Source organism: Sphingobacteriales bacterium (assembly GCA_016711285.1).
Taxonomy (GTDB): Bacteria; Bacteroidota; Bacteroidia; order Chitinophagales; family UBA2359; genus JADJTG01.
Genome location: JADJTG010000013.1, coordinates 674,387 through 732,057 on the forward strand (window position 1 = coordinate 674,387; position 57,671 = coordinate 732,057).

The following is a 57,671-nucleotide window of genomic DNA, read 5'->3' on the forward strand; positions in this document are numbered from 1 at the left end:
CTTTGGTGAGCCGCGCCGTATATGGCACCGCAACGCTCCACTACCCGGTTTTGATTTGCGGCGTTTACATATGTTGTTGGCGGTATTGGATAAACGGTGCGGTTTTAAATTGGGCGATAAAGATGCTTTTATCAACATTGCAGGCGGCTTAAAAGTAGACGACCCCGCTATTGATTTGTCGGTGATAGCATCTTTGTTGTCGTCTTACGAAGATATACCTTTGCCGCCGCGCACTTGTTTTAGCGGCGAAGTGGGCTTATCGGGGGAGGTACGCAGTGTTACGCGCATTGAGCAGCGATTGGCAGAAGCGGAGAAATTAGGTTTTAGAAAAATATTTGTATCGAGCCATTTTAAAGGAATACCGAAAAACGGTGCTTTAGAAATTATACAAGTAAGCACAGTGCGCGATTTATACGACAAAGTATTTTCCTGATAAATAATGGCGTTAGGCACAACCCTGAAAAACCACGACAGTGCAGAAAATGACACTTGACAACTAACCGCCATAAATGAAAATTAAAACATCTTTTTTGGCTAACTTTGTGCTGAATAAATAAAGACAGATTTGAATGGCAAAAAAATATAAAACAATAGACCTTTTTGCAGGTATCGGAGGTATCAGACTTGGTTTTGAGGCTCACGGCTGTGAGACAGTCTTTTCTTCCGAGTGGGACAAAGCAGCCCAAGATATGTATGAGGCGAATTTTGGCGACAGACCGTTTGGCGACATTAACGAAATTGCACCTCACGACATTCCTGACCACGACATTTTATTAGCAGGATTTCCTTGTCAACCTTTTAGCATTGCAGGTAAAGGACTTGGTTTTGCGGACACAAGAGGAACTTTATTTTTCAATATCGAAGCAATTTTAGATGCAAAAAAGCCACAAGCATTTTTACTTGAAAATGTAAAAAGGCTTACAACACACGACAATGGACAAACCTTTGCTGTTATTTTAGAAAAACTTAAAGGACTTGGGTATACGGTTTATCACAAAGTTTTTAATTCGCTTGACTTTGGAGTTCCACAAAGAGAGAGAATATATATCATTGGTTTCAGAGACCCAATATATTTTAAGTTTCCAAAACCGCTTGGCTATTACAAACCATTGTCAGAAGTTTTACAAAAAGACGATGAAATTCCTCAGAGTTATTTTCTTTCAGACCAACTAAGAGAAAAAAGAAAAAATGCGGTAAAGGGCGTTCCGCCCTTTCCGTCTATATGGCACGAAAACATTGGAGGAAATATTTCAGCATTACCTTATTCTTGTGCATTACGAGCAGGTGGAAGTTACAACTATCTTGTAGTAAATGGAGAAAGAAGACTAACGGATAGAGAAATGTTGAGACTACAAGGTTTTCCAGATACTTTTAAAATAAATATTCCTTATTCACAAGCACGAAAAGTAGCAGGTAATTCAGTTTCTGTTCCAGTCATTGAAGCAATCGCAGGTGAAATGATGAACGCAATGAAAAATCAAAAGGAAGCGATTAAGGAAACAATTCAATTAACATTATTAGAACCCACAAATGAGTATAAAAGACGCAAAGCAATCGTTGGATAAAGTAATTGACAAAGCAAGGGTTCACCTTTACAAGCCAATTCAAGTAGCAGAAATATTACACCGTGACAGAACAGAAAAAGATATAAATCTTTCTGATTTATCCACTTATCGCACTATATCAAAGAAATGGAGAGACGTTATTTGTATCAAATTTTTAGGACGGACCTCAACTTCTTCGGCTCGTTATCAAGACGACATTTTCAACGATAACGCAATTCCACCAAAGGTATTAGCAGAACTTGGAAAAGAAAACAGAAGTAAAAACGGAATAGTTGAAGCATACATTTACCAAAAATTTGCTCAACGATTTTCTCAAATGTCAACAGGTTTAGATTACTGTTTGACACACGATAAAACAAACTTCAACTTGAATGAATTTCTTGCGATGTTTTGGAATGAACCAGGACTAAGAAGAAGTATTGATAAAATCTATGAAATTGTTGTTTACTCTTTGTTTTCTGCATTAGTTGAAGCATTAGAAGTATCAGTTGAAGTAAGTTTAAATCCAGCAAAATCAGACATTTTGAAAGAGTTTGAAGACTTTGCAAACCGAGTAATTCAACTCTCAACCAAACAGACGAGCATTAAACTTAAAGCAAGAATTAATCGTGTTGGTGTTACAAATGCAGCCGACAGAGGACTTGATATGTGGGCAAATTTCGGACTTGCAATTCAAATCAAACATTTATCATTGACAGAAGAACTTGCAGAAAATATTGTTTTCTTCTGTTTCGGCAGACAGAATTGTAATCGTTTGCAAAGACACGGAACAGAAAATAATTGTTTCAGTTTTAAATCAAATCGGTTGGAAATCTAAAATTCAAAGTATCGTAACAGAAACAGACCTATTGACTTGGTATGAAAGAGCATTACGAGGAAAGTTTGCAAATTCAATTGGCGACAAGGTTCTGAAAAAACTCACAGACGAAATACAAGTTGAATTTCCAGCGACAGACAACGCAGAATTTATGAAGTTTATCAAGCAACGTGGCTATGAAAAACTATCAGACAAAAATTGGCAAATTAGTTGACAGAAAAGAAGGGCGAAGTGCTAACTTTATTTTAGCTCAAAAGAGAAATCCACTTGGTCGGGCGGCAAGCATTTGGTATCGTCGCAGGTCATAAATTCCACCGAACCCTGCAATGTTGCGGGAGCCGCTTTTTTCTGTTTCACACGCGCCGTAAAAGTCACTTCTTGGGCGTATTTGGTAATATCCATCTGAAACAACTCGTCGTAGCCCGATTTGGGTGCAAGTCCTTTTTCCTCAATTTTATCTGCAATAGTAATACCTTTTTCTTCTTTAAACTGAATACTTGTAGGTACGGGTCCGCCATCTTGCAAATATTGAGAGTACAAATACCAACCTTTTTCAATTGTTGCTTTTAGCACCACATCATATTCGGTTTCACTGATTTTTTTGCTTTCAAAAGTCCATTTAACGGGTTGTGGAGTGTTTTGCGCCTGCAAAAAGGTGGTGCAGGCAAAGAACAAAACAAAGGCAACAGATAATATTTTTTTCATTTTTTATGTGTAAAATGATGATAAAATGTTGAATTTTTAAACACGAAAGATACATTGGACTTATACCTCTGCGATATGTTTAATATACAATTGCAAAATAGTTTTGCTCTTTTCATGTACGGCAAAACGCTGGTCAATGCGTGCACCCACCACCCACACAACTCGTTTGGCGGCATATTGCAATATCCAAACCTGTTCGCGCTGGAGCAAAGTCCATTTTTCATCTTTAAAATATTTACTCAGTTTCTTTTTTCCCACCTTATCGCTTTTTGGTTTTTTCATACCGAAAGGATAAAAATAATCACCTTGTTCCCAACGGCGGAGCGTCAAAGGGAATTCAATTTTTTCGGCATCTAAAAAAGCATAGCGCGAGTTGGTGTTAATGGTAGTGGTGGCGGCGGTTTTTATTTTGCCGTTCATCACAAAATCGGGCAGTTGTAGCCGCCATTGTTGTTTTTTTTTTATTAAAAACGCTCGCTTTCCTGTGTGTTTTTTGCCAAAATCCACAAAAAACGAGGCTCTTGCACCAAGCGGTGGCTGTCCGAAAAATATTGTTTACTTTCGGAGTGTTGCAAATGGGCGATGATGTCGGTGCTTTGGGCGGCGTGGAAGCCGTAGGGTTGGAGGAGTTCGTACAAAACGGTGGCGGCGGCGGGTGTTTTTTTCAGCAGCAGCACCGGAATCCGAATGTCTTTGCCGCGCGGCTGCAACAGTTTTTGCGGTATTGCTCAATAGCCTGACGATACAAAATTTCGGCATCGGCAAAGCGGCGGAAATTATGGGCAAAAAGTGTGTTCTAATTGCGGATTGATGTGCTGCAGCGTAGGCACTACCTGATGGCGTATTTTATTGCGGATATATTTGTCTTCGGCATTGGAGGCATCTTCACGAAAAGCGATTTGTTGTTTCTGAGCAAAAGTGTCTATTTGTTGGCGCGTAAAAGCGAGCAAAGGGCGCAGCACCGCCCCTTGTTTGGGAGCAATGCCGTGCAAGCCGCCGATTCCGCAGCCTTTGGTGAGGTTGATGAGCAAAGTTTCAACAGCATCGTTGATATGATGCGCCGTAGCTACAAAAGTGTAGCCGTGTTGTTGGCGCAGGCGTTCAAAAAAGCTGTATCGCAGGCGGCGCGCCTCCATCTGAATAGAAACGCCGGCTTGCTGCGCCAGCAGTGCAGTGTCGTAGTTTTCCGTAAAAAAAGGAATACCCCGTGCCTGTGCCCATTGTTGCACAAAGGCGGCATCGGCATCGCTGTCGGCGGCACGAAGCTGAAAATTGCAATGCGCCACCGCAAAAGGCAGACGGGCTTCGTGGCACAGATGTGCCAACACCATAGAGTCCACGCCACCGCTAACGGCGAGCAAGAGCGAGTTGCCTTCGGCAAAGCGACACACACCATATACATATTGCAAAAATTTGGTGATCATAAAACGATAAAAAAGGAGGTTGTATAATTAAAGCACGATTTTTGACGGTCAAAAGTAATCACATATTATTCACAGCACCTACGCCCCTGCAATAAATCTGTTTGTAAAGCGGTATTTTTATCTTTTTGGAGTCTTTATTCTAAAAAAATATTAAAAAAAAACAACAAAACACATCAACAGAGTGGAGCAATGATTTTTTCGGCGTACTGTAATTTTTTCTCAACTTTGCATTTCGTTTTTATATACATCATACTATGCAACTCATAGATACCCACACCCATTTATTCAGCGAGCAGTTTTCAGAAAACGCCACCACCATACAAGCCGTGCTACAACGTGCCACAGAAGCGGGCGTATCGCATTGTTTTTTGCCCAATGTAGATAGCGGCACACTCGACGCTGAACCGCCTCGCCGATGAATTTCCGCAAATATGCCTGCCGATGATAGGTTTGCACCCTGCTCCGTGAAAGAAAACTGGAAAGAGGAATTAGCACTCATTGAAAATGAACTCAAAACGGGTGTGCGCCGCTATTGGGGTATCGGCGAAACGGGCATTGATTTATATTGGGACACTACTTTTTTTGCCCAGCAACAAATCGCTTTACACCAACAGGCGGAGTGGGCAAAAACCTACCATTTACCTTTGATTTTGCACACACGCTCTGCCTTCAACGAAACCTTTTCGCTGATTAAGGAACACGCCGACAGCCATCTAAGCGGTATTTTCCATTGTTTTGTTGATGATGTAGCCGCCGCCGAGCAGATATTATCTTTGGGCAACTTTTATCTGGGCATCGGCGGTGTGCTCACTTTCAAAAACAGCGGCTTGGCAGAAACACTCTACATTTGCCCTTAGAAGCGATGGTACTCGAAACCGACTCGCCATATTTAGCTCCGGTGCCGTATCGCGGCAAGCGCAACGAATCTGCATATATACGCTTGGTAGCCGAAAAATTAGCACAAATAAAAGGCGTGAGCGTAGAAGAAGTCGCACATATTACCACTCAAAATGCCCGAAAATTATTTGGTCTTTAATCACTACTATACAGCAGCAGCAATACAAAATATGCAACAAAAATGTATAAAAAAATTAAACAATTCAGACAATTTTAGTCTTAATACAACATTTTGAAATTTTTTAATAGATTTTAACGTTATTACTAAAATAGTTTGATGTAACTTTATACAAGTATTAGTTGCATTGATTTTTACAATCAAAACCTTATGCAATATCATGTATAAAAAAAATATGTATATTTCTGTTTTCAGTACTTATTTCTTTAGGTACGATGTATATAATGGCAGCCGAATCGCCTAAAGATACCGATACTTTCTTTGAAAAATACGCTCACCAGCAAGGTTTCAGCACATCACATTACGAAGGAAATATCGCAAAAGTAAGCCAACAATATATTCAAGACCCCTCTATGCGGAGTTTTTTGTCGCAGGCTAAAAGCCTTGATGTATTGTCGTATAGTCGCAATAATACCAACCTCAACGGCGGGCAATTATTTGTAGAATTATTACAAACCCTCCGCGATGCCAATTATCAGCCTTTGCACAGCCGCCGCCAACACGGAAAAGTAATGGGCGTGTTGTATCGCTCCGTAAATGCCAACCATCAAGAATTAGTTATTGTGAATGCCGAATACGAAAATTTTAAATGCCTGCGCCTCATCGGAAGTTTTGACGCTTTGCGTTCTATTGCCCCCCAAAACCCGCGTATGGCGTTTTAATAGGATATTTTTATAAAATAACCTATTTTTCTTTCTTACCTGCGATAGTTTTTCTACTTTCACGCTGCTAAAACAGCACCTAAGATGGCTGAAAAAGGAGAAAATTTACAACCGCAGGGCATTTTAGAGCCAGTATTGCCCAATATCAACGAATGGCCAATTCATAAACTCACACAAGAGTTAGACAACTTTATCCCACAATGGGTAGAAAATACCAAAAAGAGAATCATAGACAATGCGGTAAAATCTCAAATGCCTTTGGAGGAAATTATCGCCAAAGCCGCTTATTTGGAAACCATTCGTTTGCGCACCAAACCCTGGCGCATTGACCCGCCCGACGAAAAAGAATTTTGGCGTGATATTAAAGACCAATTGGCGGTAATTGCTCAAAAAAAAGCCGACATCAACGGCGTATCGCCCGAAACACAAGCCTTATTGCACAAAATCATCAGCCGCTACGCCGAAGAAATTGCCGGACACTTCAATCGTAGCACCTATCGTTTTGCGGCGCGGGCTTTGCCTGTGTTTTTCAACCGTTTGCTCAATGTAGCGGGTGCACGAAGCCTGCGGCGTATTTTCAACAACGACCTGCTCATTCAAGACAGCCTCCTGCTGCGCGGGCACATTGAAGAATTGCGCAATTTAACCACCAAAGGAACGGTAATTCTTACACCCACCCACCACAGCAATTTGGATTCTATTTTATTGGGTTGGGCAATACACGCCGTTGGTGTACCTGCCTTATTGTATGGTGCGGGGCTGAATTTGTTCAATGCACGCGGCTTTGATTATTTTATGAACCGGCTGGGAGCTTATAAAATTGACCGCCGCAAAAAGAACTCCCTCTATTTGGAAACCCTCAAAATGTATTCGCGTATGACGATACAGCGCGGTTGCCACACTTTATTTTTTCCGGGTGGCACGCGCTCGCGCTCAGGGCAGTTGGAAAACGACCTCAAAATGGGTTTGCTCGGAACAGTATTTGATGCGCAGCGATTTAATTTGCAATATCCTGCCCCCGAAAAACCGCAAAAATTTTCGTAGTACCTTTGGTCATTTCGTATCATTTTGTGTTGAAGCCGCTTCGCTAATAGACGAACACTTGCGCTCTGTGGGCAAAGAACGCTATTATCCGCCCAAAGACCACTTTCCGAGCATTGCCAAAAGTTTGCTTTTTTGTGTGGAAATTATTTTCGGCAAAGTCAAAAGTAGTGCTATCGTTTGGCAAGCCGATGGATTTGTTTGGAAATGATGTAGATGAAGCGGGCAACAGCATCGACCGCAACGGAAAAGAAGTGGAAATAAAAGAATACTTTATGAGCAACGGTCAAATTGCCGAGGATAATCAGCGCGATTCGGAATATACCAAAATATTAGCCGACAAAATCGTAGAGCGTTTTTATAAAGAAAACCGCGTACTCACGAGCCACTTGCTTGCTTTTGCCATTTTTGAAATTTTGAAAAAACGCCATCGCCGCTTGGATCTATTCGGCTTGTTGCGCTTGTCGGAAGAAGACACACTCATTCCCTACGAGCAATTTATAAAAGTAATGGAACGCTTGGTGGCAAAACTAAAAATAATGGCAGATGAAAAGAAATTAAAACTGAGCCACCCTTTTAATGAAAATATAGAATATATCGTACAACACGGCATAGAAAATATCGGTATTTATCATCGCAAAAAGTAGTGAACCGCAACAAAGATGGCGATATTTTTACCGAAGATATGAACCTGCTGTATTTTTATCACAACCGCTTGGAAGGCTACGGCTTAGATGAGTGTGTGTAGAGGCGCAATTTTTATCTTTTTTTCTTTGTGTTGTAATTAGTATTTTTATTAAAAAATATGCTATCCAATTCAATTATAGGTGTGCTGGGGGCGGGCAGTTTTGGTACAGCCATCGCCAATATCTTGGCAGATAACCATCAGGTATTGATGTATGCACGCCGCCCCGAAGTAGTTGATGCTATTCAGCATAAACGGCTGCACCGCAATCAAACAATTCATCCGCGTATTGAGGCTACTATCTCTGCTGAAGAAGTATGCCAACGCTGCACCCTCATTTATGTAATGGTGGACTCGGGCGGCTTCCGTGAGCTTATCCGCCAGATAGACCCTTTTTTGCGCCCCTACCATGTACTGATTCACGGCACAAAAGGCTTGCATGTGGTGCTACCCGACAACAACAACGATTGGACAAGTGCCGAAACTCTGTCGCGCAGCAATATCCGCACGATGAGCGAGGTGATTTTGGAAGAAAGCGAAGTATTGCGCATCGGCGCATTGTCGGGTCCTAATCTATCGGGCGAGCTGGCAGCACGGCAACCCGCCGCCACCGTCATCAGCAGCCGTTTTGATGAAGTGATTGAATACGGAAAAAATACTTTGCGCAGCAATCGCTTCAGGGTATATGGCAGCCACGATGTGTTGGGCGTAGAGATGGCAGGCGTGCTGAAAAACATTTATGCCATTGTATCGGGTATTTTGAGTGGTATGCAAATGGGCGAAAACAGCCGTGCTATGATTATGAGCAGGGGTTTGGGCGAAATGGTGCGTTTGGGGAGGGCATTGGGTTCAAAAACGAGTGCTTTTTATGGCATAGCGGGCATTGGCGATTTAATTGCCACCTGCTCCAGCAGCCGCAGCCGCAATTTTACGGTGGGCTATCGCTTGTCGCAGGGCGAAACGCTACACCATATTTTGGAAACGATGGACGAAGTAGCGGAGGGCGTAAAAACGACCAAAATAGCTCACTGCCTGTCGCGGTATTATCATTTGGATTTGCCCATTATTGCCAATTTGCACGGTATTCTATACGAAAACTTGCCCATTCACGAAGCTTTCAATAATCTGATGCACCACGAAAATGATGTAGATGCAGATTTTTTGGTCAATGAAGAAGAAATGAAAGTATAAAAAAATTTTTCTAAAAAAATCATACTCTGCACAATATTTTAAAATCGGCAGCGTTAGAAGACTATTATTACATCAATTACATAAAAATATTCCCGTTCAGCCTATTGATAAAACAAGCTCTACACATTTTATAGATTTATTTTTTTCCCTGAATAAAAAATATCCTTTTTGCAAAAAAGCAAAAACAGGATTAAAACAAATAATTATGGGACGCTTATTAAGATGGTATTGCTTGGCATTATTGGGAATTTTTTCGCTGTTTTATTATTCTTTTGCACAAAATTATTCGCAAAATAATGCGGAACTCATTGCTTCGCTGAACGAAGTTTCTACTGATATTCCGCCTGCGCCGTTTTCGTTCAATTGGCGACATTTGGTGAGCATAGAAGAAGGCGGCTACCGCAAAAATATGCAACGCGGCGGTGTGCCTTTGCCACAGCCTTATATCCGCGAAGCAGACGTGCTGTGGAGCAAGCGCATTTGGCGCAGCATTGATACGCGCGCTGCCACCAACAAACGATTCAACAACGCCGACTATCCCTTTGCCGAATTGATGTACGATTTGGTGATGCAACACCCCGAAGTGCGCATTTTTACCGATGATACTTTTACCGAAGCCGCTTCGCGCGAGCAATTACAAAACCGTTTTACGGGATTTGATACGGTGGCGGTGTATAATTTTGCCACGCAGGAATACGACTGGAAGCCCATCGAGCGCAATTTGCAATGGAAAGATTTTGTGCAGTTTCGTTTGAAAGAAGATTGGGTATTTGAAAGCAAACATTCCAATTTAGATGTACGCATTATTGGCATTGCTCCTGTTCGCGAGGTGATTGACGAAACGGGTGTTATTCGCGGGCAGGAGGCTTTGTTTTGGGTGTATTATGATGACATTCGTCCTTTGCTGGCGCAATACGATGCTCCCAATCCCGATGGAGAAGAGAGTATATTGAGCTGGGCTGATTTTTTGGATATGGGATATTTCGGCAGCCGTATTGTAAAAGAAGACAATGTATATGACCGCAATATCGCCGAATATGCCACGGGCAGAAATGCACTTGAAGAGTCGCACCGCATCAAACGCGAACTTTATGAGCGCGAACATAATCAATGGGAATATTAAGTGTAAAACCTGAATAGTCAGATGTGTTTTTTCTATAAAAAAGGTGAGTTTTTACTTGAGCAACAACCTGCAACATGAAGCCGATAAGTTGTAATATCCCTTATGAGATGTGAAAGAATAGTGAAGTGAAGTAGAGAATAAAAGACATAAGGAGTTCAACTTATTTTTGCTTTTTTGTTTTGGTATCTTGTTTTTGGAGCCGTCGTCAGGCAGTGATTGTCTGCGGCGGTTTTTTTATTTTTATGCCCTATTATTGAAGGCTCTTTTGTTAAATATTTGCAGTTTTTAGATTATTTTATGCACATTTGCGAAAGAATTATTCAACGTTTTTTATCCTAAAAAAGACACTTTTTGAATTATGCGTTCTCTTATCTGTATTTTTCTTTTCGGTATATTGCTGTCGGCGGCGGGCTGCTCCAATGCCAAGCGCGCCCAACGGCTTGCGGCACATCACGAGCGCATCAGTCAGGCGGCGCAGGCAGCAAATTTGTCGCCCGAAGCCAAATTCGACACACTGGCGCAAAGTTTAGTAGCAGCTATGCACGAAGGCTTAAACATTGCCAACCCCGCGAAGGGCAAAAAATATGTATCCTCCTATTTTAAGCAAAATAAAGGTGATATGGTGCAGATATTGGAAGAGTTGGCAGTGTGGCAATTGGATATGAACGAAGTACAGCGTATGGGCTTTGGCTTGCGGCTCGTCACCAAACCCTACTCCGGCGATTTTGTGCGCCTCTTTCCCAAATTTTATCGCCGCTACCGCCAAGTGAGTTTTATGAACGATTTTGGAAAAAAACTCAAAAGCACCATTTTCAATAATGGGACTTTTAAGATAGATTTTTAAAAAACATTTTTTTACTGAAAACAGCGAAAATAATTGCGCAATACTTCAGCACTCAATGCTTTATCACTTTTTATTTCCAAAATTTTTGCCCTGTCGGATTTTCCAAAAAACGAAGGCAAAGCCTGCTTTAATTGTTTTTCGTTGCTGCAAGCGGCATATTCCAAATGATACAACTGCGCCAAAGGTTCGGCATTGAGGTGGTGGGGCGTGTCAAAATAGCGTTGTAATTCGGTGGGCGGCAATTGGTCGGGACCCGGAATAATACGAAAAATACTGCCGCCGCCGTTATTGATGAGGATAATGCGCAAATTGGGTGATAATTCCTCGTTCCAAAGGGCGTTGCTGTCGTAAAAAAAAGCCAAATCTCCGGTTATCAGCACGGTGAGCCGCGCTTGCGTATCAGCAATGGCAGCCCCTGCCGCCGTAGAAGTAGTGCCATCAATACCGCCCACGCCGCGATTGCCGTAAGCGATTTGCCGACCCCGCAATCCGAAAATATTGGAATAGCGCACCGGCGTACTGTTGCCGAGTTGGAGCAGCGCATTTTTGGGCAGGTATTGCCACAAAACATCAAAAATTTTCAAATCACAAAAAGGGATTTGTTTTAAATATTGCTGCTGCCGGAGGCGGTGGCGATGGTTGATATGCTGAAAAAAATGATAATAGGGCTGTGCGGCATCAGTGCGGGAAATTTTTTTAGAGCCTTCTAATATAAAAGAAAAAAACGCCTGTGGCGGCACTGCCACAATTTGTGTGAGCAACTGAAAAGTATCGTGATGGGCGGCGTTTTCGTGGAGCAGGATATGGTGTTTGGGGGGGTGCTTGCGCAAAAACTGTTTTATTTTTTTAGATACAATCATTCCGCCGAAAGATACCAACAAATCGGGCTGCAAATATTGTTGTTGCTGCTCATTGCAGCCATCAATGAGGCGGTCGGTATTGCTAAAAAAAGCATCATCATTCAAATTGGAAGTGCTTTCGCAGAGCAGCACCATATCTTCGCGGCGTTGCAGGGTGCGTAATAATCTGAGCAGGCGGGCATCGGGCGGCAGCAGTCCGGCGAGGAGCATTTTTTTTGGGCTGTTGTGCCACAAATCCCACAAATAAGCGTGCTGCGGAAAGCGCAACACCCGCTCGCCGCCCTCCAAATCAATGCGTTTGGGGATATAATTATCGGTGGAGGTGTCGGTTTCGTCATACAGCGGCTCGCGCAAAGGCACATTGATATGCACCGGTGCCGCCGTAGGATACAGCGACACATTGAGTGCTTCATTGACCAGGCGGCAGGCATACCACAAATCATCGGCTTGCGGGGGAGAGTGGTGGGGCAGCTGAAAACTTTTTCTTATATAGTTGGCATATACTCCCACTTGGCGAATACTCTGCATATCGGCTTGGTCTATCCACTCCGCAGGTCGGTCGGCGGTAAGCACGAGCAAAGGCACTTCCTGATAGAAGGCTTCGGCGAGGGCTGGCGCATAATTGAGGGTGGCAGTGCCGGAGGTGCAAATGAGTGCGACAGGTTGGCGGGTTTGCTGTGCGATACCCAAGGCATAAAAAGCGGCGCAGCGTTCATCAACGATGACGTGGCACTGAATGTGCGGGTGGCGGTGAAAAGCCATCACTAAGGGGGCGCAGCGCGAGCCGGGCGAAAACACCGCGTGCCGCATACCTTTGTCGGCGCAAATGTCGGCTAAATAGCGCACATAGCGATGGTCGGTGTTTTTCATTGGAAATGTTTTGTATAAAGTAAGCGGGGGCAAAAATAAAATGGTTGTTGGTTTTCTATCTGTCCTTTAAAATTACTAAATATTACAATTCAACCTCTTTGCTTTTGATTCCATAAAGCCATTCTCCTTTGCCCATTGTTTTAGCAGTTCAACTCTTGTTTTTGTTTTTTCGTCATTTGTCTCTTGCCCTAACGATTTTAAAAGCAATTCTCTATTTTTTAACCATTTGGTAAAACCTTCTCCTTCTATTACTATTTTTTCCGAATTGATTATTTGCTCTTCAACTTGTTTTTCTGTCATATCTGGAAATGCACTTACTTCCTTAATTCTTTCCTGTGTTGCTTTGTCCGCTTGTGCTATAGCTTCTATGTCTGCTAAACAATTAGATGGTAAGATGGTTGCTATTCTATCAATCTGGTATTCTTCCAGATTTCCAAAACTTGGAATATCAATTCCGAATTTTTTACTGTAGTCAAACCTAATTACAGAAATCGGATATTTTAATAAATGCAGCATGCTAACTAAAGAAATTATTTCAGCATAAGTATCCAGCCATTTTAGAATTAATTTCGGCTCAAATAGCTGTGAATTACTCTTGAACATTCCCATTTTGTTGGAATATTTTGCCCCTTTTGTATGAACATAATTGTGAAGATAACCAAGGTTTTTATGGACTGTTTCTAAATCGTGTTTTTCGTTAAATAATCGAATATTGTCATTTTGTTTTAGAATTTTCCAAATTATCTTTGCATATGGTGTGTCCGCTTCTTTCACGTCTTTGGATTGTAACCATTCTTTTACAGCATTATGTCCATCGTCATTAATGTTGAAGTAAACAGATAACATTCCTAATTCTAAGCCACTTCTAAGTGAAACAAAAGCTTGTTTGTAAAGACCAAAGCATATTTGATTGAATGATACTTGAAGTTCTTCCCAAGAGTCGATAAATGGGAAATAGTGTCCAGACCAAAGGTTTTCAAGATTTTGAGGGATTATCATTCCAACTGTATGATAAATCCATCCTAATTCTTCAACACGTTTTTTAATTTCGGGGTTTTCCTCAAAATATTTTTCGGTCTGTCGATAAACCTCAATGCTTTTGTCTGGTTCGTATATGTATGTCCAAAATTTCATTATCAGTTGTCGGTATTTTTAGAATGAGGCATACCACCCGAAAAAGGTTTTCAGGTTTTCGGTATTATTTCTTTCCATAAAGATTTATCGCGCCTATGGCATTCCATTTTTAAATATAAGATTTTTTAAACGCTCTGAATCAAATTTATTTCTGTTTAGTTTGATGATAAATTCATCTTTAGTTTTTTCTATTATCATAATTTTTGCTTTTTATTCGCTATGAAGTTAAAAATAATCTTTTTGATAATAAGTTTGCTTTTTTTTGCAAAAAATAGTCGCTGCTACTACCCCCCCATATACTCCCAAGCTGAAGTGTAGCTGTTGTTTTGCTGAACATAGTCGAGGAGCTGCTCGTAAAAGTCGTGTTGGGCGAGGGTGGCACTATCGCCGATAATGACTAATTTTTTGCGGGCGCGGGTCATTGCTACGTTCATACGGCGATAATCTTTCAAAAACCCGATGTCTTGTTTTTCATTGCTTCGCACCAAAGAAATATAAATAATGTCGCGCTCCTGCCCCTGAAAAGAATCAATGGTATTGATGTTGATGTGGGGGGCGAGTTGCTGTTGTTGGAGGTAATCGTTGAGCATATTTTGTAAATAAACGACCTGCGCTTTGTAGGGCGAAACGATACCAATGGAAGGGAAAGGCAAGTCTGGGTTGATGTGTTGGAGCAGTTGCTCTAAGTGCTTCCACAAGAGGGCGGCTTCTTCGGGGTTGTAGAGGCTGCTGTTTTGGGCGTTTTCTTTTTCTTCGAAGCCGCAGCCTGCCGTATCAATGAACTCCACAGGCTGGTTTTTTCCGTTGAGCAGGGGCAGTTGCCACGTTTTTACCCACTCGTGCGCTTGGAGGCGGTTGTTGTAAAAATAGCGGTTCGGGAAAGCCATAATCTGTTCGTTCATACGGTATTGAACATCGAGCAAGCTCACTTTGGGCAGACGGAGGAGGGCTTTTTCCATGAGGGTTTTGCTCAATCCTTTGCGCTCGGCATCAAAACTTTTTACGGTAGGAGGCAGTTGAAAAGGGTCGCCGGCAAAGAGTACTTTGTGGGCTTTGGCGATGGGAATCCATGTAGCGGGTTCGAGGGCTTGGGAGGCTTCGTCAATAACGACCCAATCAAAACGCTTGCCCATGAGATAGCGGTCGGCGGCTCCCACCAAAGTAGCGCACACCACCGAGGCATTGTCCAAAATACGATTGATGAGATAATGCTCAATGAGTGCCACCTGATTGGTGAGGTCGCGGGCTTCGGTATAGAGGCGGCGGCGTTCTTCGCGCTCTGCCACGCCGAAGTTGCGCTTAAATTTTCCGGCACGGCGGCGGTAATCATCGGCTTGCAGCTTCATGCGTTTTATTTCTTTGGCATCGGGCAGGGCATACAAAATGCCTTCGAGGGTATGCGTTACAATTTCTTCGTCCAAGCGCGAAATATTGCCGATACGCACTGCATTTAAGCCTTCGTGGAGTAGGCGCGTGAGCAATAAATCAACGGCACTATTGCTGGGCGCACAGGCGAGTACGCGCTGCCCCGAGTCGGCGAGGGTTTTGATGATTTGTACCAAAGTGGTAGTTTTTCCGGTGCCGGGGGGACCGTGAATGAGGGCTACATCTTCGGCTTCGAGCACCTGCTGCAAGGCAGCCTGCTGCGAGTCGTTGAGGTGGGGTGGAAGCAGGGGCAGTGTTGCCACCTCCGAAAAAACAATATTTTGCTTGCCTAACAGCATCTCGCGCAGTTCGGCTAAACGATTGCGCTCGGCGGCGGCTACGAGTTGGAGGGCTTTTTCCATTTCGCGGTAGCTGCGCTCATCAAACAACAAATCAACACCCAATTTTCCTTCATCTATCCATTCGGGCAGTTCGGGGGTGTTGAGAAATATTTTCATACGTTTGTCGGTGACGTAGTTGATAACGCCCTTGGCGGTGGGATTTTCTACGCCGGCGGCTTGTGTGAAGAAGCTCACTAATTTTCCGGCAGAAAATTGATGAGGTTTGTCGGTATCGCGGGTGCGCTCAATCACCACAAAGGGGGTGTCGCCGATGCCGTAGCCACTGTCTTTGAGTTCGCTCGGAAACCACGCTGTTCCTTTGCGCTGCCGCTCGGCAACAGATTGTTTAATGATATATTGATTATATTGTTGAATATCCTCCTGTTTTTCGGTTTGAAGGAGTTGTTGCAGATAAGCGATAGCCTCTTGTGCGGGGGTAATGCTGGGCATGGGGGCTTTTTGGCTGCAAAGGTAGGGTTTTAAAATGATGTAAGCGATGATATACTTTGTTGGGTTGTTCGGCACGGCGGCGTTGGGGAGCGTTCCAGCCGAGTTGGGGAGCGTTCCAGCCGAGTTGGGGAGCGTTCCAGCCGAGTTGGGGAGCGTTCCAGCCGAATTGGGGAGCGTTCCAGCCGAGTTGGGGAGCGTTCCAGAGTGTTCCAGCCGAGTTGGGGAGTGTTCCAGCCGAGTTGGGGAGTGTTCCAGCCGAGTTGGGGCGTGTTCCAGCCGAGTTGGGGAGTGTTCCAGCCGAGTTGGGGCGTGTTCCAGCCGAGTTGGGGCGTGTTCCAGCCGAGTTGGGGCGTGTTCCAGCCGAGTTGGGGCGTGTTCCAGCCGAGTTGGGGCGTGTTTCAGCCGAGTTGGGGAGCGTTCCAGCCGAGTTGGGGAGCGTTCCAGCCGAATTGGGGCGTGTTCCAGCCGAGTTGGGGAGACTTCTATTAAAACTTTGTCAAAGTTCGAACTTTGACAAAGTTGAGCAGCCGAATTGGGGCTGAGTGGAGTTGTCTCGTATAAGAGTGCAAAATAAACAGTGTCATTTAGAGCTTTATTTAGCAAATTCGGCGGTATCTTCAATCCAAATTCCTGTTTTTTGTATATACACACCTTGTTTTAGACTCAAATAAAAAAGGTGTAGTAGAGATTTACAAATCCCTACAAGAGGATTAGCCTTTGGAAAGGAGGAAAGGAGGAAACTTATTATTTTTTGATGTAATTTTGCACCTTCGCGTATGGTAAAAATAGCAAATATTGAATTGGGCGAGTTTCCGCTCCTTTTAGCCCCGATGGAAGATGTGAGCGACCCGCCATTCAGGGTTTTGTGCAAAAGTTTCGGGGCTGATTTGATGTACACCGAATTTATTTCGGCAGAAGGCTTAATGCGCGATGCCCACAAAAGCGTACAAAAGCTCGATATTTATCCCGAAGAACGCCCCATTGGAATACAACTGTTCGGCGGAGAAATGGAAGCGATGTGCCGCAGTGCCGAAATTGTAGAAGCAGCCCAACCCGATTTGCTCGACATCAACTACGGCTGCCCCGTAAAAAAAGTGGTGTGCAAAGATGCTGGTGCAGGCATTTTGCGCGATATTGACAAAATGGTTCGCCTCACCGAGCAAGTGGTAAAAGCCACCCGATTGCCCGTAACCGTAAAAACACGATTGGGCTGGGACGACGACAGCAAAAATGTGGTAGAAGTAGCTGAACGGCTGCAAGATATAGGCATACAAGCCATTTCTATACACGGGCGCACCAGAGCGCAAATGTACAAAGGCACTGCCGACTGGACACTCATCGGCGAAATAAAAAACAACCCGCGTATGCACATTCCCGTTTTTGGAAACGGCGATGTGGATAGCCCCGAAAAAGCACTCGCTATGCGCCGGCAATACGGCGTAGATGGCATCATGATAGGAAGAGCCGCCATCGGCTACCCTTGGATTTTTCGCGAAATAAAACATTTTCTTGCCACCGGACAGCACCTGCCGCCGCCCACTGCCGCCGAGCGCGTAGCCGCCGTCCGTCAGCACCTCCTCCGCTCCATCGAATGGAAAGGGAGCACTTTGGGGATTTTGGAAATGCGCCAACACTACGGCAATTATTTTCGCGGTTTTGAAAACATAAAACCCTACCGCAGCCGTTTGGTAGCCACTATGCAAGCCGATGAATTATTGAGTATTTTGGACGAAATAGAACACACTTACAGCAACAGCCCTTCATTTCATAGTACGACAATATTAGAGTAATATGTTATGCTATGGAACACCGCAATGCGACAAGACAGTTTGTAACTTTTGACATTAAACAACCAATAATGGACTTCAAAATATTAACTTTAGCACTATGAAATTATCGCAGGACAAACTTGATGTATTAACAAAAAAACGGTCTAACCTATTCAATTGGCGTGGACAGTTTACACCTGAGTTTGTTGAATATATCTTACAGGCATTTACCAAAAAGGGGGACTTTGTTCTTGACCCTTTTTCAGGTAGCGGGACAGTTTTGCAAGAAGCGGCACGACTTGACTTAAAAGCGACAGGAATTGAAATAAACCCAGCCGCTTATGCAATGAGTAAATTTTTCACTTTTTGCAATCTTCCCTATCAGGACAGACACGACTACTGCAATAGATTTGAATTAAAACTAAACATTCATCTTTCAAATCTAAAAGGACAAAAAGTTTACAGCGACAATTCAGATTATAGATTGGCTTATGCCAATCTCTTAAATTTCGCTGAAAAGTTTAGTAATACTTTGATAGACAAACAAGAGCGTGTGCTTCTGTTAAACTTGCTTTTTCAATCTGAAAAGGATAAAGGACTAACTCTAAAAGATTCACTCAATAAATCTTTTCAGTATGTGAAGAACGCAATTTTAGGGCTGCCTTTTACCGAACAACCAATAAATGCTTTATTAAAGGATTCGAGAAGTGCAGGAGATGAAATAAAAAACGAAGTTGATTTAATTTTGACTTCACCTCCATACATCAATGTTTTCAATTATCATCAAAACTTTCGTGCCATTGTAGAAACTTTTCACTTTGACATTCTAAAAGTTGCACATAGTGAATTTGGTTCAAATAGAAAAAATCGTGGCAATAGATTTAAGACAGTTATCCAGTATTGCCTTGATATGGAATTAGCAATCAGAAGTTTTTGGACTGCATTAAAACCGAATGCAAAACTAATTATGATATTGGGACGAGAATCTAATGTGAGAAGCACTCCATTTTACAATGGTCAGCTAATCATTGAAATTCTTGAACAGTCAGAAGGTTTCAGCGACATCAAAACTCTTGAAAGACAATTCACGAACAAATTTGGTATCAGTATCAAAGAAGATATTATTATAGCTACAAAACACAATGAACTTTCAAACGATTTTAATGCAAGGTCAATTGCTTTAAAACATTTAGAATATAGTCTAAAAACAACACAAAATGGAGTTCAGGCTGATATTTCAGAAGCTATTTTGAATATTTCAGAGGTAAATCCTTCGCCTCTTTTTAATCCTAAACACATTATTTTAAATGAGCAGTACACCGCATAAAGAAAAACTTTTAGCAGCTATCACTAACCCCAAATCAAATGGAGATGTAGATATTTTAAAGGAAGCATTAGTAGCTTATGAAACTTGGATTAGTAAGACAAATACCTTGACTTCATTGGGAGAAACCCGAATTATTGAGATGACCTCATTGCTAAATGAGTACAAAGATTATTTGGAAGTTGACTTAATTGCTGCAAAGGGTTCGGACTTTTTAAAAAGGCAAAAAGGACAGTTAAAATTGGATAACAGTATAATGGAAGAATTTTTAATCCATTTAGTTAGCCCCAAGATTTTAAACAATTTGCCTACTTTTGAATTAGAAACTGGGCCACAAACGGCTTTTATGTCTTTGGCTTTTAGACCATCAAGCATAAATACCTTAAATCAAAAACCCGAAGTAATTCTTAAAGTGAAAGACCAAGATTTTACAATTGGCAAAGCTATTTATTATAAATTTTCATCTGATTCTGAATTCACAAATCCTAAAACAGTTGAAGGTAAATTTTATTTAGCAGTTTTAGCAGCAGAATGCAAAATCAATTATGACAAGACAATGTTTCAAGAATGTGCAGGAACTGCATCACGGCTAAAACAGGGTTGCCCAATCGCAAAATATTACGCCCTTGTTGAGTATTTAGATATGCAACCCGAAGATACACGATTGACAGAGATAGACAATGTTTTTCTTCTTCGTAAAGCAAAGCGTTTACCATTTGAAAAACGAAGTTTATTAGCAGAAGTAAAGACTCAACATAGAGACTTTCCTATTTCAGCAGAAGTCATTGGTAAATTCACTCACGAGATACAAAAATTCGTTGATGCTACTTGGTACAACCCTGATGAAGCATTACAAAGGGGTTCATTCGTCTAAAAAAAACCTTAACGATGGACAAAGAAGCACAGCACATAACAGCGGTTTGGCGTAATGGCGGGTGCAATGCTTCGTATGACAGTTTTGTGATAAGTTCAAGTGCAGTTCTTCTATTGAATTTTTGTGCTAAAAACCTGCCACTACGCCAAGCGCGGCAAACCGTAATAAAAACTAAGTAGTTGAGCCTCTATTTAGTTGTTATTATTTTTATCAAAATTTTACTATCAAAATGTTGATTTTTTCAGTTAGTTAAATCCTTTAGTTTTCAATTAAATAAATCGTAAATAAATGTGTGTTGGCACTTATTGACAAATACTTTGTTTTTTTCTTGTGTAAATAATTAAATATTGGGTTCAACGTTTTTAGTTTTTATCTGCTCTATCTTTTAAGTGTGCATATTTTTATATTTTTATGTGATGAAAAAATAATTCGGTTTTAGTCTATATACTGTGTATGCTTGCGGGCAATAAAGCGTATGCCACCCAAACCGTGCGGGCGAAATCACTTATCGCCATGCTCCCACCGCCACCGAGCAATTCCGCTTCGAATTTAGTGTTATCACCTACACCCGCATCGACGACCCCATCAGTGTGCAAGCCGACCGCGACACTTTGGAAATATTTTGGGGCGATGGCAGCAGCGAAAAAATATGGCGCACTAATGGACCTTCGGGTCCCGACGGCGTACCCTCCGGCGAAGTATTCGACGACAACGAAACCAAAAAAAACATCTACAAAGGCATACACGTTTATCCGGGAGCTTTTCCTTTTTATGTCGTTTCGGTACTCGACCCCAACCGCATTTCCAACATTGTCAATATCAACTTCGGCGAGTCGGTCAATATTCCTTTTTACATAGAAGACACGCTTTTTTTACCCAACCCCCAATTTTACGGCTACAATAATTCGCCCATTCTTTATCAGCCGCCCATTGACCATGGCGCAGTAGGCGAAATTTTTATCCACAATCCCAATGCTTGGGATATAGACGGCGACAGCCTCTATTTTGAATTTATCGTACCCAAACAAGCCACCGCACAGGAAGTACCTGCCTATCGCTATTTAGATGAAGTAATGGCAGGGGCAGATAATGTGGTTACTTTAGACCCCCACACCGGCGAACTGATATGGAACACGCCCCAGCAAACAGGTATTTACAATATCGCTATCCTTATCCGCGAGTACCGAAGCGGGGAGCAAATAGGAACGATGGTGCGCGATATGCAGATTTTCATTGACGAAACCACCAACCGCCCGCCCGAAATCGCCGCCGTGCGCGATACTTGTATTTTTTTGGGCGAGCAACTCACGCTGCAAGTGAGTGCCACCGACCCCAACATTCCCCTGCAACCTCTACATCTCACCGCTTATGGCGGTCCTTTGGAATTAGATATTAGTCCGGCTACTTTTACGGCAAACAACGGTTCGGGAATGGCGAGCGGCACTTTTCAATGGCAAACGGTATGCGCACACGTTTTCAGTTCCAACTATACGGTAGTTTTCAAAGCACAGGACGATTTTATCAATAATCTCGGGCAAAGTATTCATTTGGTGGATTTGGAGACGTGGCAAATCAATGTAGTAGCTCCGCCGCCTTATAATTTAACCACCCAATTAATCGGAAACGGCGTACAAATAAACTGGGAGCAACCTTATGTATGCCAAACCTCCGAAAAATTTTATGGTTTTTCCGTTTGGCGCAAAGAGGGCTGCGACAGCACAGTATATGACCGTTGCCAACAAGGTATGAGTGCCGATGACGGCTATATTTTGCTGGCGGAAAATATCAATCAATACACCTATACCGACAATACCGCTAAACCCGGATTTAGTTACACTTATCGCATAGTGGCACATTTTTCTGACGTAAGTACCGCCGGAAACTATCCACTGAACACCGCCCAAAGCGTACCTTCGGCGGGTGTATGCGTGGAGTTGCCGCAAAATATTCCCCTGATGACACAGGTGAGCGTTATCAATACCGATGTCGCCAACGGCGTAATCGCTGTAACGTGGACAAAACCCGATGCCATCGCCTTAGATACTTTGGTCAATACACCGCCTTATACTTACGAACTACTCCGTGCCGACGGTATCGGCGGAAATAATTTTGTACCAATAACCTCTTTTACCGCCAACACCTATTCCGCCGCCAACGACACCACCTATACCGACACCGCCCTCAATACCGAAGGGCAAGCCTATACCTATCGCATCAATTTTTATGTATCGGGCAGTTTTCTGCTCGGCAGCAGCGAAATTGCCTCATCGGTACGCTTGGAAATAGCCCCCACCGACAATCAAAATAACCTCACATGGCAGGCAGAAGTGCCTTGGCAAAACTACGAATATGTGATATACCGCAGCACCGATGGCCTCGCCTACGACTCCATCGCTACTACAATCATTCCCGCTTATGAAGACCGCCCCTTGACCAACGGAAAATCCTATTGCTATTATATTGAAGCAAAAGGCAGCTATTTCAACAGTGCGGTAGCTGCACCGCTACTCAACAACTCGCAGCGTACCTGTGCTACACCCATTGACAATGTGCCGCCTTGCGCCCCCACCCTCGCAGTGAGCAACGATTGCGACAGCCTCAGTCAGGGCGAACCCGTAAGCGATACTTTTAATCAAAATCGTTTAGATTGGGCGATAAATGACGCAAGCTGTTGGGAAGATATATCGGGCTACATCATTTATACCGCCCCTACTGCCGTCTCGCCTTACATTGTATTGGATACTTTAGAAGGCATTTCGGTGAGCGATTATGTGCATACCGTCGCCAATTCGCTGGCAGTTTGCTATTATGTAGCAGCCTACGATTCGGCATACAACGTAAGCAACAGCAACATTGTGTGCAAAGACGCTTGTTTGGAATACGAACTCCCCAACACATTCACACCCAACGGCGATGGCGACAACGAATTATTTGTGCCGCGCCGCAGCGTTTTTGTGAGCAGCATTGACCTTAAAATATACAATCGCTGGGGAAATTTGGTATTTGAAACCTCCGACCCCGCCATCAACTGGAACGGCACCGACCAACAAAGCGGCAAAGAATTAGCCGAAGGTGTGTATTTTTATGTATGCGATGTATTGGCGTTGAACAGCATTTCGGGAGAAAGCACCATAGAAAAGCAACTTTCCGGTTATATTGAATTGCTGCGCGGGAAAGATTAAAAGCTTTTAAAAAAACTTCTTCCATCTCAACAACAAAAAACGATACAGGTATTTTTTTAATAAAATATTTTTAACCCTAAAAAATGGGGGAAATCATATTTTCTTTTTTTAAAAAAAACTTAACTTAGTTGTATAGAAAAACCCTTCAGATACTTATGAGAAAAAAAATATATCACCTGATAATCATCTGTGCAGGAATATTGGCACAGCACAGCACACACGCACAATGTATTGCTACGGCTTCTATTAATGTAGCGATAGAAAATTGTACGGGCATAAAAGAAGCAGACCATATAAATTTACACATTTCGCCCAACCCGAGCAGCGATTGGATAACGATAAACGGACAGTGTAAAAGCAACAACAAGGAATTGTATATAGAAATACGCAACACTTTGGGTCAGGTAATACACCAACAGCCGGCGGCAATAAACGGTGCTGCTTTCTCCGAACAACTTTTTATACAAAATTATCAGGCGGGTGTGTATTGGATAGTGCTGCGCAATGCCGCAAATAACGATATGCGAGCCTATCCTTTTGTGAAACGATAACAACAAAGAAAACACAGCCTTTGTATTAGAGCAAAAACCTAAAACATGAACCCATTTTTATTATTGTACAATAAAAATATCATTGTACCTTTGCAGGTCATTTAATTTTTTCACACAATCGTAACAACCGTTTGAAGCGAAACAAAAACAGCGGTTGTTTTTTTATTTTTTATGCAATCCGGTATTTTATCCAGCGAATTGGTACTCAATGCTGACGGCAGTATTTACCATCTTTCCCTTCGTCCCGAAGAAATCGCCGACACCGTTATTTTAGTTGGCGACCCCGACCGCGTAGCTATGGTATCGGCGCATTTTGACCGCATTGATGTACAACGCCAACACCGCGAATTTGTCACACATACAGGAGAACTCAACGGCAAACGCCTGACTGTAATTTCCACCGGTATCGGCACAGATAATATTGATATTGTAATCAATGAATTAGATGCCCTCGTCAATATTGATTTACAAACACGTCTGCCCAAAAACACGCATACCTCTTTGCAGTTTATACGCATCGGCACATCGGGAGCTTTGCAGCCGGATATTCCGGCAGACAGTTTTTTAGCTTCGCAGGCAGGCATCGGTTTAGATGGTCTGATGCTTTTTTACCAAATGTCTTACAATTCTGAAACAAGTACCTACCTAAACGAATTAGGAAAAAAACTGCCTTTGCAACCTTATATGGCTTGGGGCGATGAGGTTTTGTTGGAACAAATGGCAAGAGATGATTTTTATAGAGGCATTACGCTCACTTGCGGTGGTTTTTATGCTCCGCAAGGCAGACAATTGCGCCTTCCGGTTCGTTTTGCAGGTCTGCTGGATTTTTTCCAAGAGCAAAGTTTTAAGGGTGCGCGTTTTACCAATTTTGAAATGGAAACTGCCGGCATTTACGCACTTGCCCAATTATTAGGGCATCGCGCCCTGTCGCTCAACGCCATTTTAGCCAACCGCCCTTCGGGAACTTTTACCAAAGACGGCAAAGCCTTAGTGCAACGCCTCATCAAAACGACTTTGGAGCGTTTTTGACGACCGACAGCAAAGAATAATAGATAATGTAAAAAGAGATTTTTGTGCCTTTAGCGGCGGCGGCATATTTTATTCTTTGCCGCTCAGGGTATTTTTTGCATCATCAACACCCTGATACAACACGCGCAAGGACTCCACAATGCGCACTTTGCCTTTATCTTTTTCGCGCAGGCATTTGTCTATCACCTGACTTTTGCGATGATAACTTTTGAGTGTTTCACGATGAAAGGCTTCGCGGTCGCTGGCTTGAAGGCGGTCGAGTTTGCCATTAGAAAAGCGATTAAACATATCTTTTGCTACCGGCTCTACAATACACTCGCACACCACCGCATCGCGTTCATTGACACAATGGCGTTGCTGTAAATCTACCAAATCGTGTTTTTCAAATACTTGCTCCACACCCGGATAAAACACATCGCTGGGGCGGTCGTTGGATACGAGCATATAAATAAAAAGCACAACCATTATTACCAAACCGGTTTGCATAAATGATTTAGCCATACGCGACAAAAATACTATCGCAATAATAAAACTGGCTAAATATGCCAAAAAACTAGTGCTATCCATAAGTATATCCGTATCAGTATCAAATAAATAATAATATCACGAAAATAATATAAAAAACTATGCCAATGTGATAAAAAATTAATTTTATATTGCTGAAGCCTAAAAAGATATTAAAAGTACGAAACATCGGGCGAAGGCGAAAAGCTATGAAACATTGCGCCACCCGCGCAACAACTCGGCGGCAGACATGCGGCGTTTGCCTTCTAATTGCACCTCGCCGCACACAAAAAAACCATCATTACAGGCAAAAAGCAATTCGCCGTTTTGCAGCACCGCTTCGCCCGCCGCCAAAGTATGCCGTTGAAGCAGCACAGTACCCGACAATATTTTGAGGCGTTGCCCCTGCAACCAAGTATATGCCGCCGGATAAGGCGACAAGCCCCGCACAAAATTATACACCTGTTCGCAGGGTTGCTGCCACTGAATTTCGCAATGTTCTTTAAAAATTTTGGGTGCTTTTTTTAAATGTTCTTCTGCTATGTGGGCTTGTTCTGTTTGCGGATAATTGCCGCTTTCAATCGCCAACACCGTTTTGAGCAACAAAGCCGCCCCTTTCTGCATCAGCATATCGTGCAAGGCACCGGCGGTAGTATCGTGCGCAAGCGGCACACTTTCCTGAAAAATTATTTTTCCTTTATCAATTTCCTGCTCTATAAAAAAAGTAGTTACACCGCTTTCGCGCTCGCCGTTGATAACAGCCCAATTGATGGGAGCAGCTCCGCGATATTGAGGCAGCAAAGAAGCGTGCAGATTGATAGTGCCCAAATGCGGCATCGTGAACACCGCTGCCGGCAGCATACGAAACGCCACCACCACAAACAAATCGGCATTGAAAGCGCGAAGTTGTTCTAAAAATGTTGTATCGCGCAGTTTTTCAGGTTGCAGCACCGGAATATGGTGCGCCACGGCACATTGTTTTACGGGCGACATTTGAAGCTGATGCCCCCGTCCGGCGGCTTTGTCGGCAACCGTAACCACTGCACAGACTTCGCAGCCGGCAGCTAATAAAGTTTGTAGCGGCAACACAGCAAATTCGGGTGTGCCCATGTAAATGATTTTCATTATCGTATTGGCGGAGCGTATCAGAAATTAAATATATCGGACAAAAATAAGCCAATAAAGCGAGATTTTTAGTGCGTCACCGACACTTTGAGAGTGCAGACAGGGCGTTTCAAGACACAAATAAGGATAATTTTTGCGGCATTGGCAAAATATTTTTAATTTGGCACTTACAAAGCTCATGTACGCGATAATTGATATAGAAACCACCGGCGGCAGTTACAAATACGGAAAAATCACCGAGATTGCCATATTTATTCACAATGGGGAAAAAGTTGTGGATAAATTTGAAAGTTTGGTCAATCCCGAAATCCCCATTCCCGATTATGTAGCCAAACTCACCGGCATCAACGACAAAATGGTCGCCACTGCGCCCAAATTTTACGAAATAGCCCGCGAAATCGTGCATTTGCTCGACAACCGCACCTTTGTTGCCCACAATGCCCACTTTGATTATTCCTTCGTCAAGCAGGAATTTAAGTCGTTAGGCTACGAATTTCGCAAAAAACGCCTCTGTACCGTACAACTTGCGCGTAAAATTATGCCCGGCTATCCTTCTTACAGTTTGGGCGATATATGCAAATCCCTGCACCTGCCCATCAGCGAACGCCACCGCGCTGCCGGAGATGCTGCCGCCACCGTCTTGTTGTTTGAAAAACTCCTGCATCACGACCGTGAAGGCATCATCAACGAACACCTGCGCAATGTAGTCCATACCTCACCTTTGGCACGACATCTCAGCTCGCAACACATTGACATACTGCCTGAAGAAACCGGAATTTTTTATTTTCATGATACACAAGGTACGGTGATATATTTGGAAAAAGCCAATGACATTCACGCCCGCGTGGTGCATTTACTTTCCGAAACGCCCCACGAAAGCCGCAAAGGAGCAGCTTTTTCGCATATCGGCGACATCAGTTTTGAAGTATGCGGCAGCGAACTCATCGCCGAATTGCGCGAGCAGGAAGAATTGGAAAAATTGCAGCCCGCTTTTAATAAAATCAATGAACGCTCTAAACAATACGGCGTATTTATACACGATTATAACGGCTATGTGCAATTGGTGGTACAAAAAATAAAAGCACACGATATACATGCTCCGCTGACCGTTTTTGAAAACCAACGTCAAGCCGAAAACTGGCTCAAACGCCGCGTGGACAATGACGGCTGCTGTGCGGTGCTGTGCGGCTTTCCACAGCACACCCCTTGTTCCTATCACCGCCACGAAGATTGCAGCACTTCCATCAGTTTGGCGCAAGATGTAAATTATTATAATCAAAAAATAAAAAACGTGCTGCGCAAATACCAATATCCACATCAAAATTTCTTTATACGCGGCGAAGGGAGAGAAAACAGCGAATTTTCTTTGATTTGCATACAGAACAATGTCCTCAAAGGATACGGCTATTTTTCAAAAGACGACAGTATAGGCAACAACGATATTTTGGAACAACTCCAACCCTATCGTGGCGATACGCTCACCGCCGAAAAAATTATCCGGCAATTTTTAAAAAAACACAGTACCGCCAAATTATACCGCTTTTAATTAATCTGAATTTTTTACCTTTTTTTTACCCAGCATCAAAATTCTATTTTTCGTATGAGATTTTTTACTGCCTTGTTAAAAAGTATTGCTGCTTGCTGTATCTTCATTTCGGCACAGGCACAATGGTCGGGCGATGTGCAAATAGCTGCCCGTTTTTTTGATACCGACACTGCCCGCAACGCCGCCAACACACCTTTTTACGATTGGGCAAAAACCGGCTCAGAAACGTGGTTCGGACTTAACTATCACAACAGCGAACAACACTTTGAAGCAGGTGTTCGTTTTGATGCTTTCCACAACAGTTCGGTATTTAGCGGCGGTATGGTTCAAAACAACGGTATAGGTATCGGCTCTTTTTATGTACGCAAAAAAATAGAACGCCTGAAAATAGCCGCCGGTTATATTTACGAGCAATTCGGCAGCGGCAGCACATTGCGTGCATTTGAAAACAGGGGCTTGGGCTTGGATAATGCTTTGGTAGGCGTAGAAGCACAATACGAATTGCGCTCCAATATTGTAGTAAAAGCCATTGCGGGAAAAATGAAAAACATGCGCACCTTTGTCAATGAAAGCGACAAAAACGCATTTATTTATACTTATCCTTCTTTTGTGAAGGGAATGAGTGCGGAAGGTTATTTTTTATTAGGTAAAAATAAAGACATTAGTGTTACGCCCATTTTGTCGGTGGTCAATCGTACACTTACGCCCAACGCCATGACCTCCATCGCCGACGAAATCAATAATCAGCCATTGGCAACACGCTTTGTACCCAAATACAACGGTTTTGTATATTCGCTTTACAACACCGTTAATTACAAAAATCTGTCGTTTACGATGGAATATGCCGGAAAAACCGCCGATGTGATGCGTGACGGCAAAGCACTTTACAACGATGCCGGAGAAGTGGTAGGTTTAAAAACCGATCTCATTCAGCCCGAAGGACGCTTGTTGTTTGGGAGTGTGGCTTACTCTCGCAAAGGATTCGGCATTACTTTTTCTGCCCGCGATTTAGACCATTTTGCTTTTCGCACCTCGCCGTTTGAATATTTGAATGATGGCATCATCAACTTTTTGCCGCCGCTTGCCAAACAAAATTCTCTGCGTTTGCCTGCCCGCTATCAAGCCAATGCGCAGCCTTTGGACGAAACCGCCTTTCAGGGCGATATTACAGTAAGTCCCAAAAAAGGTTTGACTTTTACGGCAAATGCCAGTTATGTGTTCAATGATGATGATAAATTATTTCAGGAAATATACATAGACAGCGAAATAAAACTCAAAGGAAAATCGTGGAAAATGTTGTGTGGTTTTAATATGGTAGATTACAACCGACAAATTTATGAGCAGAAAGGAAAATGGGTAAATACGCTCACCCCTTTTGTGGAATATACCTATAAATTCACAAAAAAATACTCTTTGCGCACCGAGTTGCAATATATGCTCACCGAGCGCGACCGCAAACTATTCGGCTCAGACGACCCCGCCGAAAAACAGGATTTAGGCGACTGGCTCTACGGATTAGCAGAGTTTAACATTGCTCCGAAATATTCGCTTTCGGTATCAGATATGTACAATTTCAACAGCAAACTACACTACTACGATATTTCTGCTTTTTATACCCAAAAAACTTTCCGCTTTTTTATCGGCTACGCCAAACAAGTGCAAGGAATTATTTGTACGGGCGGTGTGTGCCGTTTTGAACCCGCATTCAGCGGTGTAAAAACAGGTCTTACTGCCACTTTTTAAAAGTCGGTTCACAAAATACCTCCAGTTTTTATTGCCGCTTTTTTTTGCAAGCGACCTTATATTTTACGGTTGATTTCGTTGAGCAAAGTCTGCAATTCGTAATCGTTGCGCTGTAGGGAGAATGCTTTTTTTGCCCAGCGATACGCCTGTGTAAGTGCGTATTTATCATTGCTGTTGTCGGCAACAAAGCGGGCGGCATTTTTCAAAATATCGGCTTGTGGGCGTTTGGATTTTTTAAAATATTCGTTGGCAGCTTTGACATATAATTTCACATCGTTCATTTCCTGATAATACAACATTTTCAATTCTGTTGCCACTTCTTTTTTGTCTTTCAGCTTTGATTTTTTAGCCAAACGCAAACATTTTTCGAAGTTGTCGGGCTGTTGGTTGGCGGCGGCACGTTGTACGCCCAATCGCAATGCGTTTTTGATGCGGGTATCAATATGGAGACTGCCATAGTGCGGCTCAAACCATTCGTGATACTGAATCAGCAATTCGGTAGCCCGTGAAGGTGCATCTTCCGAAAAAGCATAGATAAAATTCATTACTTGCGCACTGTGCAATTTGCTTTTGGATTTGCCTATTTTTTTCAGATAAGCATCTGCTACAAAAGTGTCAAATTCTCCTTTTTCTTTTAGTTGGTAGGCTAAGGTGTGCAACTCGCTGAGTTGGCGTTGTTCTATGCTATTGGCTTGCGATGCGGCGGCATTTACCTGTTTAGAAGAGGGTGCAGCAGCATTTGCTTCGGGATAGTGTTTTTGTGAAGAAGAAGAAGAAGGAGCAGAAGAATAAACAATGTCGTCCTCTCCTCCGGCAGCCCACATATCGCCAAGGGGCGGCATCGGCGGATTTCCCGCTGCCTGCTTGCCCATTTGCAAAAACGACTGTGTACTCAAATCTCCGGTTTCGCGCAATACGATATTGCCCGAAGTATCAAAGAAAAACAATTCGGGCAAATACTGAACCTGATGTTCTTGTTTGAAAATTTCGCCTTCAATACTGTCAAAATTGAGTTTATAATTTACAAAATAATGATTGTAAAAAGCAGCAATTTCAGGGTTGGAAAACACATTTTGTTCCAAAAATTTGCAAGGCATACACCAAGTGGCGTATATTTCTACAAAAAGTATTTTACCCTCGCGGCGGGCTTGTTGTTGGGCTTCCTGCAAAGTTCCGCTGGCAAAAACTATATTTTTTATTGGCTCGGCAGTAGGCAGAGTTGCAGCAGCAACTACAGAAAATAAAGAAGTGTATATCAATACACTTACAGAAAAAATGGTAAAAAAAATAGTGTTCATTTGGCGGCGATGTTATTTTTCTTCTTGCGTATCTAAGACTATGCCAAAATATTTCTATTATAGCCTTTAAAAAAAAAATTTCAATATTTGTCTCAAAGGATTTATTATACCAAATAAACATCTAAAAGGCACAGTTTGTAAAAAGTTTCCAACCTGTAATGGATTGAATGATAACGTTACTCATATCGTTGATAATATCAGTGACTTTGGCGGAGAGTTCTTCCAGATCTTTGCAAATAATGTTAGCAGTTTTGCCCTTGATGAATCGCCATATCATCTCTGCGGGGTTTAATTCGGGAGAGTAAGGAGGAATAAACAACAGATGAATATTTTTAGGAATTACCAATTGTCGGCTGTGGTGAAAAGCACCATTGTCAAGTAGAATTATCTTGAATTCTTCAGGCTTTTGTACGGAGAGTTTATCTATAAATATTTGAAAGCAGACCGTATTACAGTAAGGCATTTCTAAGGTAAGATTGTCTCCGTTGATGGGGAATAGGCACCAAAGAGATAGAAGTTTTGGAAGCGATGTTGGTAAGCTACGATGGGTTTTACGCCCTTTGCGGTAAGGCATCGTCTTATATTGGGCAATAACCCGACCCTGCTTTCGTCAGCAACATAAATATTTATACACTGGCAGCCTGAAAGACGAAACTCCTTATTTTTAATGCCTTTAAGGCGTGTTTGATAAGTTTTTTAAAAGTATCAACCGCCGCTTCGTCCTTTTTGATATGGCTTTTTCTACCCACCTTGAGTTTTGTGCCAAAGTTTCGCTTCAGATACATCCTTACCGTATTGTATTGCTTTTTCAATACCCAACTCCGACTTCAGCCACTGCTGTGCTTCTTTGTAGGTGCGCAACCCATTCTTGGGATCTTTTAGCTTTTGCGATATCCCCTCTTTTTCGCTGCTCCCGGAGGTTGGCGACAGCAACCCCCCCCTTTTTTCCCGCAACACCCCAAAACCCCCCCGCATTGGGGGGAGCTTCCCTCCCCCTTTTTTATCAAAGCCCCAGAAGCCCCGAACTGGAGGTAAGAAGATGATTGCGGGGAAAACCCCCTGGATATTCATCAACAACCTTACTTTAGGAAAGCCCCTCCCTTTGGCTTTTTATGTAGCCGTTTCAGGTAATCTGCTGACTCTTTTATGTGAAAAACTTTATGGCCAAACAATACCAACAATTTAAAAACTCCAAAAATTTTGTCAAAATGTTTTTTAAACATTTTTTAAACTACTTTTTTTTCCAATTCAAAATTATCTTCTTATTAAAAAACAATTTTTCAAATTTACATCAAATTTTCCCTTTTTTTTCCCCTTTTTTCCTCAATTTCAACCCCCACTTTTCTCCAAAAACATTTTAAAAATTCCCTTCAAAGTTCACAAAAAAAACCTTACCAAAAACAAAAAATCCCTTTTCCCTCGACAAAAACTAAATTTTACCGGATTATCAATAGGGCTTCTTTGGGGGGCCAACGGGGCTCTTAAACGAAAAAAAAATTAAACCAAAATTCGAAATTTGAAAATTTGGGGGAGGGGGGAGAAGCCGCGGGGGGCGCGGGCGCCAAATTTTTTCCCCGCGGCCCCTCTCTCCCCCAGCGGCCCCGCCCCCCCAAGGCGCTGGCCGCCGGGGAGTGGGGAGCACAGGGCCCGCCGTTGCCCCAACCCCCCCCGCCGCCGCCAAGGACCGGAACCCTCCCGCGGCGGCGGAACACCCCCCACTCCGGCACGGACAGGAAAAAAGGGCAGGAGGAAAGGAACAACTCCAGCAAACACCAAAACACCCCCGCCAACACCCCCCGCCCCGCCGGACAAATGCCGCGTTCGCCCGGTTTGGCTCCCGCCCCCAAAAAATCCCCCCCCAACAATTTATTTACCGAAAACGGCAACGAAATCTGCTTTACTTCTATCGGCGATGCTTCTACTTCCGAAGGTCATTTTTGGGAAGTGATAAACGCCGCCGCCGTTTTGCAAGTGCCTTTGGCGGTGTTTGTGTGGGACGATGGCTATGGAATTTCTGTTCCAAAAAAATATCAAACCACCAAAGAGAGCATCTCCGAAGCCCTGAGCGGCTTTGATATGAAGCCGACAAAAACGGCATACAAATTTATCGGTGCAGAGCGTGGAACTATGCCGAATTGTGCGAAACCATCGGCAAAGGTATTGAGCAAATGCGCAGCACACATATTCCGGCATTGTTTTATAATAACCCGGAAACACACCCGCGGGGGCCGGCCCCCCCGGCTCGCGCAAGGGGTGCAAAAAAAAAAAAAACCCGAGGGGGGGGGGGGAGTGGGTGGTTGGCAAAAATGCAAGAAAGGAGGTTATTGCGCAACACTATCACGAAAGAAGACTTAGAAACACTCCATCAAAACCTCACTGCCGAAGTATTGCAAGCCCGTGAGCAAGCTTTGCAAAGTCAATCGCAGCCCATACTCGCCGCCAAAGCCGTTTTGGAGCCTGTTTTGCAGCAGGCAGTTCAGGCATTTGCCAACGATGCCGCCGTTCAGGAGGCTTGGAAATACTATGCCGCCAAACGGAGTTTTTCTTTTGAAATTCTCATCAAAACAGCGCAACATTTTTTGTTGGCATTGCATACTTATGATACACCTATAAAAGAAGAGCTTCGTCATTGGCTCAAAACACAAAAAAATCGGGGCAACGCCACTTATCGCAGCAAATTATTCACAGATACTCCCTTTGCCGCTTTGCGTGTGCCGGAAACCAAAGCCGCCTATACCGAACAGTCGCCACTGCTCAACGGCTACGAAATCATCAATCATTTCTTTGATATAGCTTTTGAGCGCGATGCACATTTGTTGGCTTTTGGGGAAGATGTAGGCTTTATCGGCGATGTAAATCAGGGATTTGCCAATTTGCAAAAAAAATACGGCGAAACACGGATTTTTGACACCGGTATCCGCGAACTCTCTATCATCGGGCAAGGAATAGGCTTGGCGATGCGCGGCTTTCGCCCTATTGCCGAAATTCAGTATTTAGATTATTTTATTTACGGGTTGCAGCCGCTTACAGACGATTTAGCTTCTTTGAGTTATCGCAGCAATGGCAAACAACGCGCTCCGCTTATTGTGCGCACACGCGGACACCGCTTGGAGGGCATTTGGCATACCGGCTCGCCGATGGCAATGATTTTGAACAGTGTGCGTGGTATTCATGTGTGTGTGCCGCGCAACTTTGTGCAAGCCGCCGGAATGTACAGCACCCTGCTCCGCAGCGACGAACCCGCCATTGTAGTAGAATGTTTGAACGGCTATCGCCTCAAAGAACGCCTGCCCGACAATATGGGCGATTATACAGTGCCTTTGGGTGTGCCGGAAGTGCTGCAAGTCGGCAACGATGTTACGCTCATCACTTACGGCTCTTGTGTAAATGTAGCGATAGAAGCCTTAGAGCAATTGCAAAAAGTGGGTATTTCGGTAGAATTGATAGATATACAAACGCTCTTACCTTTTGATACGGGGCATTTGTTGGTGGAATCGTTGAAAAAAACCAATCGCGTGTTGTTTTTAGATGAGGACGTACCCGGCGGAGCCACGGCTTTTATGATGCAGCAGGTATTGGAAATACAAAACGGTTATCGTTATTTAGATGCTGCACCGCGCACCCTCACTGCCGCCGAAAACCGCTCGCCTTACGGCTCTGATGGCGGCTACTTCACCAAACCTTCAGCCGAAGATATATTTGAAGCCATTTATGAAATGATGCACGAATGTGAACCACAGCGTTTTCCGCAGTGGTAGCCTCCCCTGCTAAGGCTGATGAATACCGATACTGGGGTTACGAACCAATATAGAAAAAGGATTGCTAAAAAAATCGCGCAATGATGAATTAAAATGCATAGAACTCCCTTTGCGATACATGGGGTTAGATTTATTAAACCATGTAGAGTTTTTGAGTTTAAATCCGCTTAGTTCGCTGCGCAGGGTCTGTTCAAAAGTCGCTAAATTAACTACACCTGTCTGATAGGCAATATCGGGCAAAGAAATATTAACAAAAGAAGGGTTTTGATTTAAGGCACCTGTTTCCAATACTCTGTTTACCCATTCCCCAAAAGTAATTTCAATATCACCTACAGCGGGCGCATCTTGCAAAGAAATGATAAACTTAGCTCCATTTATAAAAGAAGAGGTGTAATAATTATTGTTATAAAAACTAACAGAATTGGGTGCATTGAGTAAATGAGGTGAAATATGTACTAATCTTCCAAGATTATTCTGAAAAATATTATTAAAAATATATACTTCCGAAAAATCTAAAGGTGTATTACCGTTTTCAGGAGTATAAGCATCTAATTTCAGTGCATATCCGTAAGGGGCAGTATTCGTTTTATATGTCACGTTGTTGAAGATATATATATCCTTCAAATGCGAACGTCCGTCTGTCCATACTGTAATAGCCCCATAATGATAAGGATAGCAAGCACCGCTAAAAATACGCGCCGTATCTTTTACATCATTGATGCTGATATTATAGCAGAGCGTATCGTGGTGCATAGGGGCGGCATTGTGGGTTTGGTTAATTAAAAAACCCATAGCGCGGTTGTCGTGCGAATAATTGTATTTCATAATAGAGTGGCTCACGCCGCCGTCGAAATCAAAACCGCCGCCATCTAAGGAGTAAGAACTGTTTTGATACGACTCACAATATTGTATGGTTACATACTTTGCTTCAAAAGCCCAAATACCTTCGCCACCCGAAGCCCCCATATTATTTTCGCCATTGTGGTGTGCCACGCATCTGTTGATATTACATTGATTTATATTTGATACAAAGATACCGTTTCCGCCGGGTTCGCCCCCCAAACGGGCACAATCGTTGCGGTCGCCGCTATTGGCAATACCAAAATTATGATGGCTTTCGCACTGTGTGATGGTATAGCGTTTATGATAATAATCAAAACCGGAGCCATCAAAACTCGAACCCACATGAATACCGCTATTGCCATTGTGATGTGTAAGACATTTTTTTATCACTACACTATCAATACCAACGTAGCGTGGCACATCTATGGTGCTCCCATCTTGAAACAATACGCGATGCACACAATAAGGCGTAGCCATAAATTCTATACCGTGCCTCGCACAATTTTCTACTTCTACGTTTTGAATTATAATATTTTCAATATCAGGCTGACACACCTCTGCATCGTTTTTCGCAGCTTTACTAAAAGCCCTCAAAGCCTCCAAAAGCGACCACTTACAGTCTTCATCTGCAAAATTTTTAAATGCCTCACAATTATCTTCCAAACAAGTTTTGAGCGACATCAAATTAAAATTTGCCAAATTATTGCAAGGCGAATTACGCATATAGTAAAATATACAAGGCAATATTTTGGCTTGCTCCATCGGATCTTTTTGGCAAGGTGTAAGCCCCGCCAATGCAACAAGTCTGCAAGTATCCCGGCTTTCAAAACCCCCGCTTAATAAAGATTGATTTGCCGACACCATTATCCCCGAAAAATTATAAGTGGGCAATATGGGAATACCCTGATTGGTGAGTTGGTTGAGGTTGTTGGGATTAAGGCTGCCTTCAATATGTATATTTTCGATGGTGATATGATGTGGAGTATCCGTTCCTGCCGCTATTGTAATAGCTGCATCTTTTATTTTTGGCACTACCATTATTTTTTCTGCACCGTTATTGATAGAAGCGGGACGAGAAACACCTGCACCAAAGTATATATCTATTATTACAGGATTTCCAAATTCCATAACAGGCTCATTATTAGAATAAAACAACTGATAGCGGGCACTTTCGTTACCGCTGTCTTGAATTTTGTTGGCTTTGATGAAAAAAGGCTGAAAGGAAGCAGCATAGTGGCTGAAGGGGTCAAAACTCCCCGAACTCAATTTAGAAAATTCTAAGCCAATGGAATTACGCACCACACGGCGATTACCGCTTCTGTCTCCAAAAACAATATTATATTTGGGCAAAGAACTCCAAATTTCAACAATTTGAGGTATCTTGGCTTTGATAATCGCTTTGAGCGGAGTTGCAGCGTTGGTATTGGCATAACTGGTAAGCGTAATATAGGGTTTGGTAATTTCCAAAAAACCGACATGCACTATATCGCTGTTGCCATCTGCATTATTGTCTTGTGCTTTAAGATGAATAATAAGCGGCTGTTGGGCGGTGGGTTGCACGGCAGCAGATTGGAGGAATGTATTCATTTTTTCCAAAGTGCGGAAGGGCTGCTGAAAACTCCCCGAATTATTATCATTTCCGAGTTCGGGGTCTATATAATAATGTTTTTGCGCCTGCAACGTGATGCTACCAATGAGCCATAGCATAAACAGCAAAAATATATTATTTCTAAAAATGTAGTTTTTCATAAAATTCAGCATTATAAATTAATGGTTTAAAAGGTATATAAAAGTCGAGGGATATTTTACAATTTTTAAAAATAAAAAAAGGCTGCTCTGAATTATAGCAGCCTTTTTTAAAAAAGTTGTACGTACATTATCACAACGTAACCACAACAAAATCGTCCATTCCAAGATTATTTCTAACTAATTTTTACCCCTAAAAATCTTAATTTGAGAAATAAAAATAAAAGGTCTTAAAGAGTGTATATTTTGCAAGATCTTAAAACATAGTTTGAAATACTTTTATATCTTTTTTTATTGCTCAAACTAATAATAACCCTGAAACAACTTGCTTGCTTTGCTTGATGTAAAATTACAGATGTTACAAGTAGTATTTTATTACAAAAAAATGAAAAAAGTATCGTTTTAGAAGTGGTAAAAAACTATTCTGATTGCAGCAAAACGCTATGATTCAGTATTATAAATACTTGTAAATCAATACAAATTGATTTGTTTTTGTTAAAACAAATCAATTACAAAAAAAAACGATTTTCAGATAAAAAAACATTAACAATTTTAAAAAAATCATCTTGCATCAATGCAAAACAGGAATTTTTAGAAAAAACATTGTCGTTTTTTTATTTTTAAGACAGCCGTATTACTCAAAATAAATTTTGCATATTTAGTTTTCTTTTATCTTTGTCAAATTCAAGTGTTTAAATATTATCGTACCAATTTGTGCATTTATAGTTAATATGTCGGCAACACAAACAGAACAGCAACTCGACCAAAGTTATTGGGCGTATGTAAAACGGCAGTTTCGTAAAAACAAAAGAGCCGTTTTTGCTTCTTATTTTATTGTTTTTTTGGTTATCATTTCATTATTGGCAGATTTTTTGGCAAATGAAAAACCTTTGATAGCAAAATACAAAGGTGAATGGGGTTTTCCGGTGCTGAAACAGTACGCCGTAGCTTTGGGTTTGTCGCAGTGGAATCCCGAATTTCGGAATGTGTCGTGGAACAATTTAGAATACGACTTTGTGATTTTTCCGCCGATTCCGTATCGCCCTACGAATTTGGATTATAACAATGTATTGGTAAGCCCTTTTGCCAAGCAAGATGTGGCTTCGTTGCGCTGGCGGCATTGGTTGGGCACTGACAATATGGGTCGTGATGTATTGGCGGGCATGATACACGCCACACGCATAGCGTTGTCGGTAGGAATTATTTCTATGGGCATTGCTGCATTTATCGGTATTATATTCGGCTCTTTGGCGGGCTATTTCGGCGACACTCGCCTCTACACTTCGCGTGGGCGGTTTTGGCTCAATATTATATTTTTTATATTGGCGGGTTTTTATGCTTTTGGCACACGCTCGTTCATCATCTCCGATGCCCTCGGTGAGTCGCCGTTTCAGATGCTGATAGAAGTTTTTATCAGTGCCATCATATTCGTGGCGGTGATGTTGGCAGGAAATATATTGGCTTTCGCTGTTGAAAAATTGCCCTATTTGAAACAAAAAGTAGCTGTGCCGGTGGATATAATGGTATCTCGCTTAATTGAGGTTTTAGTATCTATTCCGCGTTTATTTTTAATTCTTGCCATTGTAGCGGCTATGACTTCGCCCTCTTTGCTGATAGTGATGCTCATTATTGGGTTTACTTCGTGGACGGGCATTGCGCGGCTCATTCGCGCCGAGCTGCTCAAGGTGCGGCGTTTAGAATATGTAGAGGCAGCGCAGGCGTTGGGTTTCAGCGAAAAGCGCACTTTGCTCAGGCACGCCATTCCCAATGCTTTGTCGCCAGTACTCATTGCCATTGCATTCGGGATAGCGGCGGCAGTACTCACCGAAAGTTTTTTGTCGTTTCTCGGCATCGGTGTTCCCACTGATGTAGTCACTTGGGGTTCTTTGCTCAATCTCACGCGCACCAACAACTACGCTTGGTGGCTGGCGATTTTTCCGGGTGCGGCTATCTTTTTCACGGTTACTTTTTTCAACCTCATCGGCGAAGGGCTTACAGATGCCTTAGACCCGCGGCTGAAGCAGTAAATTTATTTTTCGCTCCACATCTAAATAAGTACCTGAGCAGAATTAATTCATACTATTTGTTTTTATAAAATATTGATTTTTAATTAGTTATTTAGTTTATTATTTGCAATTAAAAATTAATCATTACTTATTACAGCATCGTTAATTTTTATATATCAATACAAAAAAACAACCCAATATATTTTTTTCTCCTTTTTTAAAAAATTAACCGTTTATAAAATATGGCTTCTTTTATTACCAAATTTTTTCTAATTATCGCTGTCTTATACTCACTGACGGCAGCAAACAGCCTGTCGGCGCAAAACTCGGTGCGCGGTGTTGTAAAAGACAAAGAAACCGGCGAGCCTTTGGCATTTACAAATATTATCGTAAAAAACAGTACAGAAGGCACACAAACAGACTTTGATGGTAATTTTGAATTAAAAACCACTCAAAAACCGCCCTTCTCACTCACAATTACTTACATTGGCTACGAAACACAGGAAGTAGCCATCAACGACCTGCAACGCAGCTACAGCATACAAATGATACCGGCGGGCTTGGTATTGGATAAAGAAGATGTGGTGATACGCGGCAGCCGTGTTACCGAAAAACAGCGCGAAGCTCCGCAAACCATAGAATCTTTGGATTTGATAGCGATTAAAGAAACACCTGCTGCTAATTTTTATGATGGTTTGGGTAATTTAAAAGGGATTGACATAACAGCTTCGAGTATGGGCTTTAAAACCATCAACACACGCGGCTTCAACAGCACCAGTCCCGTGCGTTCGCTGCAACTGATTGACGGCGTGGACAATCAGGCACCGGGATTAAATTTTTCTTTGGGCAATTTTGTAGGTTCTTCGGAATTAGATGTATTGCGCGTGGAAATTATAGCCGGTGCACAAACGGCACTATACGGGCCCAATGCCTTTAATGGTGTAATCAGCATGAACACCAAAAGTCCTTTTTTTCATAAAGGATTATCTATAATGGCAAAAGGTGGCGAGCGCAATTTGGCGGAGTTGGCTTTGCGCTATGCCCACGCTTGGAACGATAAATTCGCTTTTAAAATAAATGCTGCTATGATGCGTGCCAACGATTGGGTAGCCAACAACCTGAATGAAGTATATCGCGACCCCAACACCGGTGGTTTGCAGGCGGTGGGCACCAACAACTGGGGCGGCTACGATGCCGTAAATATATATGGCGATGAATTGCTGGCATTTAACGGCGGCACTAATATCAACAGCGACTTGAGTTCCAAACGCCTACTGCCGGGTTTGGGTACATTTTTCAGAACAGGCTACGCCGAAGAAGATTTAGTAGATTACGATACCGAAAATTTAAAATTAGCGGCAGCACTGCACTATAAAATAGCTCCCGAAATAGAAGCTATTTACGGATACAATTTTGGTACAGGTACAACCGTATATCAAGGCGACAACCGCTACAGTCTCAACAATTTGGTATTTCAGCAACACAAAATAGAAATTCGTCAGTTAGATAAGTTTTTTGTAAGAGCCTACCACACGCGCGAAAATTCGGGCGATACTTACGATGCTGTATTTACGGCGTTTAAACTCAATGAGCGTGTGCGCAACAACAACGAATGGTCGCAACGCTACACGGCTTACTGGAATCAAAATATAGTAGATAAAGTACGCGCTTTATCCGGCTATCCCGACCCCGCCAATCCCGCCAATTTTTCGGGTTGGTTTGCTCCACAAGGACAAATTGCACCCAACTACGCCATCGGCGACTCGGTGATGAACGCCAACACCGACAGCCTGCTCTATTGGCACAGTTTGGCACGCGCCTACGCCGATGAGGGTCGTTTGATACCGGGCACACCCGAATTTCAACAGGCTTTCAAAGAGATTACGTCCAACAGTTCTTTTGAAAAAGGCGGCACACGTTTTTTGGATAATTCTTCATTAACACACCTGCAAGGCGAATACCAACTACAACCTTCTTTTGCCGACAACATCACGATAGGAGCGAGTTTTCGTCTTTATACTCCCGACTCCAAAGGCACTATTTTCAGCGACACTTCGGGCGTAAAAATCACCAATAACGAAGCAGGCATATATGGCGGTATCACCAAAAAAACACTGAACAAAAAATTAATTCTCACCGCCACCGCTCGCGCCGACAAAAACCAAAATTTTGATTTATTGTTTTCGCCCGCACTTTCGGGGGTATATCTCATCAACGAGCGCAGCACTGCCCGCATCGGTTTTTCATCGGCTATCCGCAATCCAACTTTGCAAGACCAATATCTGTATTACAATGTAGGTCGTGCTATTTTGCGTGGCAATCTCAACGGCATAGATACCTTAGTCACCGTACAATCGCTGATAGATTTCTTACAGCCCTCCGGCGGTGATTTGGCGGCTTTGGATACTATCTCAGCTCCGGCAGTACAACCCGAAAAAGTAAAAACCGTAGAATTGGGCTACAAAGGCACTTTATTTGAGCGTTTGTTTATAGATGCGGGTTATTATTACAGTTGGTATCGCGATTTTATCGGTTATAAAATAGGCGTAGATTTGGAACTGAACGAAACCAATAATTTCAAAAGTGCTCAAGCCTATCGTGTAGCTACCAATGCACAATCGCAAGTAACCACGCAAGGTTTTTCTGTAGGTTTGAGCTATTTTATCGGTCAGTATTATGCCATCAACGGCAATTATTCGTGGAATGTGCTCAACAATACCGAAGACAAAGACCCCATTATTCCGGCTTTTAACACACCCGAACACAAATATAATATCGGATTTTCGGGTAGAGATATAAACAGCACTTTGGGCAGTTGGCGTATTCCTTCGTGGGGTTTCAGCCTCAACTACAAATGGATGAGTGCTTTTGTGTTTGAAGGCTCGCCACAATTTACCGGCGAAGTACCTGCTTACGGATTATTAGATACACAGCTTAATTTCGGAGTACCCAAATTAAAATCTGTATTAAAAATAGGAGCATCAAACGTACTCAATAACCGCCAATATCAAGCGTATGGCGGTCCTTCTGTAGGACGCTTGTTATATCTATCAATCCTTACACAATTAGATAACTTATAGTTCAAGTTTTGTGATGTAGGATAAATCCATTATTTTTGCCCTATATATCTACTATTCATTATTTAATCATCAACAGAAAAAAATGAAAATACTACCAATCTTAAAATCTATCATAGCTGCCTGGGTAATAATGTTTGCCATCTCATGCGGAGGCAACGAACGCCCGCAGCCTGCGGCACGCAAGCAACCTGCGGCACAGCAAAAACCCAGACCTGCTGCATCTCAAAAAGTAAATAAGCAAACTATAGAGAAGAAAAAAAGAGAATTGCAGCTAATGGAACGTAAACTAAAACAACAGCAACAAAAACGAAAAAAACAACAGCAAAGAAAACAACAATAACAAACAGCCTTGTTGTTTCTTGTTTTTGATAAAAACCCTTTAATCGATTACAAAATATGAAAAAGTTATTATTCGCTTTTGCAATATGCGTTGCACTTTCGGCAAGCGCGCAGGAGCGTTATTTAGATGAGTATCTGAATGTGAACGTTACGGAAGATGTAACTTACGGCTGGAACTGGTCGGTGCATTTTAACCCCGATGCCATTGATACGCTAAAAATGGACATCTACGAACCCGAAGAAGATGCCAACGTTCAGCAACGTCCGGTGATTGTTTTCAATCCGGCGGGCAGCTATTTGCAGCCTTTGCTCACCGCCCCCTACGGCAGCCGCAAAGACCCTTACATTCAGGAAATGTGTACACGCTTCGCCCAACGCGGCTGGGTAGCTATCGCCATCAATTATCGCTACGGCTGGAATCCAATTGCCAGTACCCAAACCGACCGCGCCCGCTCTATTATGCAAGCAGTGTATCGTCCCACTTTGGACAACCGTATGTGTGTGCGCTATCTGCGCAAAACAGTTTCTGAAGGCAATATATATAATATTGATACAGAGCGAATTGCAATAGGCGGCGACAATTCGGGTGCATACAATGCCATTTCTGCAGCATACTTAAATGACCACGCCGAACTCAATTTATTCAAATTTTTAGATGACCAAGGCAATTCCTTTATTGACGTAAATCAATTAGGCGATTTAGACGGCTCCGGCGGCGACCCGAACCAAAATATATTCCTTTATCCAGAGTATTCCGATGATTTTGATTTGGTACTCAATTTAGGAGGTGCAGTTGCCGATACTTCGTGGATAGATGCCGGCGAGCCGCCAATTATTAATTTTCATGGCGTACAAGATGCCGGTACGCCTTACGAAACCGATGTGGTAATTGTATCGCTCACCGGACAGCCGGTAGTGGAAGTGAGCGGAGCTTTGGACATTGCCAAACAAGCCGACAGAACCGGTGTGAACAATGTGTTTTTGGAAACCAACCTCAACGACGAACTGTCGCAAATTGGCAGAAGCCGCACCGAAGGTATAGAAGGTATTTTTCCTTTTCCCGACAAAGGTTTTGCGCCCTACGCTTATTATGTGTGCGATGTAAGCGGTGCTGTTCATTGTGATGAAACCTCCTTATACTGTGGCTACAAAAACAGTTTGGTATCCAACGAATGTAACAACGAAACAGTCTGCAAACCCTATATTGACACCATCATGAATTACTTTGCACCCCGTGCAATGGTGGCATTAAAATTACAAGGGTACGAACAATTTTTGAATGTGGGCATTGAAGAAAATGCTCCTACAACCTTCATAGTATCACCTAATCCGGCATTTGACCGCATAAAAATAGTAGCTGATAAACCCGTAAAAGCATATACTATCTATGATATTGCCGGAAAACAAGTAATACGCCGCGAAGTACCGGCTAATACCGAATTATATATACCGCGCGAGACTTTGGAAGCAGGTATGTATGTATTGGAAATAGAAGATACGGCGGCACAAAAAAGTGTTAAAAAGTATTTTTTCAATAAAGTATCAGTATTTTAAGATAGTTTTTTAAAACAATTCTTTTTACAAATCTCTTTATGATACGGATAACGTACATAAAGAGATTTTTTTATTTTTATAGATAAAGTAGTATCTTTCGCTTAATAAAAAAGCTAAATCCCCTATCCTATCATCTCTGCAATTATTTCATTCACCTCATTATCATTTTTTTTATGAACGCCGCACATTATCATTTAATTTTCAATCACTTTCCTATTTTTTTTCATTTAATAGGCTTTTTGGTTCTTATCGGAGGTATAAGCACCGCTTCTGCCATCATTAAGCGCACGGCATATTGTTTATTTATAGCCGGAACATTATTTACATTTGCTGCCAATGCCAGTGGTGAACGCGCCGAACATTGGCTCGACGACCAAGGGCGTATTGAAGAAAAATATGTAGAAGAACACGAAGAAGCAGCCGAAGCATTTATGTTAAGCTCCATAGGATTAGGGCTTTTGGCAGCGGTGGCATTATGGGCAAATTATAAACGGCGTTCTTTTGCCAACACGCTGTCAATAGTGACCGTGCTGTATGCGGCGATAGTGCTTTTTTTGGCACAAAGAGTCGGCAACAGTGGCGGCGAAATTATGCACCCCGAAATCCGTGAAAACTATACACCCAAAACCATTGCTCCCACAGGCACTTCAGAATCTCACGAAAACGAAGAACATTAATACGGAACAAAATAAGTTTTTAGCGATACAACTCTGATGAAAAAATCAATTATCTATAACAACACTTGCTTTGTATATCACGATTATGCCGCACCTACCACATCGGCAGAAACTTGGGTCTTGCTACACGGATTTGGTTTTACGCCACAATTATGGCAACATTGGCTACCGACATTGACACGACAGTATCACATTTTATTGCCGGCGATGTGCGGTTTTGGCGGCAGTGATGCCATTGCCGACCTGCGCTTGGAAGACATTGCCGACCGCTTGGCGGCGATGTTGGAGCAAGAGGGGATTAAAAAATGTACGTTTGTAGGACACTCAATGGGCGGCTATGTGGGAGCGCATTTTGCAGCACATTATCCGCAGTATTTATCGCGTTTGGTATTTTTTCATTCTTCTGCTACCGCCGACGATACCGAAAAACGTCAAGTGCGCCAAAAAGCCATTGATTTTATGCAACAAAACGGCACTGCCTCTTTTTTTGATGAATTGATGAAAAATGTTTGCTCACCCGATTATTACTCAAAAAATAAAGCGCAGATAGAAACATTATCCGCCATTGCAAAAAGTTTTCCGACCGAAAATGTGGTTGCTGCCTACCGCGCCATGATGTTGCGGCACGACCAAAGCGCAGCTCTGCAAGGGCTTGAAATTCCTGTGGTATTTGTAAGCGGCGGCTTGGATAAGTCGGTGAGTTGGCAGCGCAATACCGCCGAAGCTGCTCTTTTAAACTGGTGCAAACTGATTTATTTGCCCGAAGCCGCACACATGGCTATGCTGGAAATGCCCGACATCGCTTTAAATGCTTTGTTACAAATGGCAGCAGAAACTAAATATTTACTCACCGAAAAATCAGATACAGTGACAGAAAGCAGCTAATTTTTTTAAAAGAATTTCTTTTTTTAAGTAAAAAATGTGGAATAATCAACAACAGATAGCCGTATTTTTTATTATTTGGGCAATTTTACAAACGGCTTGCGAACCCGACCCCACACCAACGCCCGATTTTGTGTTGGAGATTCCGAAAGGATTTCCAGCACCTGCCGTTCCTACCGACAACACACTCACAAAAGAGCGTATAACTTTAGGCAAGCAGCTATTTTATGATGTTGCACTCTCCCGCGATTCCTCGGTCGCTTGCGCTTCGTGCCATCAGTTGCAATATGCTTTTACCGATCCTGTTGGCGTTAGCTCCGGTGCAGAAGGTCGCAAGGGATTTCGCAATGCACCCACCCTGAGCAATGTGGCATATCAAGCACATTTGTTGAGCGAAGGCGGCGTACCCACGTTAGAAATGCAAGTATTAGTGCCTTTCGGCGACCACAACGAATTTGATTTCAATATTGTGGCAGCAGGTCGACGGCTTTCTCAAAATGCGCAATACCGCACACAGGCACAAGCTGCTTACGGGCGCGATAGCGTAGATGCTTTTGTGATAACCCGCTCCATTGCAGCCTTTGAGCGCACCTTGCTGAGTGGCAACAGTCCTTTTGACCGTTTTTATTTTAGCGGCGACAGTTCGGCACTCGGTGCGGCGGCACAACGCGGGTGGGCACTTTTTCAGAGCGACAGCTTGGCGTGCCGCCAATGTCATAGCGGTTTTAATTTTACAGCAGGTACTTTTGAAAACAACGGCTTATATGAAATATATGAAGATATAGGCAGGGCACGCCTTACATTTTTGGAAGAAGACAAAGGAAAATTTAAAGTGCCAACCCTCCGCAATATTGCTTTTAGTGCGCCCTATATGCACGATGGCAGCATCAACAGTTTAACACAGGTAATTGAACACTATCAGTCCGGCGGTAAGCACCCCGACAATCAAAGCCCGCTCATTAAAGGCTTCCGGCTCAACACGCAACAACAAACCGATTTGTTGCAATTTCTTCAGTCATTGAGCGACACGACCTTTATACAAAATTCTTCTTTTTTACCTTAAAAAACACAAAAGCGGTTTTTAAAATATTCAATAATCAATAAAAAAACACATTCCGCACAATATACAAAATTATGTATATAAAAACTATATCAAATACAAAATTATCATTAACTTTATCACACTGATTATAATTTCTTTTTATAAAGAAAAAAGACACAAAGTGTCGTAAACCATACATTATTATTGTTTATTGCCTTGAAATATCCTATGTTTGAAACCTGAAAATCGGTATTGTATTCACCAATACTTTCTTTGAAGTATTGCGATACAATTATGAACATACAATTTGATTAATTATACAAAGCAATTATATATATGAAACTAAAAATACTGTTTTTCCTTGTTTCTTGTGTTTTAATAGAAGTATTTTCAGGGAGTTTGCTATCGGCTTATGGTCAAAATACGGCAGTTACATTGAGTGGTGTTGTAAAAGATAAAGAGGGTCGTCCTTTGACGGGAGTCAGCATTTTTTTAAAGGGTTTATTTACCGGTACGGTGAGCAATACGGAAGGGAAATATTTATTAAAGCTGCGTACCGATGATTTACCCGGCTACTTAGTATTTTCTTATAGTGGTTTTAATCGTTTGGAAATAGCCGTAAGCACCGAAAATTTAAACAATGATGTAGTGCTAAACAGTTTACAATCATTTACTACAAACGAGATTATTACATCTGCTTCACGCAACAGCGAACAAGTGATGCAAGCTCCCGCATACGTAGATATTGTACAGGAAAAAGAAATTGTACAACGCAATACGGTAGAATTATTTAATTATCTGTCACATTTGGGGGGCGTAGATGTAAATTCTTCTTCTATGCTGTGTACTTCTATCAGTCCGCGCGGTTTCAACAGCCCTCGCTCGGAGCGTATGCTGCACATGGTAGATTATATGGACACGCAAAGTCCGTCTATGAATATCAATTTCGGCAACATACTCAATACCATTGATTTAGATGTTTCTTCGGTGGAGCTATTGCACGGACCTGTATCGGCTCTGTATGGTGCCAATGCGCTCAACGGTTTATTGCTGATCAATACCAAAGATGCTTTTATCCACGAAGGATTAAGTGTAATACTAAAAGGGGGTAGTCAAAATCTTTTTGATGCACAATTGCGTTATGCTACAAAAATCAACAATTTTTGGGCGTTTAAAATCAATGCAAGTGTATTTTTAGCCAAAGAGTGGTTGGCGAATAATGTAAATGCTCTGAGCAGCGACCCGCTCAATCATACAATAAATTCGCCTTTGGGCTACAACGCCATCAACCGCTATGGCGAAATAGGGCTAAACATAGATTTGGACAACGACTCGCTGCATACCAAAGAAACACGCATCTATACGCCCGGTTGGTCGGAGGAAGATTTGCTGCGCGAAGATGACGGAACAAAGGTATTTCGCATCAACCCATCATTATCCTATTTGCTGACCGACAAAATAAAAGCTACGATAGAAGCGAATGCTTTGCTGGCAAGCACCATTTATCAGTTCAGTACGCGCACCCGCTTAAAAAACTATACATTTTCTCAACTAAAAGCTGCTTTGGAAAGCGACCGCTGGGCAGTACGCGCCTACCACAGCCGCGACAATGCCGGCGAATCTTACGATTTGAATTTGCTGGCTACCTACTTAATGCAAGCACCGGTAAGCAATTTATATACCGTTGATAGTGTGCGTGTCAATAATTACTCTGAATTATATTTCAACAACTACATCAGTGCCTATCAAAAAAACAACGGTTCTTTTGAGAAAGCACAATCAATTGCCAATGCCAATTTTCCGAAGAGTACAGGCGATGAATTTTTGGCTCTTCGCGACCAGGTTATTGCATCAGATGTAGCGGGCAAAGGAGCAAAAATCCGTGTAAACAGTAATTTTACAGATGTAAGTGCGCAATACAGTTTTAAAATAAAAGCATTAGACCAGTTTACGTTGGGTACTGCCAATCGTTGGTATCAATTAGAATCTCAGGGGCATTTTTTCGCCGACACTGTTGATATACTCAACAATTATCAGTTGGCGGCTTTTGGCGTATTGGAGCGTTCTTTTGCAAAAAAACGCATCAAGTTGGCGGCAGTAGTGCGGATTGAAGATACCAAAAACTTTAAAATCAATTTCACCAACCGTTTTTCGGCGGTGGTAGCATTAGACAAAAAGAAACAACACAACTTGCGCTTCAGCTATGCCGATGCTTTTCGCAATCCTTCGCAATTTGACCAATATGCACTGTATCAGGTGGGCAGTGTAACGATTTTGGGCAATGTAGGAAAGGGTTTTTCGGGCTATGATATAGCGGTATTGAGTGGTGGTTCGCCCGATACATACAAAGTATCCATTAACCCATTAAAACAAGAATACAGTGCTTCGTTTGAAGTGGGCTATCGTACATTTATCAAAGAGAAATTAGCTTTACACCTTAGCTATTATCAAACCCAATATAAAGATTTCATTACTGCCCGCCGCTTTGTAGGTCGTTTTGACGGAGCATTGCCCAACCTTGCTGCCGGAGAAGGCACCCTCATACAAGTATGGACGAATGTAGATGAAACCGTAAAAACTAAAGGCGGTGTGTTGGGAATAGATTATAATTTTATTCCGGCTTTGGGTGCAAAATTCAACTATACCTATATTCAGCTGCAAGCCACTCAAAATTCAATTGATTTCAATACGCCCGAAAGTAAGTTTAATATCGGATTTTATGGTGTCATTTCCAAACGCTACGCTTATAATATCAATTACCGCTGGGCAGATGAATATGTATATTCTTCGCCTTTTGCTGCGGGTATTATTGCGCCCACCGCATTGGTAGATGCTTATTTCGGCTATACAGTTCCTTCTTGGAAAAGTACATTTAGTTTAACATTGAACAATATATTTGACGAAAAAAAATATTCAAACCTTTGGTGGTCCGCATATCGGGCGTATGGTGGTATTAGGCATATTGACGGAACTGAAATAATACATTCTGTTTAAGTGTCAAGATTTTTTATTGTTTTTTTAGCCAAAACTCTACTACAGTTTTATGAAAACCTACGATTTTTTACTTGATGTATTGACAAACAACTATTTCAACACTTGGGTTTTTGCAACTTTGGCTTTACTGCTATTTATTGTATATCAAGTACTTAACCATTTTTATTGGCTGAAGAACTGGTTTCGCGCCTTGATGTTATTGGCGATTATGTGTTCTATTTCTCTGGCTATTTATTTATGGTGGCAAGAAAACGGAAAATATTATTCGTTGAGCCAAGAAGGGGAGAAATGGAACGAATTGGCAGAATTTATAAAAGACAAAAAAGAAAGCGAAACAAACAATACAACAGAGAATATTGGTGCTGATAAGAAAACACTTCCTGCATCGGCAACAACATCAGGCGCAGTTTCGCTTTCTGCTGTCCACAGTCCTTCATCAATAGATACGGCGGCAGCAGTACCCATTGTTGTACGAACCCCTACCGCCACAGCACCCGCTGTTGTAGAAGAAAATTGTATAGAAACTCCGATAAAGAACGAAAACACCTGGGCAAAAACGCGCTTAGATGCTATTTCTCTCTTAGACCGAATTTCACAACGCCTTGAAAAAGTAGAGAATAAAAGTATGTTGGTAGAGCGACAGATTAACGGTTTAAAGAAAAAAAACGCCAGCACCTTTTCAAAAGACAGCTTGATGCTGGAGTTGGAAACTTATTATTTATTATTGGCGAATCGCAAAAAAAATTTTTCAAATGAAATAGAAGCCTTTGAGCAGCAACAAATTACAGAATTATCTCTCAGCAGTGCCACACAAATGCTCAGGCACGATTTGGATTCTTTAATAAGAGTATATGAATAAAAAAACAGATTAGTTTTAAAAAAAAGGATTTAAGCAAAAAAATAACTATCATAGTATGAAGCATACCCGACAATTTCTGCCGAACCAATGGTATTTTTTGGGGTGGATATTACTCATAAGTATTACCACAACAAATCTAAAAGCTCAGGATTTACGCCAAAAAGTGGGCGAAGTAGATACCTACATCAACGACAACAGCGACCTTAAAATGGAAGTACTTCGTCTGCGCAAAAAAGTGCGCTCATTGGAGAGTAAAATAAAGTTTTTGGAAACCGACCTGAATACGGCTTCGAACAAAGTGCAGAGCTTGAGCAGCACCAAAAACAAAACCGAAGAACAATACAAAGAATTAGAAAGACAAGCCAAAAGCATTTTGGCAACCAACGATTCCATCAACCGCGTCAATCAGGAATTGATGAGCCTCAATGCCCACATTCTTAAATCAAAAGAAAATGTGGAAATTGCGGCAAATGCCTTAGCAGAGGTGCTTGAAAACGAACGTACCCAAAATAGAATAAAAATTGACCGTTTAAAAAAGAATTTGGCACAAGGTTGTAGCGATATTACACACGACACCAAACGAGGAACGGTGGTATTAGATGAAGAAAATATCCACAAATTATCGTGGATAGATAATTTTTTACTCAACCTCAACACCTGTTATGCGCTGCCGCGTGAAGAAGCGAGCAACAACATACGGGTATATTTCAATTTGTATCGCCAAGACGAAACCGGCAGAAAAGTACCTTTAGAAAACCGTGTTCCTGTGATTTTAACGCCTAACAATGAATTATCGGACGAAGCCATTATTCTTTACGAAGGAGATTTACAGGTGGCTTTACCGGGCAACAGCCGCTCCGAGCTGCGCACACGTTTTATTTATGAAGTGGAATATCAGGAAGAAATTATTGCAAATGGTGCTTTTAAATTGGAATAAAAAAAATCATATAATTTTTTGCTGCCAACCGGAAATTTATTCCAAAATGAGCGTATGTGTTTTTTTATAGATAAAAAACTCGCAATGTGCCCACATTACACATATTATTTATCTAATTTTTAGTTTTTTACTTGCTTTAAATGCTTTTTTACACGAAATATCACCTGCTGTATTCCCCGCACCGCAATACACTTGCTATGTATGGTTATCATTTGGCATAGCAGCGCAACAGCACAAATTTGGTCGGTAGAACGCTACGAAGGCATCGGCAATACGGCGGTACATAGCTTACTTTTCGACCAACAAAACAACTTGTGGATAGGCACACAAGACAGTGCCTGCATACTGCGCAATGGCAGCGACTCTTTAGAGACCATACTACATACCGGAGTTTATTCTATCAACGAAGACCCGCGCCATACCGTATGGCTCGGACTCACCAACAACATGCTCTATAACAGCGAAACACAAGATACTTACCCTTTAAATCTCAAAAACAGCAATGTACTCAACTCTATTTTATTCGAGAACAACTACCTTTATTTAGGCACACCCGAAGGCATGTACGAAGTGTATTATCGGCAAGAAGATGATGAAATTGTAAATATGCTGCCGCAAAAAATGGAGGATATCAAATATGTAAATGTGATTTATAAAGACCAGCATGGCATTGCAGGCGACAAGTGGGTAGGAACGGATAACGGCTTATTTCATTACAAACAAAAAAAGCTGTCGCCGTTGATTCCGGGTACGCAAGTGACGGCTATTGCTACGAACAACGAAAAAATATGGGCGGTGACGAACAACGGCATCGTATCGGTAGATAAGCAACTGCAAGTACGCAAAGTGCCGCTGTGTCGCGATTTTTTTGATTATCGCGTAGAAGATGTAGCATTTGACTCCGAAGGTAGTTTGTGGATAGCCGGAAAAACATTGGCAGTGATGGACAAAACCGGCTACTGCCGCCCCTTTACCGAAGAAGACGGTTTTTTCAGCAAACACCCGCTTTGCATTGCCACCGACAACAAAAAAAACGTATGGGTGGGTACTGAGGGCAAAGGATTATACAAAATTTATCGCCGCGACGAAGACAGCACCCTGATGGCTCGCTACGAATACATGAACAATTGTGCCTTTACAAATTTAGTGGTGTTGATGGATATTTCATCTTCTATGAACGCCGAGCATCGCCTGCCGAAGCTGAAAAAAAACCTGAGCGAAGTGCTACAGCGCATGCGCCCCGAAGATAAAGTTACCTTAATCACTTTTGCCTCTACCACCCGTTTGTTGCTGCCCACTACCTCCTGCCACAAAAATACCCTCATTGAAAGTGCCCTGAGCCGCACCGGTATCGGCGGCAAAAGCGATATTGTCACCGGCTTGGCACAATCGCTGCGGCTATTGAGCGAAAGCTACATCACCGATGGCAACAACTGCCTCATTATAGCCACAGACGGCGAATTTGAAATAAAAGAGCAGTTATATGATTTATTAAAAAGTATGCCTGAGCAGCAGCCCTTTACCATCTCGGTATTTGATTTTGGCAACGAAGAAGCCGAAAATAAAGATTTGGCAAAACTCGCTCAAAAAGCAGGCGGTACTTACACCAAATTTGGTAAAAAGAATGACAATAGCTTAGTACAAAAACTCGCTGATGAGATAAAAAGAGTACGCACTGCCCCTGCCGTATCTAAATAATTGACAGTGTTTTTTTAAAAAAAGATATTGCTTTTAAAATAATTTTTTCGCCAAACAGAATCAGGTAAGTTCATTCTAATTTGGAGGCTTGGTTTTTATTTCAATAAAACTTGCAGCACCCAATCAGTAAACTTTCAACTCAGAACCCACACTCCCTATTCGTCATCTTCACAGAATATCTGAATAAAATTTCCGACCTGCATTGCTCTATCGGAAGTTTTTTTAGAGAAACAAAATTATATTATAAAAATATATTTATGTTTTATTTTTTATAAATTTTTATTTTTTATAAAAAAAGTGATAAAAAAATAAAAAATAAAAATAGATTTGCAAATAAAATCACTTTTTATAAAAAAATAAATGAAAAACATAAGAGAACACAGCATAAAAGAAGCTACCACCCGCACCGCTATTGAAGTACAACGCCCTTCGGTATTGGTATCCGATTTTTATGCCTCCAACGTATTCGGCACCGAAGCCATGCGCAGCGCACTATCGGAGGAGGCTTTTAACAGTGTAATGGCATCTATCGAAAAAGGCTCAAAAATAGAGCGCAACAGCCCAAAGGCGGCAAAGGCATAGAAACTTTTAGCGGCGGCGAATTGGTGCAGGGCGAACCCGACGGCTCCAGCTTTCCTTCGGGCGGCTTGCGCGATACCCACGAAGCACGCGGCTACACCGCTTGGGACCCCACCTCACCCGCTTTTATTATGGAAGTGAGCGACTACGGAAAAACCCTCTGTATTCCTACCATTTTCGTCACTTACTCTGGTCAGTCTATGGACTTCAAAGGACCTTTGCTCAAATCGCAGCATTATTTGGAAAAAGCCGCCTTAGAAGTATGTCATTATTTCGACCGCAACGTTAAGCGCATCACGCCCACACTCGGTTGGGAGCAGGAGTTTTTTTTGATAGACGAAGCCTTTTATTACGCCCGCCCCGATTTGATGGCTTGTGGCAGAACCCTGCTCGGCTGCGCACCGGCACGCGGGCAGCAGCTCCACGACCACTATTTCGGCTCTATACCGGAGCGCGTGCTCAATTATATGCTGGAATTAGAAACTGAGGCGTGGAAATTGGGCATTCCACTTAGCACCCGCCACAACGAAATAGCTCCCGGGCAATTTGAGTTTGCTCCTGTTTTTGACGAAGTGAACCGCGCCGTTGACCAAAACCAATTATTGATGGATATGATGGAAAAAGTAGCACGCCGCCACCGCTTGCGCGTACTTTTTCACGAAAAACCCTTCGCCGGGCTCAACGGCTCGGGTAAGCACTGCAATTGGTCGATGGGTACGGATACGGGCGTAAATCTTTTAAGCCCCGGCAAAACACCGCGCACCAATTTGCAATTCCTCACTTTCTTCATCAACACCATCAAAGCCGTACACGAATACGCCGACGTACTGCGTGCTGCCATTGCATCGGCGGGCAACGACCACCGGCTCGGAGCCAACGAAGCACCACCCGCCATTATTTCGGTATTTATCGGCTCTACGCTCTTTGAAGTGTTGGAAGAAATGGAAAAAAAGGTAAAAAATGAAAAAATGGACGAATACGAAAAAGACGAACTCAAGCTCAACCTGCACCAGCGTATTCCTGATGTGTTGTTGGACAATACCGACCGCAACCGCACTTCACCTTTTGCATTTACGGGCAATAAATTTGAATTCCGCGCCGTAGGATCTTCCTTCAATTGTGCTTTTCCGATGACGGTGCTCAACACCATCGTTGCCAAACAATTAGAAACTTTCAAAGAACAGGTAGAAGCCCTCATTGCGCAAGGCGAAAAGAAAGACGGAGCCATTTTACGCGTATTGCACGATTATATTATTCAAAGCAAAAATATTTTGTTTGAAGGAGATAATTACAGCAAAGAATGGGAAAAAGAAGCAGAAAAGCGCGGTTTATCCAATGTAAAAACAGCACCACACGCACTCAATTTTTTAAAAGACAAAAAAAATCAAGACCTTTTTATTCAAAGTGGCGTATTAAGTGCCGAAGAACTAAAAGCCCGCTACGAAGTGTGGAATGAGCAATATCAGATGAAAATTGCCATAGAAGCGCATACCCTCCAAGAAATGCTGCAAAGCCAGATTATACCCACTGCCATTGATTACCTCAACCGCCTGCTCGACAATGTGCGCTAAGCAGAAGCGGCGGGTATTCAGCACACCGAAGCACAGCGCAAACTCATTCAGCACATCAATCAACCACTAAACCGAATTTTTGATTTGATAGAGCAACTGAATGCCGAGCAGGAAAAAGCCTCCGCACTCAAACCCGCTGCTGCTCAGGCGCAAGCCCACTGCGAGCATGTGAAGCCGCTTTTGGAAACCTTGCGCCACGAAGCCGATACACTTGAAATGTATTGTGACGACCGCCAGTGGGCTTTACCCAAATACCGTGAAATGCTTTTTATTAAATAATACCATTCAAATATCCATTTGGCATAGTTGTTTTACAGATTCAATTCCATTCAAAGTGGCTGATATTAGCAATAATATCAGCCGCATCATTACAAAATCGAAGACTTTATACACTGTGTCATTTAGATATTTATTTGGCATAATACCATTCAAATATCTATTTGGCATAGTTGTTTTACAGATTCAATTCCCATTCGGAGTGGCTGAAGTCGGAGTTGGGTATTGAAAAGGAATACAATGCGGTAAGGATGTGTCTAAATCGAGACTTTGACACAAAACTCAAGGCAGGTAGAAAAAGTCATATCAAAAAGGACGAAGCGGCGGTTGATTCTTTTAAAAAACTTGAGGAAGACAACAACTTCTACTCGACAATGGTGCTTTTCACCACAGCCGACAATTGGTAATTCCTAAAAACATTCATCTGTTGTTTCTTCCTCCTGACTCACCCGAATTAAACCCCGTAGAGATGATATGGCGGTACACCAGGGGCAAAACTACTAACATTATATTCAAAGATTTCGAAGAACTCTCCGCCACAATGTCGCGGATATTATCAACGATATAAGAAACATTATCATTCAATCCATTATAGGTTGGAAACTTTTTACTAACTGTGCCTTTTAGGTATTTATTTGGTATAAAACCTAATTCAGAAAACAAAAATTCATAATTCATTTATTATCCGTAATATAAGAAAATTTAATATTTTTCATTTTGGTGTTTTTCACCGACCAATAAAGATAATAAAAAGAGCTAATTTTATTACTTTTTTGTTTTTTATGCCTGATGTGCCGCCATTAAATAAGCCAATGCCTGTGCTGTTTCGCCTTGTGCGATGAGGTGTTTGGCGGCTTCGTGGTGTTGGCGGATACTCGTAAAAGCGGCAGTTTTCAATTGGGCAGCGGCGATGTCGGCAGCAGCCGGAAATGTAGTAAGTGCCGCTAACTTTCCAATATCGTTGCCACTAAGCACCTCACTCAACCGCACGGCAGCAGGCAACTGGTCGGCACCAATGCCGATGGCTTCGACGGGCTGCGCCAACAAAAAAACCGCTTCGCCCGAAGCACGGCAATAAAAATTGCCGCCCATACGCGCCATTAAATCTATTTTTTGCGGGTCAATGCGGCGTTGTTCGTTCAGTACGGCTTCGTTGATGTGCATACGCACAATTTCGCAGATGATTAAATTACCTGCTCCACCTTCGTTGCCCAGCGCAATTATATCATTTACTTTGCATTCCATTTGCACTGGCGATTCTTTTACACGAAACGGCTTCACTATATCCGAAGCAAGCGGTGTGAGTCCGGCTTTTTCAAATTCGCTGATGCCTTGCTCATACTCAATGCTCGCCACCACCATTTGATACACAAAAGCGTAGCTGACCACATTGACGACCACCTCGCGGGTGCTTTCTATATTGTGCAGGGTGTCTTTGGTGCTGTTATCGCGCACGCGGCGATTGGAAGAAAATACCAAAATCGGCGGTTTGGAACTGAAGCAGTTGAAAAAACTGTACGGTGCTAAATTCGGTGTGCCATCGCTGTTGAGGGTGCTGGCAAAGCAAATAGGACGCGGGGACACCGCTCCGAGCAGGTACTGATGAAAATCGGCGGTTTTAAGCTCGTGAGGATAAAAAGAATATATATTTTCCATAACAACAAAGGTGCGAA

Annotated in this window: 45 protein-coding genes and 4 pseudogenes (1 of these 49 cut by a window edge); 34 read left to right on the forward strand and 15 right to left on the reverse strand. The window is 42.4% G+C overall.

Translation table 11 applies throughout. The features are described 5' to 3' along the window. The 3 genes and pseudogenes from radA to IPL35_12370 form a co-directional block, all read left to right on the forward strand. Positions 1–433 (forward strand): annotated as a pseudogene (gene radA, locus IPL35_12360) (DNA repair protein RadA) (it extends 927 nt beyond the left edge of the window). A gap of 136 nt (positions 434–569) precedes the next feature. Continuing rightward, positions 570–1,565, forward strand: coding sequence for a DNA cytosine methyltransferase (locus tag IPL35_12365; GenBank protein ID MBK8444151.1), 996 nt, complete (start codon positions 570–572; stop codon positions 1,563–1,565). After that, positions 1,531–2,596 (forward strand): annotated as a pseudogene (locus IPL35_12370) (HaeII family restriction endonuclease). The gene IPL35_12365 and the pseudogene IPL35_12370 overlap by 35 nt, the downstream one beginning before the upstream one ends. A gap of 26 nt (positions 2,597–2,622) precedes the next feature. On the opposite strand, the gene IPL35_12375 reads toward IPL35_12370, so the two are convergent. The 4 genes from IPL35_12375 to tilS form a co-directional block, all read right to left on the reverse strand. Then, positions 2,623–3,087 carry a sugar transporter gene (locus IPL35_12375; protein ID MBK8444152.1) on the reverse strand — a complete coding sequence of 155 codons (465 nt, stop codon included), beginning with the start codon at positions 3,085–3,087 and terminating at the stop codon, positions 2,623–2,625. Positions 3,088–3,147: 60 nt separating this feature from the next. Beyond that, positions 3,148–3,507, reverse strand: coding sequence for a hypothetical protein (locus IPL35_12380; protein ID MBK8444153.1), 360 nt, complete (start codon positions 3,505–3,507; stop codon positions 3,148–3,150). A gap of 44 nt (positions 3,508–3,551) precedes the next feature. After that, positions 3,552–3,797: a hypothetical protein gene (locus IPL35_12385; protein MBK8444154.1), complete on the reverse strand. Its 246-nt coding sequence runs from the start codon at positions 3,795–3,797 to the stop codon at positions 3,552–3,554. Positions 3,798–3,863: 66 nt separating this feature from the next. Beyond that, positions 3,864–4,511, reverse strand: a complete 648-nt coding sequence (tilS, locus tag IPL35_12390; protein MBK8444155.1) for a tRNA lysidine(34) synthetase TilS — start codon at positions 4,509–4,511, stop codon at positions 3,864–3,866. Positions 4,512–4,765: 254 nt separating this feature from the next. On the opposite strand from tilS, the pseudogene IPL35_12395 reads away from it, so the two are divergent. The 7 genes and pseudogenes from IPL35_12395 (at position 4,766) to IPL35_12425 (ending at position 11,132) form a co-directional block, all read left to right on the forward strand. Then, positions 4,766–5,547: pseudogene (locus IPL35_12395) on the forward strand (TatD family hydrolase). A gap of 254 nt (positions 5,548–5,801) precedes the next feature. After that, positions 5,802–6,248: a DUF4252 domain-containing protein gene (locus IPL35_12400; protein MBK8444156.1), complete on the forward strand. Its 447-nt coding sequence runs from the start codon at positions 5,802–5,804 to the stop codon at positions 6,246–6,248. An 84-nt stretch (positions 6,249–6,332) separates the two neighbouring features. Continuing rightward, the gene (locus IPL35_12405) at positions 6,333–7,292 is read left to right on the forward strand and encodes a 1-acyl-sn-glycerol-3-phosphate acyltransferase (GenBank protein MBK8444157.1); all 960 of its coding nucleotides are present in this window, start codon (positions 6,333–6,335) and stop codon (positions 7,290–7,292) included. A gap of 134 nt (positions 7,293–7,426) precedes the next feature. After that, entirely contained in the window at positions 7,427–7,936 is a 510-nt protein-coding gene (locus IPL35_12410) for a hypothetical protein (GenBank protein MBK8444158.1), read from the forward strand. A 158-nt stretch (positions 7,937–8,094) separates the two neighbouring features. Next, on the forward strand, positions 8,095–9,165 hold the full coding sequence (locus tag IPL35_12415; protein MBK8444159.1) for an NAD(P)-dependent glycerol-3-phosphate dehydrogenase: 1,071 nt from the start codon (positions 8,095–8,097) through the stop codon (positions 9,163–9,165). Positions 9,166–9,370: 205 nt separating this feature from the next. Further along, positions 9,371–10,288 (forward strand): gliding motility protein GldN, encoded by a 918-nt coding sequence (gene gldN, locus IPL35_12420; protein ID MBK8444160.1) that lies wholly within the window; start codon positions 9,371–9,373, stop codon positions 10,286–10,288. 358 nt (positions 10,289–10,646) lie between these two features. After that, positions 10,647–11,132: a hypothetical protein gene (locus IPL35_12425; protein MBK8444161.1), complete on the forward strand. Its 486-nt coding sequence runs from the start codon at positions 10,647–10,649 to the stop codon at positions 11,130–11,132. A gap of 11 nt (positions 11,133–11,143) precedes the next feature. Here IPL35_12425 and menD read toward each other — a convergent pair whose 3' ends face one another. The 3 genes from menD to IPL35_12440 all read right to left on the reverse strand — a co-directional run bounded on the left by menD (position 11,144) and on the right by IPL35_12440 (position 16,212). Further along, complete coding sequence (gene menD / locus IPL35_12430; GenBank protein MBK8444162.1) at positions 11,144–12,862, reverse strand: 2-succinyl-5-enolpyruvyl-6-hydroxy-3-cyclohexene-1-carboxylic-acid synthase; 1,719 nt, start codon at positions 12,860–12,862, stop codon at positions 11,144–11,146. Positions 12,863–12,937: 75 nt separating this feature from the next. Further along, positions 12,938–13,996 (reverse strand): hypothetical protein, encoded by a 1,059-nt coding sequence (locus IPL35_12435; GenBank protein ID MBK8444163.1) that lies wholly within the window; start codon positions 13,994–13,996, stop codon positions 12,938–12,940. Positions 13,997–14,280: 284 nt separating this feature from the next. Next, positions 14,281–16,212, reverse strand: a complete 1,932-nt coding sequence (locus IPL35_12440) for an AAA family ATPase (protein ID MBK8444164.1) — start codon at positions 16,210–16,212, stop codon at positions 14,281–14,283. 56 nt (positions 16,213–16,268) lie between these two features. Between IPL35_12440 and IPL35_12445 the strand changes: the two genes are divergently transcribed. From IPL35_12445 to IPL35_12460, 4 genes are all read left to right on the forward strand, one after another. Next, entirely contained in the window at positions 16,269–16,754 is a 486-nt protein-coding gene (locus tag IPL35_12445) for a hypothetical protein (protein ID MBK8444165.1), read from the forward strand. A 234-nt stretch (positions 16,755–16,988) separates the two neighbouring features. Next, a complete protein-coding gene (dusB, locus tag IPL35_12450; protein MBK8444166.1) occupies positions 16,989–18,002 on the forward strand; it encodes a tRNA dihydrouridine synthase DusB in 1,014 nt (337 codons plus the stop codon). Between the two features lie 97 nt (positions 18,003–18,099). Next, positions 18,100–19,308 (forward strand): hypothetical protein, encoded by a 1,209-nt coding sequence (locus IPL35_12455; GenBank protein ID MBK8444167.1) that lies wholly within the window; start codon positions 18,100–18,102, stop codon positions 19,306–19,308. Then, positions 19,289–20,179 carry a Bpu10I family restriction endonuclease gene (locus tag IPL35_12460; protein MBK8444168.1) on the forward strand — a complete coding sequence of 297 codons (891 nt, stop codon included), beginning with the start codon at positions 19,289–19,291 and terminating at the stop codon, positions 20,177–20,179. Before IPL35_12455 ends, IPL35_12460 begins: the two co-directional genes overlap by 20 nt. A gap of 440 nt (positions 20,180–20,619) precedes the next feature. Here IPL35_12460 and IPL35_12465 read toward each other — a convergent pair whose 3' ends face one another. After that, positions 20,620–20,775 carry a hypothetical protein gene (locus tag IPL35_12465; GenBank protein ID MBK8444169.1) on the reverse strand — a complete coding sequence of 52 codons (156 nt, stop codon included), beginning with the start codon at positions 20,773–20,775 and terminating at the stop codon, positions 20,620–20,622. Between IPL35_12465 and IPL35_12470 the strand changes: the two genes are divergently transcribed. From IPL35_12470 to IPL35_12480, 3 genes are all read left to right on the forward strand, one after another. Then, positions 20,770–23,361: a gliding motility-associated C-terminal domain-containing protein gene (locus tag IPL35_12470; protein ID MBK8444170.1), complete on the forward strand. Its 2,592-nt coding sequence runs from the start codon at positions 20,770–20,772 to the stop codon at positions 23,359–23,361. The genes IPL35_12465 and IPL35_12470 overlap by 6 nt on opposite strands. Positions 23,362–23,516: 155 nt before the next feature. Then, complete coding sequence (locus tag IPL35_12475; protein ID MBK8444171.1) at positions 23,517–23,912, forward strand: T9SS type A sorting domain-containing protein; 396 nt, start codon at positions 23,517–23,519, stop codon at positions 23,910–23,912. A gap of 171 nt (positions 23,913–24,083) precedes the next feature. Then, the gene (locus IPL35_12480; protein MBK8444172.1) at positions 24,084–24,941 is read left to right on the forward strand and encodes a nucleoside phosphorylase; all 858 of its coding nucleotides are present in this window, start codon (positions 24,084–24,086) and stop codon (positions 24,939–24,941) included. Between the two features lie 69 nt (positions 24,942–25,010). Here the strand turns inward: IPL35_12480 and IPL35_12485 are convergent, their stop codons facing one another. Together IPL35_12485 and IPL35_12490 are read right to left on the reverse strand one after the other, a co-directional pair. Beyond that, positions 25,011–25,508 (reverse strand): hypothetical protein, encoded by a 498-nt coding sequence (locus IPL35_12485; GenBank protein ID MBK8444173.1) that lies wholly within the window; start codon positions 25,506–25,508, stop codon positions 25,011–25,013. Between the two features lie 144 nt (positions 25,509–25,652). Continuing rightward, positions 25,653–26,555 (reverse strand): methionyl-tRNA formyltransferase, encoded by a 903-nt coding sequence (locus IPL35_12490; GenBank protein ID MBK8444174.1) that lies wholly within the window; start codon positions 26,553–26,555, stop codon positions 25,653–25,655. A gap of 193 nt (positions 26,556–26,748) precedes the next feature. Between IPL35_12490 and IPL35_12495 the strand changes: the two genes are divergently transcribed. Together IPL35_12495 and IPL35_12500 are read left to right on the forward strand one after the other, a co-directional pair. Then, positions 26,749–28,116: a hypothetical protein gene (locus tag IPL35_12495; GenBank protein MBK8444175.1), complete on the forward strand. Its 1,368-nt coding sequence runs from the start codon at positions 26,749–26,751 to the stop codon at positions 28,114–28,116. A 54-nt stretch (positions 28,117–28,170) separates the two neighbouring features. Then, entirely contained in the window at positions 28,171–29,859 is a 1,689-nt protein-coding gene (locus tag IPL35_12500; protein MBK8444176.1) for a hypothetical protein, read from the forward strand. A gap of 56 nt (positions 29,860–29,915) precedes the next feature. Here the strand turns inward: IPL35_12500 and IPL35_12505 are convergent, their stop codons facing one another. The 3 genes from IPL35_12505 to IPL35_12515 all read right to left on the reverse strand — a co-directional run bounded on the left by IPL35_12505 (position 29,916) and on the right by IPL35_12515 (position 32,231). Continuing rightward, positions 29,916–31,157 (reverse strand): thioredoxin family protein, encoded by a 1,242-nt coding sequence (locus IPL35_12505; protein MBK8444177.1) that lies wholly within the window; start codon positions 31,155–31,157, stop codon positions 29,916–29,918. 121 nt (positions 31,158–31,278) lie between these two features. Beyond that, positions 31,279–31,731, reverse strand: coding sequence for a transposase (locus IPL35_12510; GenBank protein ID MBK8444178.1), 453 nt, complete (start codon positions 31,729–31,731; stop codon positions 31,279–31,281). 167 nt (positions 31,732–31,898) lie between these two features. Then, entirely contained in the window at positions 31,899–32,231 is a 333-nt protein-coding gene (locus IPL35_12515; protein ID MBK8444179.1) for a hypothetical protein, read from the reverse strand. A 579-nt stretch (positions 32,232–32,810) separates the two neighbouring features. Between IPL35_12515 and IPL35_12520 the strand changes: the two genes are divergently transcribed. Both IPL35_12520 and IPL35_12525 read left to right on the forward strand, forming a co-directional pair. Further along, positions 32,811–33,512 (forward strand): hypothetical protein, encoded by a 702-nt coding sequence (locus tag IPL35_12520; GenBank protein ID MBK8444180.1) that lies wholly within the window; start codon positions 32,811–32,813, stop codon positions 33,510–33,512. Continuing rightward, the gene (locus tag IPL35_12525; GenBank protein ID MBK8444181.1) at positions 33,464–34,915 is read left to right on the forward strand and encodes a hypothetical protein; all 1,452 of its coding nucleotides are present in this window, start codon (positions 33,464–33,466) and stop codon (positions 34,913–34,915) included. Before IPL35_12520 ends, IPL35_12525 begins: the two co-directional genes overlap by 49 nt. Before the next feature lie 9 nt (positions 34,916–34,924). Here IPL35_12525 and IPL35_12530 read toward each other — a convergent pair whose 3' ends face one another. Further along, a complete protein-coding gene (locus tag IPL35_12530) occupies positions 34,925–37,507 on the reverse strand; it encodes a right-handed parallel beta-helix repeat-containing protein (protein ID MBK8444182.1) in 2,583 nt (860 codons plus the stop codon). Positions 37,508–38,235: 728 nt separating this feature from the next. On the opposite strand from IPL35_12530, the gene IPL35_12535 reads away from it, so the two are divergent. The 13 genes and pseudogenes from IPL35_12535 (at position 38,236) to IPL35_12595 (ending at position 56,566) form a co-directional block, all read left to right on the forward strand. After that, positions 38,236–39,531 (forward strand): ABC transporter permease, encoded by a 1,296-nt coding sequence (locus IPL35_12535; protein MBK8444183.1) that lies wholly within the window; start codon positions 38,236–38,238, stop codon positions 39,529–39,531. A 221-nt stretch (positions 39,532–39,752) separates the two neighbouring features. Then, the gene (locus IPL35_12540) at positions 39,753–42,590 is read left to right on the forward strand and encodes a TonB-dependent receptor (protein MBK8444184.1); all 2,838 of its coding nucleotides are present in this window, start codon (positions 39,753–39,755) and stop codon (positions 42,588–42,590) included. A gap of 82 nt (positions 42,591–42,672) precedes the next feature. Further along, the gene (locus IPL35_12545) at positions 42,673–42,930 is read left to right on the forward strand and encodes a hypothetical protein (GenBank protein MBK8444185.1); all 258 of its coding nucleotides are present in this window, start codon (positions 42,673–42,675) and stop codon (positions 42,928–42,930) included. A 56-nt stretch (positions 42,931–42,986) separates the two neighbouring features. Then, positions 42,987–44,483, forward strand: coding sequence for a T9SS type A sorting domain-containing protein (locus tag IPL35_12550; protein MBK8444186.1), 1,497 nt, complete (start codon positions 42,987–42,989; stop codon positions 44,481–44,483). A gap of 173 nt (positions 44,484–44,656) precedes the next feature. Then, complete coding sequence (locus IPL35_12555) at positions 44,657–45,160, forward strand: hypothetical protein (protein ID MBK8444187.1); 504 nt, start codon at positions 44,657–44,659, stop codon at positions 45,158–45,160. A gap of 36 nt (positions 45,161–45,196) precedes the next feature. Then, positions 45,197–46,045 (forward strand): alpha/beta hydrolase, encoded by an 849-nt coding sequence (locus tag IPL35_12560; GenBank protein MBK8444188.1) that lies wholly within the window; start codon positions 45,197–45,199, stop codon positions 46,043–46,045. 34 nt (positions 46,046–46,079) lie between these two features. Next, positions 46,080–47,105: a cytochrome-c peroxidase gene (locus tag IPL35_12565; protein ID MBK8444189.1), complete on the forward strand. Its 1,026-nt coding sequence runs from the start codon at positions 46,080–46,082 to the stop codon at positions 47,103–47,105. A 315-nt stretch (positions 47,106–47,420) separates the two neighbouring features. Beyond that, positions 47,421–50,078 carry a carboxypeptidase-like regulatory domain-containing protein gene (locus IPL35_12570; GenBank protein ID MBK8444190.1) on the forward strand — a complete coding sequence of 886 codons (2,658 nt, stop codon included), beginning with the start codon at positions 47,421–47,423 and terminating at the stop codon, positions 50,076–50,078. 49 nt (positions 50,079–50,127) lie between these two features. After that, a complete protein-coding gene (locus IPL35_12575; protein ID MBK8444191.1) occupies positions 50,128–50,937 on the forward strand; it encodes a hypothetical protein in 810 nt (269 codons plus the stop codon). Positions 50,938–50,992: 55 nt separating this feature from the next. Continuing rightward, positions 50,993–51,874, forward strand: a complete 882-nt coding sequence (locus IPL35_12580) for a hypothetical protein (protein MBK8444192.1) — start codon at positions 50,993–50,995, stop codon at positions 51,872–51,874. Between the two features lie 201 nt (positions 51,875–52,075). Next, entirely contained in the window at positions 52,076–53,572 is a 1,497-nt protein-coding gene (locus IPL35_12585; GenBank protein ID MBK8444193.1) for a VWA domain-containing protein, read from the forward strand. Between the two features lie 360 nt (positions 53,573–53,932). Then, positions 53,933–56,001, forward strand: a pseudogene (locus IPL35_12590) (glutamine synthetase III). Positions 56,002–56,398: 397 nt separating this feature from the next. After that, positions 56,399–56,566: a transposase gene (locus IPL35_12595; protein MBK8444194.1), complete on the forward strand. Its 168-nt coding sequence runs from the start codon at positions 56,399–56,401 to the stop codon at positions 56,564–56,566. Between the two features lie 212 nt (positions 56,567–56,778). On the opposite strand, the gene IPL35_12600 is transcribed toward IPL35_12595, so the two are convergent. Continuing rightward, complete coding sequence (locus tag IPL35_12600; GenBank protein ID MBK8444195.1) at positions 56,779–57,654, reverse strand: flavin reductase family protein; 876 nt, start codon at positions 57,652–57,654, stop codon at positions 56,779–56,781. Positions 57,655–57,671: the final 17 nt, after the last annotated feature.

What these genes read in the sequence shown, in the direction of transcription:
- IPL35_12365 (MBK8444151.1), top strand. Translation starts at nt 570, where the DNA reads ATGGCAAAAAAATATAAAACAATAGACCTTTTTGCAGGTATCGGAGGT.
- IPL35_12375 (MBK8444152.1), bottom strand. Translation starts at nt 3,087, where the DNA reads ATGAAAAAAATATTATCTGTTGCCTTTGTTTTGTTCTTTGCCTGCACC.
- IPL35_12380 (MBK8444153.1), bottom strand. Translation starts at nt 3,507, where the DNA reads ATGAACGGCAAAATAAAAACCGCCGCCACCACTACCATTAACACCAAC.
- tilS (MBK8444155.1), bottom strand. Translation starts at nt 4,511, where the DNA reads ATGATCACCAAATTTTTGCAATATGTATATGGTGTGTGTCGCTTTGCC.
- IPL35_12400 (MBK8444156.1), top strand. Translation starts at nt 5,802, where the DNA reads ATGTATATAATGGCAGCCGAATCGCCTAAAGATACCGATACTTTCTTT.
- IPL35_12405 (MBK8444157.1), top strand. Translation starts at nt 6,333, where the DNA reads ATGGCTGAAAAAGGAGAAAATTTACAACCGCAGGGCATTTTAGAGCCA.
- IPL35_12415 (MBK8444159.1), top strand. Translation starts at nt 8,095, where the DNA reads ATGCTATCCAATTCAATTATAGGTGTGCTGGGGGCGGGCAGTTTTGGT.
- gldN (MBK8444160.1), top strand. Translation starts at nt 9,371, where the DNA reads ATGGGACGCTTATTAAGATGGTATTGCTTGGCATTATTGGGAATTTTT.
- IPL35_12425 (MBK8444161.1), top strand. Translation starts at nt 10,647, where the DNA reads ATGCGTTCTCTTATCTGTATTTTTCTTTTCGGTATATTGCTGTCGGCG.
- menD (MBK8444162.1), bottom strand. Translation starts at nt 12,862, where the DNA reads ATGAAAAACACCGACCATCGCTATGTGCGCTATTTAGCCGACATTTGC.
- IPL35_12435 (MBK8444163.1), bottom strand. Translation starts at nt 13,996, where the DNA reads ATGAAATTTTGGACATACATATACGAACCAGACAAAAGCATTGAGGTT.
- IPL35_12440 (MBK8444164.1), bottom strand. Translation starts at nt 16,212, where the DNA reads ATGCCCAGCATTACCCCCGCACAAGAGGCTATCGCTTATCTGCAACAA.
- dusB (MBK8444166.1), top strand. Translation starts at nt 16,989, where the DNA reads ATGGTAAAAATAGCAAATATTGAATTGGGCGAGTTTCCGCTCCTTTTA.
- IPL35_12455 (MBK8444167.1), top strand. Translation starts at nt 18,100, where the DNA reads ATGAAATTATCGCAGGACAAACTTGATGTATTAACAAAAAAACGGTCT.
- IPL35_12460 (MBK8444168.1), top strand. Translation starts at nt 19,289, where the DNA reads ATGAGCAGTACACCGCATAAAGAAAAACTTTTAGCAGCTATCACTAAC.
- IPL35_12475 (MBK8444171.1), top strand. Translation starts at nt 23,517, where the DNA reads ATGAGAAAAAAAATATATCACCTGATAATCATCTGTGCAGGAATATTG.
- IPL35_12480 (MBK8444172.1), top strand. Translation starts at nt 24,084, where the DNA reads ATGCAATCCGGTATTTTATCCAGCGAATTGGTACTCAATGCTGACGGC.
- IPL35_12485 (MBK8444173.1), bottom strand. Translation starts at nt 25,508, where the DNA reads ATGGATAGCACTAGTTTTTTGGCATATTTAGCCAGTTTTATTATTGCG.
- IPL35_12490 (MBK8444174.1), bottom strand. Translation starts at nt 26,555, where the DNA reads ATGGGCACACCCGAATTTGCTGTGTTGCCGCTACAAACTTTATTAGCT.
- IPL35_12495 (MBK8444175.1), top strand. Translation starts at nt 26,749, where the DNA reads ATGTACGCGATAATTGATATAGAAACCACCGGCGGCAGTTACAAATAC.
- IPL35_12500 (MBK8444176.1), top strand. Translation starts at nt 28,171, where the DNA reads ATGAGATTTTTTACTGCCTTGTTAAAAAGTATTGCTGCTTGCTGTATC.
- IPL35_12505 (MBK8444177.1), bottom strand. Translation starts at nt 31,157, where the DNA reads ATGAACACTATTTTTTTTACCATTTTTTCTGTAAGTGTATTGATATAC.
- IPL35_12510 (MBK8444178.1), bottom strand. Translation starts at nt 31,731, where the DNA reads ATGCCTTACCGCAAAGGGCGTAAAACCCATCGTAGCTTACCAACATCG.
- IPL35_12525 (MBK8444181.1), top strand. Translation starts at nt 33,464, where the DNA reads ATGCAAGAAAGGAGGTTATTGCGCAACACTATCACGAAAGAAGACTTA.
- IPL35_12530 (MBK8444182.1), bottom strand. Translation starts at nt 37,507, where the DNA reads ATGAAAAACTACATTTTTAGAAATAATATATTTTTGCTGTTTATGCTA.
- IPL35_12535 (MBK8444183.1), top strand. Translation starts at nt 38,236, where the DNA reads ATGTCGGCAACACAAACAGAACAGCAACTCGACCAAAGTTATTGGGCG.
- IPL35_12540 (MBK8444184.1), top strand. Translation starts at nt 39,753, where the DNA reads ATGGCTTCTTTTATTACCAAATTTTTTCTAATTATCGCTGTCTTATAC.
- IPL35_12545 (MBK8444185.1), top strand. Translation starts at nt 42,673, where the DNA reads ATGAAAATACTACCAATCTTAAAATCTATCATAGCTGCCTGGGTAATA.
- IPL35_12550 (MBK8444186.1), top strand. Translation starts at nt 42,987, where the DNA reads ATGAAAAAGTTATTATTCGCTTTTGCAATATGCGTTGCACTTTCGGCA.
- IPL35_12555 (MBK8444187.1), top strand. Translation starts at nt 44,657, where the DNA reads ATGAACGCCGCACATTATCATTTAATTTTCAATCACTTTCCTATTTTT.
- IPL35_12560 (MBK8444188.1), top strand. Translation starts at nt 45,197, where the DNA reads ATGAAAAAATCAATTATCTATAACAACACTTGCTTTGTATATCACGAT.
- IPL35_12565 (MBK8444189.1), top strand. Translation starts at nt 46,080, where the DNA reads ATGTGGAATAATCAACAACAGATAGCCGTATTTTTTATTATTTGGGCA.
- IPL35_12570 (MBK8444190.1), top strand. Translation starts at nt 47,421, where the DNA reads ATGAAACTAAAAATACTGTTTTTCCTTGTTTCTTGTGTTTTAATAGAA.
- IPL35_12575 (MBK8444191.1), top strand. Translation starts at nt 50,128, where the DNA reads ATGAAAACCTACGATTTTTTACTTGATGTATTGACAAACAACTATTTC.
- IPL35_12580 (MBK8444192.1), top strand. Translation starts at nt 50,993, where the DNA reads ATGAAGCATACCCGACAATTTCTGCCGAACCAATGGTATTTTTTGGGG.
- IPL35_12585 (MBK8444193.1), top strand. Translation starts at nt 52,076, where the DNA reads ATGGTTATCATTTGGCATAGCAGCGCAACAGCACAAATTTGGTCGGTA.
- IPL35_12600 (MBK8444195.1), bottom strand. Translation starts at nt 57,654, where the DNA reads ATGGAAAATATATATTCTTTTTATCCTCACGAGCTTAAAACCGCCGAT.